We start from the raw sequence: 52,301 nt of genomic DNA, 5'->3' as shown, positions 1-52,301 counted from the left end.
CACGAGACACGAGAAACCTTGTGGGAATTCGGGGGGACCACCCCCCAAGGCTAAATACTACTTAGTGACCGATAGCGCATAGTACTGTGAAGGAAAGGTGAAAAGGACCCCGGGAGGGGAGTGAAAGAGAACCTGAAACCCTGTGTTTACAAGCTGTGGAACCACATTTTAAGTGGAACCGCGTACTTTTTGTAGAACGGTCCGGCGAGTTACCGTTACTGGCAAGGTTAAGCACTGAAGGTGCGGAGCCGAAGGGAAACCAAGTCTTAATAGGGCGAATGAGTCAGTAAAGGTAGACCCGAAACCGGGTGATCTACCCATGTCCAGGTTGAAGTTTCCGTAAAAGGAAATGGAGGACCGAACGCACATCCGTTGAAAAGGGTGGCGATGAGGTGTGGGTAGGGGAGAAATTCCAATCGAACCCGGAGATAGCTGGTTCTCCTCGAAATAGCTTTAGGGCTAGCCTCGTATTAGTCTGCCGGAGGTAGAGCACTGAATTTCCTAGGGGGCGTCAAAGCTTACCAAAGAATATCAAACTCCGAATGCCGGTCAGATGATGTACGGGAGTCAGACTGCACGAGATAAGTTGGGCAGTCAAAAGGGAAAGAGCCCAGACCACCAGCTAAGGTCCCAAAGTGCGTGTTAAGTGGAAAAGGATGTGGGATTTCAGAGACAACTAGGATGTTGGCTTAGAAGCAGCCACACATTCAAAGAGTGCGTAATAGCTCACTAGTCGAGAGGTCCTGCGCCGAAAATGTCCGGGGCTAAAACACGACACCGAAGCTGTGGAATGTATGTAAATACATTGGTAGAGGAGCATTCTTAACGCACAGAAGCATTACCGTAAGGAGATGTGGAGTGTTAAGAAGAGAGAATGCCGGAATGAGTAGCGAGATGGAGGTGAGAATCCTCCAGGCCGAATATCTAAGGTTTCCAGAGTAAAGCTGATCTGCTCTGGGTAAGTCGGGGCCTAAGGCGAGGTCGAAAGACGTAGTCGATGGACAACAGGTTGAAATTCCTGTACCGCATATCATCAGAACTGTGGGGACACAGAACCGAGGAAGAACCCGGGAATGAAAAGACCGGGGCAAGCATTTTACTGGCCAGAATGGAAAATCCATCTGGCAACAGGAAGGTGTGACGCGTACCGAACACAAGTAGGGAAGTCTTCGTAGGGGCTGTCAAGAAAAGCCGCTATTGTGTGATATGTGCCCGTACCGTAAACCGACACAGGTGGATGAGGAGAGAATCCTAAGGCCGGCGGGAGAAGCATTGTTAAGGAACTCGGCAAAATGACCCCGTAACTTCGGGATAAGGGGTGCCTGAGAAATCAGGCCGCAGAGAATAGGCTCAAGCAACTGTTTAGCAAAAACACAGGTCTATGCAAAACCGAAAGGTGAGGTATATGGGCTGACGCCTGCCCGGTGCTGGAAGGTTACGAGGAGGGGTTAGCGGAAACGCGAAGCTCTGAATTTAAGCCCCAGTAAACGGCGGCCGTAACTATAACGGTCCTAAGGTAGCGAAATTCCTTGTCGGGTAAGTTCCGACCCGCACGAAAGGCGTAATGATTTGAGCGCTGTCTCGACAATGCACCCGGTGAAATTGAAGTACCAGTGAAGATGCTGGTTACCTGCGCCAGGACGGAAAGACCCCATGGAGCTTTACTCCAGCTTGATACTGGGATTCGGTACTGCATGTACAGGATAGGTGGGAGGCATAGAAGCAAGGACGCCAGTCTTTGTGGAGCCGATGTTGGGATACCACCCTTGCGGTATTGGGTTTCTAACCTGCAGCCATGACCTGGCTGGGGGACAATGTCAGGCGGGGAGTTTGACTGGGGCGGTCGCCTCCGAAAGGGTATCGGAGGCGCTCAAAGGTTCCCTCAGAATGGACGGAAACCATTCGAAGAGTGCAAAGGCATAAGGGAGCTTGACTGCGACACCGACGGGTGGAGCAGGTAGGAAACTAGGACTTAGTGATCCGGTGGTATAAAGTGGGATTGCCATCGCTCAACGGATAAAAGCTACCCTGGGGATAACAGGCTTATCACTCCCAAGAGTTCACATCGACGGAGTGGTTTGGCACCTCGATGTCGGCTCATCGCATCCTGGGGCTGTAGTAGGTCCCAAGGGTTGGGCTGTTCGCCCATTAAAGCGGTACGCGAGCTGGGTTCAGAACGTCGTGAGACAGTTCGGTCCCTATCCGGCGTGGGCGTAGGATATTTGAGAGGAGCTGTCCTTAGTACGAGAGGACCGGGATGGACTGACCTCTGGTGTATCTGTTGGTGATCAACACCATGGCAGAGTAGCCAAGTCGGGAAGGGATAAACGCTGAAGGCATCTAAGCGTGAAGCCCCCCTCAAGATGAGATATCCCATCGCAAGAGTAAGACCCCTTGAAGACGACGAGGTAGATAGGGCAGAGGTGGAAGCATGGCAACATGTGGAGCTGACTGTCACTAATAGGTCGAGGGCTTAACCAGGTTGGTTTAGGTAAGAGGAAAGAACGGATGAAAACAGATATGTAGCAATGTGTGGTTTTGAGGGTATATGAAGACCCCAAATAGAGAAGAAATAAGCGCGAGTGGCTCAGTTGGTGGAGTACGACCTTGCCAAGGTCGGGGTCGCGGGTTCGAGTCCCGTCTCGCGCTCTTATAAATGGAAGCGGAAACCTAGGTTTTATCAGGGTTTCCGCTTTTTTGTGAATTTCTCAGCCTGTAGACAGTTGAAGACAGCTTACAAAGCCTTTGCTATAAGGTCATAGGATTCTTTTTCGGTCAATGGGTTGTCGATATATCCGAGCGTGGTATTCAAGCTGCTATGTCCTAAAAGCTCCCGGATACAGTCCAGAGGGACACCACTTGTATTTAGGACTTGCAAAGGTTTTCCTCAATTTATGGGTGGACTTTGTGGAAAGCCCTGAATAACCGTACAATAATGATGCTCCCTTTCGCGGCAATGTTTTCGTTATATAACAAATTGATCCGAGCGGGAAAAATGCAAATGTTAAATTATATCTGAAAGGACGTGTTTCAAAACCAACTGATACAGTTAGGAGTGTATACGTCCTTTCTTATGGTATAAAATAGACAAGTTTTTATATTGGAACATGGTTATTTACCTCATGGTGGACCTTGTATTCTAAATATGTTTATGGGGCCACCCTGGCTATGAAATGATTGCTGGTAAGGCATATTTCTCTTTATATACCAATTTTCTATCATCTATTGACAATTCGATGAATGAGAATATAATAGTTATGTATGCAATAGTTGTAAATGCAATTATTGATATAATAACTATTCTCGGGAGCCTGACATGAGAAACTTACTTAAATATGCAAAAAAATATAAGAAAGAATTGATACTTGCAATAATCTGTATTGAAGCTGAAACCATTTTTGAATTAGTGATACCCATGATTATGGCTGATATCATAGATGTGGGAGTTGCAAATGGTGATAGAAATTACATATTTATGAAGGGATTTCAGATGGTATTCTTCGCCGTTCTCTCTCTATTTCTGGGCCATGCCTGCGCCCGGTATACCGCGATTTGCGGAAATGGGATAGGAGCCCAGATCCGTATGGCAGAATTTCAGAAAATGCAGACCTATTCTTTCGCGAACACGGACCGGTTTAGTACCCCTTCTCTGGTTACAAGGCTTACAAGCGATATTACTACAATCCAGAATTCCATTACAAATGGAATGCGTCCCGGTTTCCGGTCTCCAGTGATGATGATGACTGCATTGATCGTTTCTTTCAGGCTGAATGCAGAACTGGCTATGGTATTTTTCATTGCGGCCCCTATACTGGCCTTCATTTTATTTCTTATTATTCGAAATGTAAGACCCCTTTACTCAAAAATGCAGGGAGCTGTTGACCTTGTAAACCGGATCATTCAGGAGAACTTAATCGCCATCCGTGTGATAAAGGCTTATGTCCGGGGGGATTATGAGATAAGTAAATTTAGAGAGGGAAACATGAATTTACAGAATTCCTCCGAACGGTCCTTTTCTCTGGCTGCCCTAAATATGCCAGCCCTACAGTTTGTCATGTATGGGACGATATTAAGCATCCTGTGGTTTGGCGGTAACCGGGTGATGGTTGGTAATATGAAGGTAGGCGCCCTGACCAGCTTTCTTAGCTACGTGCTGCAGGTGCTTAATTCCCTTATGATGTTTTCCAACGTTTTCTTATTGTTCACCCGCTCCCTGACCTCATGGAAGAGAATTTCAGAAGTATTAGAGGAGGAACCGACCATCAACGATGACCGTGCAAAGGATATCTCCATTAAGGAAGGACGTATAAGGTTTGAAAACGTATATTTTAAATACAAGGAAGAGGCAAAGGAATACGTACTTTCCGACATCTCCTTTGAGATCAGCCCCGGGCAGACCGTTGGAATCATTGGTCAGACAGGTGCAGCAAAAAGCACTCTGGTACAGCTTATTCCAAGACTTTATGAGGTGACAGCCGGTGAAATAACCATTGACGGTCATCCCATATACGAATACACCCAGGACCATTTAAGGGATTCCATTGCCATGGTGCTGCAGAAAAACACCCTTTTTTCAGGGACAGTGAAGGAGAATCTTTACTGGGGAAAAGAGGATGCAACGGATGAAGAAATAGAAAGAGCATGCAGCATTGCCTGCGTCAATGAATTTATCGGCCGTCTGGATCATGGGTATGATACGGAACTGGGCCAGGGGGGCGTCAATGTCTCCGGCGGGCAGAAACAGCGGCTATGCATTGCAAGAGCGATTTTAAAAGCTCCTAAGGTGCTTATTCTGGACGATTCCACAAGCGCTCTTGATACCGCCACAGAAGCAAAAATAAAAGAGGGACTGGAGAAGTCCCTTCCCGGTATGACAAAGATCATCATTAGCCAGCGGATCTCCTCAGTTTTGGATGCCGACCAGATCATAATCCTCGATGACGGAAAAATAAATGCCATTGGAACCCATGAGCAGCTGCTGGCCGATAATGAAATTTATCAGGATATTTATTTTTCCCAGCAGAAAGGAGGCAGCCAGGCCTTATGAAGAATACCGGACACACAAGACCCAAAGATACCAAAAAAGCCCTGGTAAAGCTTTTGAGATACATCGGTCATTACAAGCGATCTATGCTGTTCATAGCAATTCTGGTAAGCATCAGTGCATTTTCCGGGATCATGGGAACCTATTTGCTGAAACCGGTTATAAACGAATATATTCTGCCAGGTAATATCCCCGGTCTTTTGAAAATGATTTTTATCATGGGACTGATCTATCTGGCGGGAGCCATATCCTGCCTGCTTTATAACCGGATGATGGTCCGTGTTTCCCAGCAGGTGGTGAGCGAAATAAGGATAGACTTATTCCGACATACTCAGAAGCTGCCTTTAGAATATTTTGATACCCATACTCATGGGGAGCTGATGAGCCACTTTACAAATGATGTTGATACCATTTCTGAAGCCCTCAACAATAGCTTTACTTTGCTGATCCAGAGCTTTATTACTTCTGCAGGTACCATTCTTATGTTAATTCTCCTGGACTGGCAGCTTTCATTTATCGTTGTATTTTTTCTTCTGGTCATGTTACTGTATATTCGTCATAATGGAACGCTGAGTAAAAAATATTTTGCAGAGCAGCAGAAGAATCTGGGAAACATAAATGGATATGTAGAGGAAATGGTGGAAGGCCAGAAAGTGGAAAAGATTTTCCGCCACGAAAAACAGGATTTTGAAAAATTCTGTGAGCTGAATGAGAAATTGAGAAAGTCCTCTACAATGGCAGCTACCTATACCGGTATTACCGTTCCTACGATTGTTTCTCTATCTTATATTAATTATGCCATTTCTGCCTGTGTAGGCGGACTGTTTGCTTTGTCAGGACTGATTAATATGGGCACATTGGCATCTTATCTGGTTTATGTCAGGCAGAGTGCCATGCCCATGAACCAGTTCACCATGCAGATCAATTTCCTCATGGTGGCGCTTGCCAGTGCAGAAAAGATTTTCAATATGATGGAGGAAGTGCCAGAATCTGACGAAGGATCCGTTACCTTAAAGAGGGTGGTGCAGGAGGCGGACGGCAGCTTAAAGGAAACGGATCGTTATACCGGTTTGTTTGCCTGGAGGGTTCCTGACCGGGATCAGGGATATTTACTGGTCCCTTTAAAGGGAGATGTCCGGTTCCATGATGTGGTTTTCGGCTATACTGGCGGTAACACGATATTAAACGGCATCAGCTTATATGCCAAACCTGGTCAGAAAATCGCCTTCGTAGGCTCTACCGGCGCAGGCAAGACGACTATTATCAATTTGGTTAACCGGTTTTATGAGTTAAATGGAGGTACCATAACCTACGATGGCATTGATATCCGGAACATAAAAAAGGACGATCTAAGGCGTTCCATTTCTCTGGTCATTCAGGAAACCCATTTATTTACCGGTAGCATTGCCGATAATATCCGGTATGGAAGACTGAATGCTTCCCAGGAAGACATACTGGCCGCTGCAAAAATCGCAAATGCAGATTCCTTTATAAGACGTTTACCTAATGGCTATGATACTCTGCTGGAAAGTGATGGCAGCAATTTATCACAGGGTCAGCGGCAGCTGATTGCTATTGCAAGAGCTGCCATATCACAGCCGCCGGTGCTAGTAATGGATGAAGCTACCAGCTCCATTGATACACGAAATCCGGACTGCAGACGATCCTTTCTGATCAGCCTCACAGAAAAGGGGCTTGCTGAAGCGGAAGAAACAAGAAAAGTTTTTGAACAATTTGAAGAACTTATCTGTTCCGATATACCAGAAGAAGAAATAAACGTATTCTGTAATGTATTATTGAAAATGTGTGATAATCTGGAAGCCTGTAAAATTCCGGTAAGGAATGGAAATAAAAACGAGTGCAGTACAATGATATAACAGACTGTTTGAAAGTTCTTATAAACGAAAAAAATGAGATAAGTAGCTTAACGTCTTTAGGGCAAGACCATTTTTCCAGTGGTTCTTGCCCTTTTTAAAATAAATAATCCTTGTTCCCCATAGATCGAAATATCATCCGCTTTTCCGGAACACACAAGCAGCCAAAACTTTTTTGCAGTATCCAGCTTATAGGACGCAGTCCATCCAATTTTTGCAGATATGACTTCCCGTATCCAATTCTTTTGTGTAGGGTATCATTCTCCTGGTTTATTTTTTTATAACAGGTATCCATACTTCAAACGTTGCATTTTGAGGGTCAGAATTTAAATAAACCTCTATATCCGGTCCATTACCATATTCAAAACCGGAAGTGGGAAGCCATTCCGTGACGATACGTTTCTCCAATTCCTGTATAGCAAGCGGGCATTGACCCTCTCCGGAAAATATGGCCCACGTGAAAGAGGGAACATGATATTCTTCCAAAGTATCATCAATTTCTTTCGTACTGGCGGCGGCAATAAAGTACCGCCATTCTTCCATATCATTGCAGATGCTGACGCCCAATATTCCCTTAGGGGATCCGTCTGCCATGGCGGCCAGTTGAGAGATGGTTCCGTTGAGGGCGGCCTTATTCCACCATTGAGGTACAATTTCAAAATTCTTTTCAATTTCCCGGTGCAGCGGCTGGGAAATGCCTACAATCCGAAACGATTCCTTCTTTTCAATTCGATAATTCAATTCATCCACTCCTTTGATTGTAATTTTAAAACTAATGGGGGGATATGATTTTACGGAAACACCGCTTTCTTTTACAAGGGATGGAGCCACTCCATGTATACTTTGAAATGCCCGGTTAAACGCAGTTGGAGATTGATAGCCATATTTAAGTGCAACGTCAATGATTTTAATATTCCCGTTCTGAAGATCCACAGCCGCCAGGGTCATGCGCCTGCGCCGGATATATTCAGATAGAGGAACGTTGGCCATATATGCGAACATTCTCTGAAAGTGATAAACAGAACAGCAGGCAATTTTCCCTACTTGCTCATAGTCAATATCTTCTGTTAAATGCTCCTCAATATAGTTCATTGACTTATTTAATCCCTCAATCCATTCCATAAAATCAATCCTTTCAATCATATTATATTTGTTATTCATTTTCCTGTCCTCTCTTTTTATGTACAAATTTGAGAGGAGTAAATCCTATGTTCCTATTATCGTTTTACAGGAATGGATATACAATCATATCTTTCCGGATTAACCGATAAACTTAAATGCAACAGGAGAAAACGGAGACACTAAACCGATTTGATCGTCAGCACGCCAGAAACAGCAACTTAAGAGTTTAATGCCACATATATGGAAACGAATCGCATAAAAATAGTACCAAAGGATAATTTAAATAGGAAACAGGACATAAAAGATAGGAGAGGGGATAAACAAGAAAAGGGGCCGGGAAAATGAATTTTCCCGGCCCTTTCGGTTTCTTCATGAGACACCGGGGACTCGAACCCCGGACAACTTGATTAAAAGTCAAGTGCTCTACCACCTGAGCTAGTATCCCATACTGGGCTAGTTGGATTCGAACCAACGACTGCAGGAGTCAAAGTCCTGTGCCTTACCGCTTGGCGATAGCCCAATAACAATGAATGATAAAAAAAAATTCCCTAAAAGGGAAAGGTGAGTACAGGGATTCGAACCCTGGGCCTCCAGAGCCACAATCTGGCGCGATAACCAACTTCGCCATACCCACCATAAAATCTTCACACCTTGGTCAGAGATGTGAAACGAGCCTGAAGGGATTCGAACCCCCGACCCACGGCTTAGAAGGCCGTTGCTCTATCCAACTGAGCTACAGACTCAAAAGCGGGTGATGGGAATCGAACCCACGTATCCAGCTTGGAAGGCTGGTGTTCTACCATTGAACTACACCCGCAAAAGGCAAGAGAAACTAAAACTGCCATTCATGGCTTTTCTCTTAAATCGGGGTGACAGGATTCGAACCTGCGACCCCCTGGTCCCAAACCAGGTACTCTAGCCAAACTGAGCCACACCCCGATTGTGAAAGCTTTTTCCATCTTTCTCTTGGTTGCTTTTCCGCAACGCAAGAGTTATTATATATGATGGATATGTTTTTGTCAACAATATTTTAGAAAAAATTTCAAATTCATTATATAGCTCATATTTAATCGGATTTTGTGAAAAAATGTCCCTGAAATGGGAGGAACCGGCAGGTACAATAATGTTCCTGCCGGTTGAGTATGAAAAATAAAAAGTCAATGTTAAAAGGGTGGGGTTCCTTTTCATTTATAAGTATACGCGGAAAATATGACGGAAGTTTGACTAAGCCATAAATATTTCATAAAAAAACTAAAAGAATTATGAGGAATATTTGAAAAAACAGAAAATTTGCTTTTCCCGCTCCTGCCAAAGATTATTTAAGAAAAAAAGAATCGTCTCTTTGACGGATTCATGATAGAATTAATCGTAGGTAACTATTGTTAAACCCGCAATAGAAAGAAGAAATTACGATGAAGTACTGGGAAGTTTATGAAAGCAAAATAGGGCCGCTTACTATTATATGTGATGATGAAGCCCTTTTAAGCATTGATTTCGGAAGGACAGAACCGGAACATGCTACAAAGAAGCGGACAGAACTGATGAACAGAATCTGTGTTCAAGTGGAGGAATACTTATCTGGTGAGAGAAGAGTGTTTGATTTGCCTCTTAAGCCGGAGGGAACGGAGTTCCAGAGAAAGGTCTGGAATGCCCTGCTAACGATTCCTTATGGAGAGACGAAAAGCTATAAGGATATTGCGGTCCAGATTGAAAATCCCAAGGGCTGCCGTGCAGTGGGAATGGCCAACAACCGCAATCCCATACCGATTATCATTCCCTGCCACCGGGTGATCGGGGCCAATGGAAGCATGGTAGGCTATGGAGGAGGTCTGGATATTAAGGTGAAATTGCTGGAGCTGGAGGGCTAAGAGCCCTCTTCATAAAATTATTAAGAATTCTTGGTGATTCTTTCAGTTCCTTTAATCCCCTATACTTTTCCTGCAGATAATGTTATAATCCTCATCGTCACCAGAAAAGAAATTGATTGTGAGGAGTGATTAATATGAGAAAAAACAAAATGCTGGCAGTAATTGCCATCGCCATGGCTGTCATGATGGCGGCTACGGCCTGCGGATCAAAAGATAATCAATCCACGAAGCCGGATGTTTCTACAGAGGCCGGTACCGCGGAGACCACCAAAGGGACCACTGATGAAACAAAAAGCTCAGGGGAGACTACAGTAAGCGAGGAAGATTCTGAAGGCGGTGAGACAGCAACAGAAGATGCCAAGAAGGCTGCTTCTGATGCAGGAAGCATATCTTCCGGTGTCTTTACTTCCAAATCAGGAAAATATCAGATCACCCCGCCTCAGGGCTGGACCATTGAGGAGGATGGAGACGAGAGCGCAGTGGCGTTCAGCTCCCCCAATGGCAGCGATTTGCTGGAAGTTACCTATGTAGAAGGGGATGAAGCCGACAGTGCCCGGGAAGTCTATCCGAATACCATGGAAGAATATAAGGAATTAGTCAGCCGTGGAGAGGATATGGAATTTGTCCGTTATAATGTAGAAAACGGCAGCGACGGCAGCCAGACCTTCAGTTATGCCATCCGCTATAAAAATCCTCAGGATGGGGTGCGCTATTATGCGATTTCCGGTACCTATAACGCTGCGGCTAAAAAATACATCAGCGCAGCCGGAACCGTGGAGTCACCGGACAGTGCGGTAGAAGGCCAGATCGAAGCGGCTTTGGATACTTTGAAGCTGAAATAAGGCTGGAACTTCAATATGGAATAAAACAGGGGCTAAACCGGGAATTCCCGATTTAGCCCCTGTTTTTATAGAGTTACCAGCGTCCCATTAAGAAGGGCTACATCTTCCTCCTGATGAGTGCTTATGATCACCAGCTTATCATTGGTCTTATCTCTGATATAACGGATCACGTTCATTTTTGTATGTTCATCAAGTCCGGTAAAGGGTTCGTCCATTAAAATCATATCGCTAGGAACTGATAACGCTCTTACAATGGCGACCCGGCGCTTCATTCCGCCGCTTAAGGTGGATACGGGACGGGACAAGGATTCCTCCGGAAGGAGCCGTAAAAGCTCTTCTCTGGCCTGTATCCTGCTCCGGGAAGAACGGCCGGGGATCACCATGGCAATGTTGTCAACCGGAGTAAATGATTCGCACAGGCGGTTTTCCTGAAACACGGCGGAAGTCCTTATGCCTTCCATGCCGGCCAGTGAGCCTGAATCAGCCTGTTCAAGGCCCAGAAGGATCCGGAAGAAAGTGGTTTTCCCGGATCCGGATGGTCCCATAAGACAGTAGATGCGGCCGGAGCGGAGACTGAGAGTTACCTGCTCCAATACGTGAAGGGCTCCAAAGGACTTGGATAAATGATTCACCTTTAGTTCCATGGATCATACCTCCTGTTTTTATGGGATTTCCGGCCTGTTTCTGCCAGACTTAATAACCATAAAAAGAATTTTTCAAAAAGAGCGCTGACTACGATAATAACCAGGGTCCAGGCAAACAAATCTGCAGTACTTAAATAAATTTTAGCCATATACAGCTTTTCACCGATGGAATGGTTAGGAACTCCGATCACTTCTGCGGCGACACCGGATTTCCATCCCATACCCAGAGCCACCCTGCAGCCGCTTATGAGGTAAGGCATCAGGGCGGGGCGGTAAATGTAAAAAAGTTTCTTTCCGCCTTGCATGTGGAACGTCCGGGCCATTTCCAAAAGCTTTGGATCGGTACTCGTAAATCCTGCCATGGTATTTATGTAAATGATGGGGAATACCACAAGAAAGGCGATAAAAACGGAGAGATTTCCCGAACCCACCCAGATCAGAGCCAGTATGACAAAGGAAGCCACCGGAACCGACTTTATAAGAGACATAAGCGGTTCCAGGAAGTCCTTAAACAGGGGGAAACGGCAGGCAGCGCCCCCAGTCAGAATTCCTGTCCAAAAGGCCAGAAGGAATCCGAGGCTTATTTTTCCAAAGGAGGAGAAAATGGTTTTCCAGAAGCCGGGCATGGCTGCCTGGTTCCATAATGCATTGATTACCTCCATGGGGCCTACCATTATGATGCTGTTGTCCACAGACAGACTTGCCGCCTGCCATGCAAGAAGCCAGAGAAGGATAATAGCCGCCTTTTTATACGGTGGTGCTGTTGGTTTCATGGGATATCTCTCCTTGCCAGGTTTTTTTGCCGGTTACGGCATGTAATAGAAATCATCGGCAGGCAGTGTTCCGCCTACGGAAGCCGGATCCATATCGTAAAGAACTTTTAAGTATCCGCTTAACAAGGATTTCATCTGGTCTCCATCCACATAGGTGATGCTGCAGTATGGAATGGCCTTCTCTGCAACCGGGGCTTTTTCAATAATTCCGGCAGCGGCCACCAGCCCGGCGGTTTCTGCCACATGGTCATTGGCATATTCTGCGGATTCCTTGTGTTCTTCCATAAAGGCCGCAACAGCACCGGCATGGTCTTTGATCACCTCATTCCGGCAGACAGTAACCCCGGTCACCAGGCTGCCGCCGCTTTCCCCGGCTGTGGCATCCCATTCTTTTGTTAAGTCAAGAACCATTTTCAGGGAGTCATTCTGAACCATGGCGGCTGTTGCAAAGGGTTGGGGTAGAAGACCCACCGCATCTGGCTTTTCTTTCAGGACAGAGACCACTTCAGCGGCCTCGGATTTATATTCCAGGGTTACGTCGCCGTCAGCCAGGCCGCTGGCTTTAAGCACATGCTGAAGGGCATAGTCCGGTGTGGTTCCCTTGCCGGTTAAGTAAACCGTCTTTCCCTTTAAATCTGCGGCTGTTTTAATGGTGTCATCGGCTGATACTCCATAGAGAACGCCCAGGGTGTTAATATCAAGGACGCTGATTCCGTGATTGGTTTTGTTATAAATGATGGAAGCCATATTGGCGGGAACAAGCGCCACATCCAATTCTCCGCTAACGACTTTTCCAAGAAGTTCATCGGCAGCGGTAACCATGGTGAAATCATAGGATCCTTTTGCATTGCCCTTTTCAGACTGCTCCATCAGCCTTACTAGGCCCATGGAGGTAGGCCCTTTTAAAGAACCGATTGTCAGAGTATAGCTGCCGCCGGAGCTTTGAACTTCTGACGATTCCTTCGCCGTCTCAGAGGGGGATTCCTGTTCAAGGGCAGTGACTGCCGGAGTGCTTTCCGTATTGCCTTTTGCGCAGCCGGATAAAAGGGCAGCAGTCATGGCAAACGTCATCAATACTGATAATACTTTTTTCATTATGTACCTCGCTTTCTGTCCGTACCTGTCATGACTCTGATCTTTTTTCAGGAACAAAGAGTCTTTAAGGCAGGTTCCAATCCTGCTATTGGGGGTCGTGAGCAACCATAACAAAGCGCCTTTTGATTCAAGGATGGAATCCTCCATGAATTCAAAAAAACCCATACCAAAAGGCATGGGATATCCGCTTTACGTATTCTCCTCGCCTTCGCCGTCAGGGGTCCTTCCGGGTTAGTACGAACACCTACAGTATATCATTATTCCCCCATATTTGTCAAAATATAGATACAGTTATATCTGAAAATGTGATATACTGTATATACCTGTGTCGGGCAATTCTGACAGGAATGTGAAGGGAGAAAAAGGTGTATGAATGAGGTATTTGAAAAGCTGAATCATTGTTTGAAAAGTGTTCGGGAGAAGACGGATTTTGTCCCGGAAGTGGCTCTGATTCTTGGGTCCGGGCTTGGGGAATATGCGGAGGAGATAAAGGTGGAAGCCTCCATTGAATATAAGGATATTGAAGGATTCCCCATATCAACGGTGGCTGGCCATAAAGGGAGATTTGTATTTGGATATGTCAATGACGTTCCGGTTGTCATCATGCAGGGCCGGGTTCATTTTTATGAGGGATATCCAATGACGGATGTGGTCCTCCCGGCCAGGCTTATGGGGCTTTTAGGAGCGAAGGTCCTGTTCCTGACCAATGCCTGCGGCGGTGTGAACAAGGAGTTTAGGGCTGGAGATTTCATGCTTATCAAAGATCATATCGCAAGCTTTGTTCCGTCTCCGCTAATCGGGGGAAATTTAGAAGAATTGGGACCAAGATTCCCGGATATGAGTGATGTCTACAGCAAAAGGCTGCAGCAGATCATCAAAGAAGCAGCAGAGGAAGAAGGGATCGGCCTCAGAGAGGGTGTTTACATGCAGCTTACCGGACCTGCCTATGAATCTCCGGCAGAGGTTCAGATGTGCCGTATTCTTGGGGCAGATGCGGTTGGAATGAGTACAGCCTGTGAGGCATTGGCTGCAAACCACATGGGGATGAAGGTCTGCGGCATTTCCTGTATTACGAATATGGCCTGCGGCATTACGGAACAGCCCTTAAGCCATACGGAAGTTCAGGAGACAGCAGACAGGGTTGCACCTTTGTTTAAAAAGCTGATCACAGCTTCTATTACAAAGATCGCAGCAAAATAAAGGGAGGAGAAATTTCTTATGGATCGGATGTTAGCAGAACGGATTTTGGCTGCATCAGGGGCGAAAAAGGCGTCCCTGGTGCTGAAGCATGCCAGGGTGGTTAATGTTTTTACGGCAGAACTGGAAGATGGGGATATTGCTATTGAGGATGGTTACATTGTGGGAGTGGGTGATTATGAGGGACAAACGGAGGTCGAGCTGGGGGGAGCTGTGGTTTGTCCCGGTTTCATTGACGGCCATATCCATCTGGAAAGCTCCATGGTCGCGCCGGGAGAGTTTGAGCGCTCCGTGGTGCCTCATGGGACACAGGCTGTTATTACGGATCCACACGAGATCGCCAATGTGGCTGGAACGGAAGGAATCCGTTTTATGATGGATCGGACCCGGGGGCTAACCCTTGATGTGTATTTTATGCTTCCCTCCTGCGTTCCGGCCACAGGTCTTGACGAATCAGGGGCTGTCCTGGGAGCGGAGGCCCTTTCCCCTCTTTATGAGGAAGATCGTGTGCTGGGGCTTGCGGAGCTTATGAATTCTTATGGAACCGTAAAGGCAGACCGGGGGATTCTTGAAAAGGTGGAAGAAGCCAGGAACAGGAGCTTATTAATCGACGGACACGCTCCAGGGCTTTCCGGCAGGGAGCTGAATGCCTATGTGACCGCAGGGGTCCAGTCGGATCATGAATGCTCCGATGCAGAAGAAGCCGTGGAAAAGCTTAGGAGAGGCCAGTGGGTCATGATACGGGAAGGAACTGCGGCCAGGAATTTAAAGGCTCTTCTGCCTCTGTTTCAGGAGCCTTATTATCACCGCTGCATGCTGGTCACTGATGATAAACATCCCGGGGATTTAATCCGTTTGGGCCACCTGGATTATATCATAAGAGAGGCCATAAGCCAGGGTGCAGATCCGGTTCATGCGGTCATGATGGGATCTTTCCATCCGGCCATGTATTTCGGGCTTCGTGAGGTGGGAGCGGTTGCACCGGGATATAAGGCGAATTTAATGGTTGTTTCTGATCTTAAGGAATTTGTAGTGAAACAGGTATATAAGAACGGGAAACTGGTGGCAGAAAACGGCGTGATGAAGAAGGAGATCCTGGCAGCAGAACAGCGAAGCGTGGAAACCCCTGCCCGGGTGGGGGATTCCTTCCATTTAGATGAGATCCGGCCGGAAGATTTTCATGTAGAGAAAACAGGAAACACCGTTCGGGTGCTTTGCCTCACTCCAGGAGAGCTGACTACGTGGGAGAAACTGGCCCCTTGGGTGGAAAACCAGGGGGTGGCCCCAGGCGTCAGTATAGAACAGGATATTGTAAAAATGGCTGTTCTGGAACGCCATCATAACACAGGCCACAGGGGACTTGGATTTTTAGGGGGATATGGATTGAAGCGGGGAGCAGTGGCAACCAGCATTGCTCATGATTCCCATAACCTCATTGTGGCGGGAACCAGTGATGAGGATATGGCTCTTGCCGCCAATACCGTAAGAAACAACCGGGGCGGACTGGCGGTTGTGGCGGACGGGAAGGTTTTGGGAGAACTTCCCCTTCCCATTGCAGGCCTCATGAGTGAGGAGCCGGCTGAATGGGTGGATGAAAAGCTGGAGGAGCTGAAGATCCTGACAAGGGATCTGGGGATCGGAGACAGCATTGATCCTTTTATGACCCTTGCCTTTGCCAGCCTTCCGGTGATCCCCAGACTGCGGCTGAATACTTATGGCCTTATTGATGTGGAGAAACAGGAGATTACGGATACCATAATTTCCTGTATTTGAAAAAATACAGGAAATCAGTAAATAAATATTGATAAAAATATAACGATATGCGATAATATCCCAAAAGGGCAATCAAATGCAAGGTACAAATTCGGAGGGAGAATATTCATGAGAGTAACAATATGTATAGGGAGCGCATGCCATTTAAAGGGTTCCAGAGAAATCATCGCCCAGCTTCAGACCCTTGTAAAGGAACAACACTTGGATGACAAGGTGGATTTAAACGGTTCCTTTTGCTGCGGCGACTGTGTAAATGGCGTCTGTGTAACCGTAGATGGTCAATTATACTCATTAAAACCGGAAGATACAAGGGAGTTTTTTGACAAAGAGATCTTGGGGAGGCTGTAATCATGGGAATCATTGATTTCAAGGCTACAAAGTGCAAGCATTGCTATAAGTGTATTCGTAACTGCGAAGTCAAGGCGGTCATGATAAAGGATGAGCGGGCGGAGATCATGCCGGATAAGTGCGTGTTATGCGGGAAATGCATGCAGGTATGTCCCCAGTCTGCAAAAACTCTTATAAGTGATCTGGATCTGGTAAAGGGCTATATAGAAGCAGGGATTCCTACGGTTATTTCTCTGGCTCCTTCCTATATGGGCCTGTTAACCTATAAAACCATAGGTCAGGTGAACGGTGCCCTCCGGAAGCTGGGCTTTGCCGACGTACGGGAAACTTCCGAGGGAGCGGCCGTGGTAACGGCGGAATATTCCAGGCTTTTAATGGAGGGGGAGATGGAGAACATCATCACCACCTGCTGTCCCAGCGTCAATGATTTGATTGAGATCTATTATCCTCAGCTGATCCCTCATATGGCTCCTGTGGTATCTCCAATGATTGCCCATGGAAAGATGATAAAAGAAGAATTAGGAACAGAAGTAAAGGTAGTTTTCCTTGGGCCGTGTATCGCAAAGAAAAAAGAAGCCGGTGACCCCCGTCATGATGGCTATATTGATGCTGTCCTGAATTTCAATGATATATCCAGATGGCTGTCGGAAGAGGAAATCACCATTGAAGATTGTGAGGACATCCCCTTTACCAACAAAAATCCCAGAGTCAACCGCCTCTATCCGGTTACCAACGGAGTGGTGAATTCTGTACTGGCCACGGAAGAGGGACGGGATGGATACAGGAAGTTTTATGTCCACGGGTGCCGCAACTGCATTGATCTGTGTGAAAGCATGATGCGGGGAGGGATTAAGGGCTGCTTTATTGAGATGAATATGTGTTCCGGCGGCTGCATCAAAGGCCCTACCGTGGAAGATGAAAGCGTATCCAGATTTAAGATCAAGCTGGATATGGAAGACGCCATAGAAAAGGAGCCGGTTCCATGGGAAGAGCTGGATCCTGTTATGGAACGTATTTCCTTTGGAAAGCGGTTCCTGGACCGGTCACCCAGAGATGTCCTGCCAACGGAAGCCCAGATCCAGCAGATATTGAAATTGACGGGTAAGATCAGGCCGGAGGATGAGTTAAACTGCGGCGCCTGCGGATATTCCACCTGCAGGGAAAAGGCCATAGCCGTGTTCCAGAAAAAGGCAGAGCTTAACATGTGTATTCCTTTCATGCATGAAAAGGCGGAGTCCTTATCCAATCTGGTAATGGAAACTTCTCCGAATATTGTATTGATTGTTGATAAAGACATGAAAATTTTAGAGTATTCTGCAGTGGGAGAACGGTATTTTGGCAAAACCAGGCAGGAAGCGTTGACCATGTATCTATATGAACTCATTGATCCTTCCGATTTCCAGTGGGTTTATCAAACCCATCAGAAGATCCATGGAAAGAAGGTGACTTATGGGGAATACCATATTTCCACTCTTCAGAATATCATCTACATCGATAAAGAGGACGTGGTGTTAGCCACCTTTATAGACATTACCAAAGAGGAAGAGCAGGCCAGACAGGAGTATGAGAAGAAGCTGGAAACCATTGATCTGGCTCAGAAGGTCATACACAAACAAATGATGGTGGCCCAGGAGATCGCAGGTCTGTTAGGAGAAACAACAGCGGAGACCAAGACCACGCTGACAAAGCTTTGCAAATCCTTATTGGATGAGGGAAGCGAAAGTGAGGTCAAGTGATGGGGGTTACCGTAGATGTTGCATACAAAAGCCTGAATAAATTCAAGGAAGTGCTGTGCGGAGATAAGGTGGAGCTTTTGCAGACCGAGGATTCCAATATCATGATCCTGGCTGACGGCATGGGCAGCGGAGTAAAGGCCAACATTCTGGCAACCATGACTTCTAAAATTCTTGGAACCATGTTCCTGAACGGTGCGACCCTGGAAGAGTGTGTGGAGACCATTGTAGAGACCCTTCCTGTCTGTCAGGTGCGGCAGGTGGCTTATTCCACCTTCAGCATCCTCCAGGTATTTCATGACGGTGAAGCCTATCTGGTGGAATTTGATAATCCGGGCTGTATTTTTATCCGGGACGGGAATCTGGTTTCCATACCTAAAAATACCAGGATGATCCGGGATAAAAGTATCAATGAGTACCGGTTCAGGGTGAAAAAAGGGGATGCCCTGATCCTTATGAGCGACGGGACCATCCATGCAGGCGTGGGCCGGCTTTTAAACTTTGGCTGGTTGTGGGATGATATTGCAGCCTATGCGGTAAAACAGTACCGTCTGACCATATCCGCAGTACGGCTTGCTGCTGTTTTAAGCCGTGCCTGTGATGAGCTGTACCAGTATCAGCCGGGGGATGATACCACGGTTGCCGTCATGAGGATCATTGACCGGAAGCCTGTGCACCTGATGACAGGCCCTCCGAGAAATCCGGAGGATGACAGCGGAATGGTGAAGGATTTTCTGGAGGGAGACGATACGGTTAAAAAGATCGTCTGCGGAGGGACCAGTGCCAATATTGTTTCCAGAGTGACTGATCATAAGCTGACGGTTTCTTTGGATTACAATGATCCGGATATACCGCCTATTGCCCATATTGATGGAATTGAGCTGGTTACGGAAGGTGTTTTAACCTTAAACAGGGTCTTAAAGCTTTTAAGGCGTTATGTAAAGAATGAATCCGTTACAGAAGAGTTTTTCCTGGAACTGGATAAGCCCAACGGCGCTTCCATGGTAGCAAAGATGATCATTGAGGATTGCACGGAGCTTCAATTATACGTGGGAAAAGCCATTAACAGCGCTTATCAGAATCCTGGCCTGCCCTTTGATTTAGGGATCCGCCAGAATCTTGTGGAGCAATTAAAACACGTAGTGGAGGAAATGGGGAAAAGGGTTACAGTAACCTATTATTAAATCGGGGCAGATATTCACACGGCCATTGAACGTGGAAGTTACGAGGAGGAAAAATATGGCGACGAATGATGCAACATTACTTCGCATAAAGCATCAGGTTTTAAATGAAGTGGCAGAGCTTGCATGGGAAGGAAAACTGGAGGAAAAAAGGAATGAGATCCCTTATAATATCATTCCAGGCCCTAAGGCCCAGTTCCGCTGCTGCATCTACAGGGAACGGGAAATTATCAGAGAGAGAATCCGCCTGGCAGAAGGCCTCTGCCCAAGCGGAAAGGACACGAAGAATGTGGTTCAGGTCATCAGCTCTGCCTGTGAAGACTGTCCCATCACCAGGTATGTGGTAACGGATAACTGCCAGCTGTGTATGGGCAAGGCGTGTCAGAGTTCCTGCAATTTTAATGCCATCAGCATGGGCCGTGACCGTGCCTATATTGATCCGGATAAATGCAAGGAATGCGGTAAGTGTTCTCAGGCCTGCCCTTATAACGCCATTGCCGATTTGACCCGCCCTTGTAAGAAGAGCTGCCCGGTGGATGCGATCACAATGGATGAAAACGGTATTGTAGTCATTGACGAGAGTAAATGCATCCAGTGCGGAGCCTGTATCCATGGCTGTCCCTTTGGAGCGATTGATTCCAAGACATTTTTGGTAGATGTCATTAACCTGATCAATGCCGGGAAACGGGTGGTAGCTATGGTTGCTCCTGCAACGGAGGGACAGTACGGCCCGGATATTACCATGGCAAGCTGGAGAACCGCCTTAAAGAAGATCGGTTTCCAGGATGTGATCGAGGTTGCCTTAGGCGGCGATTTAACCGCTGCAGCAGAAGCCAAAGAATGGGCGGAGGCTCATAAGGAAGGTAAGAAAATGACCACCTCCTGCTGTCCTGCGTTTGTGAATATGATCAAGCAGCACTATCCCATGCTTCTTGAGAATATGTCAACCACCGTATCCCCTATGTGCGCCGTATCCAGGATGATAAAGGAAAAGGATCCTGGGGTCATCACCGTTTTCATTGGACCGTGTATTGCAAAGAAGAGTGAGACCCTGGATTTAAATATCATAGACAATGCAGATTATGCCCTGACCCTGGGAGAGATCCATGCAATGATGGAGGCAAAAGGCGTGAAGCTGGAGCCGGAGGAAAATACGTATCAGGCAGGATCCATCTTTGGAAAACGTTTTGGAAATGGGGGCGGCGTGACCGCTGCTGTTCTGGAATGTTTAAAGGAGTCGGGAGAAAATACGGAAATAGAAGTTTTAAAATGCAATGGGGCAACGGAATGCAAGAAAGCCCTTATGCTGCTTAAAGTGGGCCGGCTTCCTGGAGATTTCATTGAAGGCATGGCTTGTGTGGGAGGATGTGTAGGCGGTCCCAGCAGGTATAAGAGTGAGAATGAAGCGAAGAAAGCCCGGGATTTACTTATTGGGCAGGCGGACCAACGAGAGGTTCATGAAAATATAAAGAGCCAGGGACTGGAGATGGTTCCCATGCACAGGCATTAAGATCAAAGCAAAAAGCTATGGATGATCCCTTATGAGGAACACCCATAGCCTTTTTGTTACATCCCAGCAAACTGGTTTTTAACTTTGGAAATTTTCTGCTGTTCTGCCTGTTCTGCAGTATACCATCCCTTTGCGGACATTTTATTGTAGATATCGTTTTGCATGCACAAACTGTCGTTTAATGCGGTGTCAAATGTCTGATGCACGTTCATGGTAGGGGATTCGATGGTTCCATGCAGGTATAAGTCGCACACTCCCTTTGTAGTGTGGAGCAGGTTTTCCATAATACACTTGTCATCCATATGTGATTCCTCCTTACACTAAGTTATAGAAGCTGTCAAAAATCTGCTGGTGCTTCTGTAAAAGCTGCTGTGCGCAAGCTTTCAGCTCCGGATCCTGCAGATTCTGTACCGCTTGCTGGCACTGGGTTTTTAAAAAACTCTCATGGCCAAGAGCATCTTCAATATAAGTTAATTCTTTTGGACTCATGTTTCATCACCTCCAGTCTTAGTATGGAGATTTTCACATAATCCATTCACTCTGGAATTAATTCTTTAATGGTGGATGAAAATGGAAAATTATGTATTTGAAATCAATTATTTAACCGTCTGATAATATCATACGCTTTATCTTCATTCCTGACAAATCCCTGAACGGTCGTATCGATTCCGCTGTGATTGCTGAAATCCACAAAAGCACTGCGGAGCTTTTCCATGAGCATCGAGGGCATGTCCTTTCTGGCGGCCAGGGCATCCTTGGGAATTTCCTCTGTACGGGCAATAATTATCAGCTCATCCGTGAAAAGCCCATCTGCATGCGCCTGATTGTAAACCTCGTCATAGGTTGCGCCTGCGTCCACTTCTCCGGCCAGAATGGCGTTGACAACATTATTGTGGTTGCCTAAGAAGACCACCTTTTCAAAAATGTTGTCCGGGTCTATATGGTTTTGCTTCATCATATCCCGGGCGTACAGATATCCTGATGCGCTTTTTTTATCGACGTAGCCAAAGGTCTTTCCTTTTAAGTCATTGAGGGAATGCACCCTACCGTCCTTGCGGGCCACAATGTACCCCTGGTAGGAGCAGCGGCCCTGGACCTTGGGAGTAACGAGCACATTGGCTCCGCACTTTTCATGGGCGCTGACATACGCAAACGGTGAAAACCAGCCAACGTCGATGATGCTCTTTTCCACACTTTCACTGAGTGCATCATAGCTTCTGACAATAAGGGGCCGGCATTTCAGCCCTACGCTGGCGCATACCTGCTCAAGGATGGGCACATAGGTTTTCCGGATACGTTCAGGCTCTACAAAAGGATTGACACCGAAGATTATTTCGTCCGGCTTTTTGAAAGCCATGGCATCCTGCTGCAGTATTTCAGCGGTTTCTCCGATTTTGTTGCAGAAGGAAAGAATGGTTTCGTTTTTCTTTTGCTGGACATTTACCATATCAATGGCGGAGCTGGAAACATGGTGGGTCTTTTGTACCGCCTCTGCCACATTTTCCACTGCGTTTTCGATCTCAGCCGCCGTATTCTTCTGATTCAGTGACTCCTGGGTAAGGCCGGAAATTGCATTCTGAACATCCTTAAGGATCGAGTTGATTTCCTGAATGATCTGAGAGGATTCGGTGACAATATTGTCAACATTTTTCATCTTGTCGCCGATTTCGGTCATGGCTGCGCTGGAGGTCTGTATTTTATCCACAATATTTCTCACCACACCTTCAATGACGGAGATCGCATCGTTGGTCTGCATCGCGAGCCGCCGGATTTCCCCGGCAACAACGGAAAAGCCCCTGCCGGCCTCTCCGGCCCGGGCGGCTTCTATGGAAGCGTTCAGTGCAAGAAGATTGGTCTGGCTCGATATGGTACGGATAGAGTCCACAATTTCATTGATTTTCGCAGAGGATTCTTTAAGCTCCAGGTTGCTGTCGGTAGCGGCTTTGATGATTGTCGTAAGATCGAGGATGAAACTTCCGATGCTACGGAGAGTCTGCTCGTTTTGGTCCAGCATTTCAATGGAGGTTTTGGAATGATCCTCAATTTTTATAATCCCGGAATTCAAATTGGTACATGCTCCGACAAGCTCATTAATGCTTGCATTGATTTCTTCCGAACTGGCCGCATTCTGTTCACTGAGTTTTTCAATCTCATAAGAAAACTTTGCAACCTTTTCAAAGGTTTTCATGTTGTCATTGGAAAGCCAGATCAGCTGCTGGGAGTCAAAGCCCATGGCTTCTGCGATCTGAAAAAGCCGTTCCCCCAGGTCGTCCTGTCGGATAGGGTGGAATGATTCCCCGCCGGTTTTTCTAACCAGGGCGAAGGCGGCACCCAGAATCAGGATGCTCCCGATCACGGAATAGAGAAAGCCGCCCATTCCGCTGAATTGGAACAAAAGTCCTGCCGCCTGAAGAATGAGAATTGCAATTGCAGAAATAAGGACAGACTGTTTCGATGTAAGTTTCATTTTTCTACCACCTTAGCAATCAAAAATTTTAGTTCAAAATTGATAAAGTTTCACTTATTTACTTTCGTTTCATGTTTCTTATGTAAATAATATTATTTTATTTCAAATCTTATAATCTAACAATGCTCTGCCAGTTTTCCGGCCAGAATCAGTTTCCGATCCATCTACGGTCTTTGTTCATGCAGAAAGCTCAGACGGAGCAGTCCATATTTCCCCAAGTTGCAAACTCGTCTTTCCCGTCAATTTCAATGTTTGATAAAGCAGACCGTTAATCTGTGTATATTCAAATTTAAACTTTGTCATAAAGCAAATCCTCCAACAAAGATTATTTACAATCCATCGGTAATCGTTTGGCCATGAACTAAACAACTATGATTTTCGTAACATCCTTATTGGAGGATTTCTAGTTAATTATAAAAGGTGTTTTTATAGTCAAGCGGATATTCGCAATCCGCTTGGCTACTTATTGATTCGGTTAAATTTCGTTTATTTTTCTCTTTACATAGGTGGTATGCAGAAGGTGGTGAGCCTTTTCGCTTCCAGGTTCCCCAAGGAATGTCTCGTACAATTCCTTGATTGCAGGGTTTTCATGAGACTTACGGATGGTCTTGGCAGCGTCTTCGTCATAAAGGACTTTTGCACGGAGACTGCGGATATCGGTTGTATTGCGTACATAACCAGGCTGCTGAGGCTGTCCGCCGCCGTTTACACAACCGCCTGGGCATCCCATGATCTCGATGAAGTGATAGTTTGCTTCTCCGGATTTTACTCTGTTAAGGAGTTCCCTCGCATTGCCTAGGCCGGAAGCAACAGCAACATTTACATCCATATCGCCTACGCGGTAGGAAGCCTCCTTAATTCCCTTTGTTCCTCGAACATCGGTGAATTCAGGCTTTTCAAGCTCTTCGCCGGTCAGGCTTTCCACAGCGGTTCTTAAGGCTGCTTCCATAACACCGCCGGTGGCTCCGAAGATAACGGCTGCGCCGGTACCAAGGCCTAAAGGAGTGTCAAAATCTTCATCAGGAAGTTCTGTGAACCGGATGCCGGCCTGTTTGATCATTCTGGCCAGCTCTCTGGTCGTCATGGAATAATCTACGTCAGGAGAGCCGTTGGCATCCTGGTCGTCTCTTCCGATCTCGAATTTCTTAGCGGTACATGGCATTACGCTGACGGATACGATATCCTCCGGCTTTAAGCCCATTTTTTCTGCATAGTAGGATTTTGCAATGGCGCCGAACATCTGCTGCGGGGATTTACAGGAAGATAAGTTCTCTGTCATATCCGGGAAGTAGTGTTCACAGTATTTGATCCATCCGGGGGAACAGGAGGTGATCATAGGAAGGACTCCTCCGTTTTGAACCCGGTCAATGAATTCATGGGCTTCTTCCATGATGGTTAAGTCGGCGCTGAAGTTGGTATCAAATACCTTGTCAAAGCCCAGCCTTCTTAAAGCGGCCGCCATTTTTCCTTCCACATTGGTTCCAATGGGATAACCGAATTCTTCGCCCAGTCCTGCACGAACAGCGGGAGCCGTCTGAACGATCACATGCTTTGACCGGTCTGCAATGGCAGCAGCCACTTCGTCAATGCTGCTCTTCTCATAAAGAGCGCCGGTAGGGCAGACGGCGATACACTGACCGCAGGATACGCAGCTTGTGTCGCCAAGTCCCATGTCAAAGGCAGAACCAATGATGGTGGCAAAGCCACGCTCATTAGGTCCGATCACGCCGATTCCCTGAACTTTTTCACAGACAGCGGAGCAGCGGCGGCACAGGATACATTTGCTGTTGTCCCGAACCATGTGGGCGGCACTTTCATCAAGGGTAGAAGGTGTCTTAGCACCATCATAATAATCATCTGCGTCGACGCCCAGTTCCTTGCATAAGGTCTGTAATTCGCAGTTTCCGCTGCGGACACAGGATAAGCAGGAGCGGTCGTGATTGGAAAGGATGAGCTGAAGGGTTTTCTTTCTGTACTCACGCAGCTTGGGTGTGTTGGTCAGTACCTCCATGCCCGGATTGATGGGGTATACGCAGGAAGCGGCCAGTCTGCCTCCGTTGATTTCAACGGTACAGATCCGGCAGGCAGCAATTTCATTCATATCTTTTAAAAAGCATAAAGTCGGAATCTCAACATGGGCAAGTCTGGCGGCTTCTAATATAGTGGAGCCAGCCGGAGCGCTTACATCCATGCCATTGATTTTTATTGTGATATTCTCCATGATCCAATTTCCCTCCATTATTTCTTGTAGACAGCGTCAAATTTACATTTCTCCATACATACGCCGCACTTGATACACTTCTCAGGATCAATGACATGTGGGTTCTTAACGGAACCGGAGATGGCGTTCACCGGGCAGTTTCTTGCACAAAGAGTACAGCCCTTGCATTTCTCAGCATCAATATAGTAGGAGAGCAGCGCTTTGCACACACCGGCAGGACATGTCTTGTCAACAATATGGGCATTGTATTCGTCGCGGAAGAATTTAAGGGTCGACAGAACCGGGTTTGGCGCTGTCTGTCCAAGTCCGCAGGCAGAGTTTTCTTTTACGTAATAGCAAAGCTCTTCCAGACGGTCCAAATCTTCCAGTGTTGCCTGTCCCTTGGTAATCTTGTCAAGGATTTCATGCATACGCTTTGTACCGATACGGCATGGGGTACATTTGCCGCAGGATTCTTCCACCGTGAATTCCAGGAAGAATTTAGCGATGTCAACCATACAGTCGGTTTCATCCATAACGATCAGACCGCCGGAGCCCATCATGGAGCCGATGGAAATCAGGTTGTCATAATCAATGGGAATGTCGTAATGCTCTACCGGGATACAGCCGCCGGATGGTCCTCCGGTCTGAGCCGCCTTGAACTTCTTTCCGTTAGGAATGCCGCCGCCGATCTCCTCGATGATCTCACGAAGGGTGGTTCCCATGGGAACCTCCACCAGTCCGGTATTGTGGATCTTGCCGCCCAAAGCGAATACTTTCGTTCCCTTGGACTTTTCTGTACCCATGGAAGCGAACCATTCCGGGCCATTTAAGATGATCTGCGGGATATTTGCATAAGTTTCCACGTTATTTAAAATGGTTGGTTTGCCAAACAAACCTTTCTGCGCCGGGAACGGAGGCCGTGGCCTTGGCTCTCCTCGGTTGCCTTCGATGGAAACCATGAGGGCTGTCTCTTCGCCGCATACGAATGCACCGGCACCTAAACGAAGGTCAATGTTAAAGGAAAATCCTGATCCAAAGATATCATCTCCTAAAAGCTCCATCTTTCTGGCCTGTTCGATTGCTATTTTCAAACGCTGTACAGCGATGGGGTACTCGGCACGCACGTAGATGTAGCCCTGGGAAGCACCGATGGCGTAGCCTGCAATGGTCATGGCCTCCAAAAGTGCATGAGGATCGCCCTCTAATACGGAACGGTCCATGAATGCACCTGGGTCTCCCTCATCTGCGTTGCAGCAGACATACTTCTGGTCCGCATCATTTTGACTGGCCAGCTTCCATTTAAGGCCGGTCGGGAAGCCTGCGCCGCCCCGGCCTCTTAATCCGCTGTCTAAGAGGACCTGGATCACTTCATCGGGAGTCATCTCCGTAAGAACCTTTCCAAGAGCCTGGTATCCGCCGGTTCCGATGTATTCTTCAATTTCTTCCGGGTTGATGACGCCGCAGTTGCGCAGGGCGATCCGGTGCTGTTTTTTATAGAAATCCGTATCACTTAAGGCTTTGATTCCTGCAGGAGTCACGGTCTCATCATAAAGAAGTCTTTCCACCGGACGTCCTTTTAATAAGTGCTCGGATACAATTTCAGAAATATCCTCTTCCTTTACCATGGCATAGAAGGTAGCATCGGGATAAATGATCATAATGGGGCCTAAGGCACAAAGGCCGTGGCAGCCGGTCTGTACAACGGATACTTCCTGATCCAGACCCTGTCCTTTTAATTCATCTCTTAATTTAACCATAATCTGCTGGCTTCCGGAGGAAGTACATCCTGTGCCGCCGCAAACTAATACATGTGAACGATACATCCTGTTTCCTCCTTATTTGATGTCAGCAGAAGCTAACGTATAGTTTTGAACTACATGACCGCCCAGTAAATGCTCTTTGTAAACTTCTTCTGCTTTTTCCGGGGTCATTTTTATATAAGTAATTTTATCTTTTCCAGGTTCCAGGATCTCAACGATTGGTTCATACTGGCATAAACCGATACATCCGGTCTGGGTAACGGAAAAACGGTCTGTCATATGATTTTCCTGAACCAGGTTTGACAATGTATTAAGAACAGGTCTTGCTCCGCTGGCAATTCCGCATGTAGCCATGCCAACCAGAATGCGTGTGCGTCCGTGATCCTCGCCCCGCATGCTGACCTGACCCTGCATCTTTTCACGAATTGCTTTTAATTCTTCAAGAGTCTTCATGTTATTCCTCCAATTTTGCATACTGATGAATCAAAAAGATATGGCTTCATATCCGGTTGATTCACAAACCCAAGGCTGAATGCTTCATCAACCTTGATCTGACGGGCCTAAACGGCCGCGCCTCCGTCTGTTTCCAATTTGTTTTCACTGAGATATTCTTTTATGTAAGCCGATACCTCCGGAGTGTCAAAGGGGATATCCCCTAAAATTTTGCGGAAATCTCTGGTGTCCAGCTCAAATGACGCTTCGTTATAACGATAGATATAGAGAAAATCTGTATCCGGATGACAGGTGATAAGAGTTACTATGGTACTGTTTATATCACCAAGGGGCATGCGGTCAATATGGGACAGTCCAAAAACAGCGGTAACCACTGTTCCGGCGCCAGGCTCTGACTCAATGGAAAAGCATCCGCCTGTACTTTCCGCCGCATATTTGAAAAATGGGACGCCAAGGCCCACGTTTCTTGTTCCTCTGGTGGTGAAAAATGGATCTGTGACCTGAGCTACCTGCTCCCTAGTCATGCCGCAGCCGTTGTCTTTCAAGATGACGGTCAGTTTATCTGCAGCTATATCTATGGAAATGAGAATGGTAACCAGGGCGGCACCTGCCCGTGTGGAATTTTCTGCCAAATCCAGAATATTTAAAGAAATCTCTGTCATCATAAGCGTAATTTTTTATTCATATTTCGCAAGAATATCAGGAACGTCATCAGCACTCAGCCTTCCGTAAACCTCTCCGTTCACCATCATGACGGGAGCCAGGCCACAGGCCCCTACGCAGCGGCAGGAATCAAGTGAAAACTTTCCGTCAGGTGTACATTCGCCGTTGGTGATCCCGAGGATTTCTTCAAGCTTATGGAAGATGTCTCCAGAACCCTTTACATAGCATGCAGTTCCAAGACAGACAGATATCTGGTACTTTCCCTTGGGCTGAAGCGCGAACTGGGCATAAAAGGTTGCAACACCATAAATTTTCTCAAGCGGTATGCCCGTTTCGTCAGAAATCATGGTCTGGACTTCGATTGGAAGATAGCCATAAATCTCCTGCGCCTTTTGCATGATAGGCATCAGAGATCCTTTTGTGTCTCTTAGCAGGGCAATCACTTCTTTTAAAGCTATTTCCTGCTCTTTTGTCCCATTAAACTGGACGCCTTGTGTTTTACAAGCCATTTGATAACCTCCTTAAATGTTGCTTATGCAATGTATCTGATATTCTAACATGTTATTGAGAAAAAATCTATAGTTTAATCAATATTCGACAAAAAAATAACAAACCTTCCGTATAATATTTCTATACCTGCAGGCCTATTTATGGTATAATCATCAATAATAGTGCGAATTGTTTGAATAGAGTGAATGAAGGAGAGGAGAACATCAATATGACAGTAAGAGATGTGAGAGATATCCTGGGTGCCCGGGTTCTGGCAGGTGAGGATCATTTGGATGAGAAGGTCCTCAGTGCCTGCGGTTCCGATATGATGAGCGATGTACTGGCGTTTTCCAAAGATCATTCAGTCCTTCTTACGGGACTGTGCAATCCTCAGGTGATCCGTACGGCAGAGATGCTGGACATTGTCTGTATTGTGTTCGTCAGAGGCAAAAAGCCGGATGAGTCCATGCTGCAGATGGCGGATGAGAGAGGCATTATCATCCTGTCCACAGGACACCGGATGTTTTCTGCCTGCGGTATGCTTTATGAGGCCGGGCTTCATGGAGGTGCCATTTGATGACGGATATGATAACCTTCCATTACAGCATTTCTCCCGATGATTTTACCAGGGCGGGAGAAGCCAGCAGTGATGTGAAAAGCAAGCTGAAAAAGATGGGGGTCACCCCGGAAGCAGTGCGCAAGGTGGCCATTGCCATGTATGAAGGAGAGATCAACATGGTGATTCATGCAAAGGGCGGGGACATAACCGTCAACATTACCCCGGACCGGATCGAGATGATCCTTGATGATGTAGGTCCGGGTATACCGGATATTGGTCTGGCCATGCAGGCTGGCTACTCCACGGCACCGGATGCAGTTCGTTCCCTTGGCTTTGGAGCCGGAATGGGACTTCCCAATATGAAAAAATATTCGGATGCTATGGAGATCCATACAGTGATAGGAAAAGGAACCACCATTCGCATGGTAGTGAATATATAAGATGCTTCATCATAGATGGAGCGGCGTCGAAACGCGGAAACGGCGTAAAACACCCTTGGGGATACCTTGCACCCGACCAAGCGGGGGAGGCTCTGCCGGAAGGCCATGAGCAATAACATGGAAATGAGGGATAAAAGTGGATAAATTTTATCATTCGGTAAGGCTTGATGAAGAGCTTTGCATGGGATGTATTAATTGTATCAAACGGTGCCCTACCCAGGCGATCAGAGTGAGAAACGGGAAGGCACAGATCAACAGCAAATTCTGTATAGACTGCGGAGAGTGCATCCGGGTATGTCCTCATCATGCGAAACATGCTACCTATGATAAGCTGGAGGTCTTAAAGCAATATGAATATACGGTGGCCTTGCCGCCGCCATCCCTTTACAGCCAGTTTAACAATCTGGATGATGTGAATATTGTTTTAAATGCCCTTCTTATGATGGGTTTTGATGATGTATTTGAAGTAAGTGCGGCGGCGGAGCTGGTGAGTGAAGCTACCAGGGAGTATTTAAGCGAAAATCCGGACAAGCTTCCGGCCATCAGCACTGCCTGCCCTTCTGTGGTCCGGCTCATCCGGGTCCGGTTTCCAAACCTGATTCCCAATCTGCTGCCTTTAAATCCGCCGGTGGAGGTGGCGGCCATCCTTGCGGCTCAGAAGGCCATGGAAAAGACCGGACTAGATAGAGATAAGATCGGGATCATTTTTATTTCCCCCTGTCCTTCCAAGGTCACATATGTGAAGTCCCCCCTAGGCACGGAGCACAGTGAAGTGGATAAGGTCCTTGCCATAAAGGATTTATATCCCAGGCTTTTGTCCTGTATGAAAGCGGTGGGAGAGGATCCGCCGGAGATCGGGACTTCAGGAAAGATCGGAGTCAGCTGGGGACGAAGCGGAGGAGAGGCAAGCGGCCTGTTTACCGAGGATTACTTAGCAGCAGATGGAATTGAAAATGTGATACGGGTCCTTGAGGACATGGAGGACCAGAAATTTACCAATCTGAAATTTGTAGAGCTTAACGCCTGCAATGGAGGCTGCGTAGGCGGTGTTCTTACGGTGGAAAACCCGTATGTGGCAGAAGTAAAGTTAAAACGGCTCCGGAAATACATGCCGGTGGCAAGAAGCCATATGCATGCAGGGGCCGAAGAGCTGGTAAAGTGGACCAATGAGGTCCAGTATGAACCGGTGTTTAATTTAGGGGAAACCATGATGGAAAGCTTTGCCAGGCTAAACCAGGTGGAAAGGCTTCTAAAGAAGTTTCCCGGCCTGGACTGCGGCTCCTGCGGTGCGCCTACCTGCAAGGCACTGGCAGAGGATATAGTCCGGGGAGAAGCGGTGGAATCGGACTGTGTTTATTTCCTCAGGGACAATGTTCATAAGCTGTCGGAGGAGGTCTCCAGGCTGGCGGCTGATATCGTGGAAGGAGACAGCGACAGCTATGAGAAATTCAAGGTCATGTCCAAATACATCCAAAGGATTTCCGATGAAATGACTCAGCTTGACAGAAAAGACGGGAGGAACCGAAATGACGGTAAAGGAATTGATTGACAGCAATCTATTTGAATTGGTCAATGCAGGAGAAGCGCTTGACCGTGAAATTAAAAAGCCGTTTTGCTGTGATTTGTTAAGCATTGCAATGGGCAAGGCAACCGAAGGGTGTGCATGGGTGACGGTGATGGGAAATATGAATACCCTTGCAGTTGCTTCTCTTACAGATGCGGCCTGCCTTATCATGGCAGAGGGAGCCGCCCTTGACGAGGCGGCTGTGAAAAAAGCGGCGGATCAGGAGATCACTGTATTAAAAACTGAGCTTCCGATCTTTGAAGCCGCTCTGCTGATCTATCAAAGGCTTCCTCATGATAAATCTCAGTTATGATCTTCACATTCATTCCTGCTTATCACCGTGCGGGGATGATGATATGACACCGGCCAATATTGCTGGGATGGCTGCCTTAAAAGGGCTTGATGTGATTGCAGTGACAGATCATAACTCCTGTAAAAACTGTCCTGCCGTGCTCCATTTTGCGGAGGAATACGGAATCCTTGCATTGCCTGGTATGGAAATCTGTACGTCAGAGGAGGTACATGCGGTGTGTCTGTTTTCAAGTCTTTCCAGGGCCATGGAGTTTGATGAATATGTGTATGAACGGTTGATTCCCTTCCCCAATAAGGAGGAAATATTTGGAAAGCAGCAGATATATAATAAAGAAGATGTAGTATGCGGGACAGTTCCCAATCTTCTTATTAACAGTGTGGATATCTCCTTTGATGGACTGTGGGATCTGGTAAGATCATATGGAGGCGTCATGTTTCCGGCCCATCTTGACAAGTCAGCCAACAGCCTGATCTCCAACCTGGGGTTTGTCCCCCCGGACAGCCAGTTTACCATTGCTGAGGTAAAGGATCTTTCCAAGCTCCATGAGCTAAAAAAAAGGAATCCGTATCTGGAAGAGTGCCGGATCATAAGCAATTCTGATGCCCATTATCTGGAAGACATCCATGAGCCCCGGCTTACCATAGAGGCAATGGAAAAAACCAGGGAAGCAGTGGTACAGGCACTTTTGCATCCTTAGGAATTTAATATAAGTTTTCAAATATTCTTCCAATTTCTTCCTGTTTCCTGTATAGTAGTGGTTAGTAACAGGGAAACACCCTGGGGTTATTCCTGTATGCCCAAAAGTCATGGGCTATAATTGGAAATACCCTGCGGGTATCTCTGTTAGCCCCAAATACATGGGCAATCATAGGGAAAGGAGAAATAAGACATGAAAAAACTATTACAATGGGGCTTCGGCCTGTTGACCGTGGCACTTGTGACAGCGTTCGTACCGGCTACGCCGTTTCCTTCCATGGCGGATGAAACGGCATCAGGCCAGGAAACATCGGAAGTACGGAATGGCTGGATAGATGAAAACCTGGGTCCGGGTGTGGCCAGGTGGGTGGATGAGAATGGAAATATTTTAAGCCAACCGGGAAAGCAGGGAGAAGACGGAGCCGGAGATGAGGGAGAGAACCGCTCACAGGCTCAGGAGGAAATTGCAGGAACTGAGGCGGAGGGGCAGCAGGATGCTTCTTTGGAAAGCCAGGAGCAGGTACCCGCAGGACGTCAGATCGACCCTTCAAAACCCATGGTGGCTTTGACCTTTGATGACGGGCCTTTTGCTCCTGTGGGTAATCAGATCATGGATTGTCTGGCCCAGTATGGAGGAAAGGCCACGTTTTTCGTGGTGGGCAGCCGGGTACCCGCTTATGGGGCGGAAATGCAGCGTATTGCCGCAGAAGGCCATGAAATCGGCAATCACACCTATGAGCATAAAAACCTGACCAAGTTAAGCGGTGCCCAGATTCAGAGGCAGATCAATCGATGCAATGACACGGTACAGGCTGTCTGCGGTGTAAGGCCCTCTTTGGTCAGGCCTCCGGGAGGGGCAAAAAATGCTGCTGTTCTTGCAAATGCCCAGGCACCTGTCATCATGTGGAGTATTGATACCCGGGACTGGAAGACAAGGAATGCGGCAAAGACGGTAAATGCGGTTATGAGTCAGATACGTGACGGGGATATTGTTCTCATGCATGAGCTTTATTCCCAAAGCGGGGCAGCTGCCCTTGAAATAATCCCAAGGCTTTCGGAGGCAGGTTATCAGCTGGTTACGGTAAGTGAGATGGCAGCCTTGCGGGGAGGAGCCTCCCCGGGGGGAGTTTATTTTCATTTTTATCCATAAAGGCTGAATGGAAAGCTACAGATATTCTTAAGGAACTGAAAAAGTTTGAGCACTCCTAAATAAGGGTGTTCAAACTTTTTTTAAAATTGAATTGACATTTACACGGATTGATTGTATTATTGTATTAATAACCTAATACAACAGTACAAAGAAGGAGGCGCTATCATGACCTGGAAACTAACTGATGACCGGCCAATCTGGATACAGCTTGTGGATCAGCTTACGTTACGCATTGTATCCGGCATATATGCATCCGGCACGGATGTACCTACAGTGCGTGCACTGGCCAGCGAGGCAAGTGTCAATCCCAATACGATGCAGCGTGCACTGGCAGAGCTGGAAAGCAGGGGGCTGGTAGAAACTCGCCGCACAGCAGGACGGATCGTTACAGAGGATCTGTCACTGATCCGTACCGTGCGTGAGGAGCTTGCCTATATGCGAATGGATGAATTTCTTGCATCTATGCGTGCCCTGGGCTATACCGATGAACAAACCCGGCAGCTGCTTGCAACATGGAATAAAGAGGAGGAATCTATATGAACCAGGAACTAATTACTGCCCGCGGTCTTACTAAGATTTATGGTACAAAGCCCGCGCTTGACCATATCGATCTGACGGTTGGACGTGGACGCATCATCGGTCTTCTGGGTCCAAACGGCTCAGGCAAAACTACTTTTATCAAACTTTTGTGCGGGCTTTTACAGCCTACCTCCGGTACTCTGGAGATAAACGGCAATGGACCTGGTGTGGAATCCAAGTCAGTCATCTCTTACCTGCCGGACCGCATGTATTTTGCAGACTGGATGAAAGCCTGCGATTTGACTGACTTTTTTGCGGATTTTTATGGGGATTTTGACCGGGCAAAGGCAATGGAGATGTTTACGGCCCTTGGCATCCGTCCCAATGACCGGATGAAGACCATGTCAAAGGGTACCAAGGAAAAGGTGCAGCTTGCACTCATCATGAGCCGCAAGGCACAGCTGTATCTTCTTGATGAGCCGATCGGGGGCGTAGATCCGGCAGCCCGTGATTTCATCCTGAACACGATTCTGACCAACTATAGTGATAATGGCACTGTCATGCTTTCCACACATTTGATTTCCGACATTGAGCGTGTGCTGGATGAGGCCATTTTCCTGCAAAACGGAAAGGTTGTGCGCCACGATACGGTGGATAACATCCGGGAGCAGGAAGGGAAATCGGTGGACCAGCTGTTCCGCGAAATCTTCGCCTACGGCAGCTAACAAAAGGAGGAAACAAAATGTTTGGCAAACTTTGCAAATACGAATTTAAATCCATTGCGCGCACGCTTGCGCCTATTTATCTGGCGGTTATCGTCATATCCATACTTAATGCGTTTATGGGAATCGGCTCCCTGGCCAATGGCTATTATGACGGGCTGATGACTGGTCTCAGCTTTGGCCGTGGTCTTCTCAGACTGATTCAGACGGTCTCCGTGATCGCTTACTTTGGTGTTCTGGTGGCGCTGAGTGTACTGACACTGATCATCGTCATTCAGAGATTTTACAAAGGACTTCTTTGCGATGAAGGCTATTTGATGTTTACCCTGCCGGTGAAGCCCTGGCAGCTGGTTGCAGCAAAAGGTACGGTTGCATTTGGAATGTCCCTGGCCAGTGCTTTTACGGCATTCTTATCAATTTTTATACTGGTTCTGGGCACTGTGGGTCCCGCCAAATTTTTTACGGCATTGACCGATCCCCAGATATGGGCTGCGGTCAACCGGGGATTTGCTCAGGTTCCGTCCTGGCCGCTGCTTGTATTTGAGCTGATGGTTGTTATCATTGTAAGCGGACTGGTGAAGCTTTACCATATGTATTTTTCCATGGCGCTGGGGCACCTTTCAAACAAGCACCGCGTGATGATGTCTGTTGTGGCCTTTATTGCAATTTCTATGCTATTTAGCTTTATTAACGGCTTAGGAATGATCGTACTGTCAAAAGTACCGGCTTTTCAATCATTTTTCCGTATGATCGAAACAATGCCTGACGTACAGGGGATGGCCTTTGTTCTCCACACGACCTTCCTTGGTTCAATTATTTACAGTGCAATCCAGCTGGCAATATTCTTTTTCGGCACGGAACGTATCTTGTCTAAGCGGCTTAATCTGGAGTAATTGAAAACAGAATCTTATTAATCATTTGAAAAATCATCCAAAGCATACCGCCCAATTAATTAGAAACGAATTGATTGGGCGGTATGCTTTATAAACTCCAGCCTGCTATATGAACGTTATTTTCAGGAATAGCAGTACTGTTTCATAGGGCCAGCCCATATCTGGACTTCTATATTTACATGTGTTGATATAACCGTTATAATGATTCATAATGCTTATAATTTGCGAAAGGGCTTTAGATAATTCAAATTAGGGGGTAATGATATGGAATACAGAGAGATCGGGAAAACCGGCAAACAAGCAAGTGTGATTGGCCTTGGGTGCGAACATCTTGACGGAAAGTCATATGATCAGGTAAAGGAAACCATTGATGCCGCACTTGAGCATGGCGTTAATCTTATGGATGTTTTTATGCCCGGCACAGAAGTGCGTGAAAACATTGCAAAAGCGCTTGGCAATAGGCGTGACCAGGTGATGCTGCAAGGACATATCGGTTCCACGAATCTAAATATGCAGTACGATATCAGTCGTGACTTGCCTGTGGTGAAGCGGTATTTTGAAGAACTGCTGAAGATTTTCGGCTACATAGATTTTGGAATGATGTTTTTTATTGATTCGGAGCAGGACTATAAAAATGTTTTTGAGACGGATTTTGCCGCATATGTGGAGCGGCTGAAACAGCAAGGCGATATCAGGCATATTGGTTTTAGCTCTCACAATCCTGAAACCGCAATGAAGGTCATTCACACTGGAGTGCCGGAGATGATGATGTTCAGCATTAATCCTGCCTTTGATATGCTCTCATCCCAGGCGAGCATTTTTGAATGTCTTGATCATGGCTTCCAGTCAGGGGCATTTAACGGAATTGATCCCATACGTGCGGAATTATATAAGCTTTGTAACCAAAAGCAAATTGGAATTACCGTGATGAAAACCTATGGCGGCGGCAAACTGCTTTCACCGGAACATACGCCTTACAGCAGGCCCATGACTCCGCCGCAGTGTATCCATTATGCACTCTCAAGGCCAGCGGTGGCCAGCGTTCTGGCAGGCTGTAAAACAAGGGATGAAGTGAGTGACACCATGAGTTACCTTTTAGCGGCTGATACTGAAAAGGATTATACCTGGATTTATAACGAAGTGCATAGTGTCTTTCAGGGAAATTGCGTCTATTGCGGACATTGCCAGCCTTGCCCCTCTGGAATAGAGATTGCCGCTGTCAACAAATACCTGGATATTGCACGGCTTGATCAAGAAGCTGTCCCGCCCTCCATACGTTCCCATTATCAAAGCCTTCTTCATGGGGGGGATGAGTGTGTCGCATGCGGCAGCTGCGAAGAACGCTGTCCGTTTGGTGTACCCATCATAAAAAATATGATGGAAGCCGCCTCGCTGCTGGGGAAAGGGAGAACCTTTCCAGTTTGATCCCAAATGCTTCAAAGTCAGGTGAATTCCGGTTATTTCTCGTCACAGACCTGGAAAATGTAAAATTTCAGGTAATAGGAAGTCTCTTCTCCTGCCCATAGAATAGGATGGTCGGCGGCCTGGGTCCTGTATTCCACCTGGCGCAGGCGTTTGTGGACGTTTGCGGCTGCCTCCCGGATGGTTTTGGTGAAAAGCTCAGGAGTCATGAAATGAGAGCAGGAGCAGGTGGCTAAATAGCCGCCGTCTTTGACCAGTTTCATGCCCCGCAGGTTGATTTCCCGGTAGCCTTTTACTGCATTTTTCACAGAATTCCTGGATTTTGTGAAAGCAGGAGGGTCCAGGATCACCACATCGAATTTCTCCCCGTTTTTCTCAAGCTCAGGAAGAAGCTCAAAAACATCGGCACACTGAAAGGCCACCCGGTGAGATAATCCGTTTAATTCGGCGTTTTCCTTTGCCTGGGCAATGCCAAGCTCCGAGGCATCCACGCCAAGGACTTCCCTTGCTCCGGCAATACCGGCGTTTAGTGCAAAGGAACCGGTGTGGGTGAAGCAGTCAAGAACCCGCTTGTCCTTGCAAAGGCGCTGGATGGCAAGACGGTTGTATTTCTGGTCAAGGAAAAATCCTGTTTTCTGTCCATCCTGGACGTCAACTAAGTACTTGACTCCATTTTCCGTGATCTCCACCTTTGTGTCAAAGGAGGGGCCGATGAATCCTTTTATCCGCTCCATACCTTCCTGAAGGCGGACCTTGGCGTCGCTTCGCTCGTAGATCCCCTGTATTTCTATGCCATCCTCTTTTAGAACTTTTTTCAGTTTTTCCAGTATCACAGGCTTAAGGCGGTCAATGCCAAGGGCCAGGGATTCCACCACAAGGACATGGCCGAACTTGTCAACCACGATTCCAGGAAGGAAGTCGGCCTCCCCGAATATCAGGCGGCAGCAGGATGTATCCACGGTTGCCTTCCGGTATTCCCAGGCATTGCGGACCCTCATTTCCAGAAAGTCTTCGTCTACTGCCGCATCTTTTTTCCGGGACATGATGCGGACGGTGAGCTTGGAATTGGTATTAATGAAGCCATGGCCCAGGAAATAGCCGTCAAAGTCTTCTACGGATACCATATCCCCGTTGGTATAATCTCCGGTGATGGCATCAATTTCATTGTCATAGATCCACGGGCCGCCGGCTTTTAAAGAGCGGCCTTCTCCTTTTTTTAATTTTACGGTTGCAGTTTCCATAAGCATAAACTCCTTTATCGCTGTAATAGATCTCGTTTTAATGTGGTGAGCAGCCGGTATAACGGCTGAAACAATACGAGGGACAGAAAGAAATTGCTGGTTCCGTGGACGATATCATACGGGATCCCTGCCGTCCACCAGGTGAGGGCTCCGCCGATGCCTCCGGCAATAAGGTAGAATCCGGAGCAGAATAATCCGAACAGCATTCCAAAGATAGCGGAAAGCAGGGATATTCCAAAGGGCTTTGGAGTCTTGTTTTTATAGATTAGGAATACGGCGCCGGGAAGAATGGGCCACACATATAAATAAGAAAACCACCAGGGGCCGAAACCGTAGACAAGACCTTCCAATACAACAAACACGTACAGGATGAGCCATACGTGTTTGCGGAATACCAGGGTGTATAAAATGAGAAGCAAGGATACCAGTTCTACGTTAGGCAGCCAGGACAAGCCTGCCTGGCTGACAAATAAAAGGGCTGAAAGCAGTGCATCCAATACCAGCTCCCTGGTGGTAAGCAGGAAATGGTTTTTCATGATTTTTTGTTTTCCTCAGAGGACAGGGTATATTGAAAGGTGTATAGCTCGCCATCCTTGATGGCTTGCCGGCTCACTCCATAGCTGCAGGGTTCCCCGTCGCAGAGCAAAGCCCAGTAGGCGCCGTCCTTTTGGTAGTCTGCCCGTTTTCCGTTAATCGTGGTGACCATAAGGCCCAGTTCTTCAGTAGTGGTTCCGTCGATTTGAAAATTTGGTACGGAATTCAGTGCCTCTAACAGAAACTGCGCTTCCGTAGTGATCTGGTAGTGGTCCTTTACCCCGTTTTCATATACCACTTCAATGGAAATGCTTTTTGTTCCGGCCATGGGAACCGGTTTTGTCAGGGTATATATGACCAACAGCAGCGCCAGGACCGCGATGGCAGCACAGCCTCCCAAAAAGGGAGAAAGCCTCTTAAATTTATTCATAATCTGCTGACTTCCTTTTTTATTATTTGCATGATAATGGATCAAGAGGATATGCCTGCATATCCGGCTGATTCAAAAATCCGGCAATGGCCAAACACTCTGCAGCTTGCCCAGGTTATTTGACTAAATGCATGGATTAGTATAGCATAGATTCATGGGAGGCCGCAAGGACAGAATTTCCATCTTTTCATAAAATCCCCTTTGATGTATACTTAATGGGAAACGTTAGGAAAAGAAGGTGGATGCATATGACTGATCAGGAACGGATTTTAGGAGAAATAGAAGCTTGCGAAAAGCTTTTGATCGGTATGGGAGAGGAATGGAAGTCTGAAAGCGTACCGGATATGAAAAGTCTTTACGAAAAGCTGGACAGGCTTATTAAGGATAAGGACTATTTTATTGTGACCACAGTCACTGATGGAGAGATATTTAAGTCGACTTTGGAAAAAAGCCGGATCGTGGCGCCCTGCGGAAATGTGACATGGAGGCAGTGCTCCAAATCCTGTACAAAGGATATCTGGGAACCGGATGAGATACTCAATGATATCTGTCCCCATTGCAATGCTCCCCTTACAGGCAATACCATAGAGGCGGAGAACTACATAGAAGAGGGCTATCTTCCCCAGTGGAAGGCCTACACAACATGGCTGGCAGGGACCCTTAACAAAAGACTTCTGGTTTTGGAACTGGGGGTGGGTTTTAAGACTCCCACGGTGATCCGCTGGCCTTTTGAGAAGACTGTGTCAATAAATAAAAAGGCATATATGTACCGGATCCACGAAAGCCTATCCCAGCTTCCGGAGACCGTAAAGGGAAAGGCTGCTGGTGTTTCAGAAAATTCTCTGGAATTCTTTCGGAATTTATAGTCATATTTTGCGTTGTACATTGTATGCCTCTGTGTTAAAATGTTGAAAAAAGGCGTAAAGAGGTGACGGCCATGATTGCAATAATCGACTACGATGCTGGAAACTTGAAAAGTGTGGAGAAAGCCCTGACCGCATTGGGGGAAATGCCGGTGGTGAGCCGGGACAAGGAGGTCCTCCTTTCTGCAGATAAGGTGATTCTGCCTGGTGTGGGGGCCTTTGGAGACGCAATGGAAAAGCTCCATCAGTATGGACTGGTGGATGTGATCCATCAGGTGGTTTCTAAGGGAACACCATTTCTTGGGATATGCTTAGGGCTTCAGCTCTTTTTTGATAGCAGTGAGGAATGCGAAGGGGTCAAAGGGCTTTCCCTGCTTCCCGGCAGGATTGTGAGATTCCCGGATATGCAGGGGCTTAAAGTTCCCCATATGGGGTGGAACCGTCTGGAGATAAAGCCCGGCGCAAGACTTTTCAAAGGGATAGATTCCGGGGCATATGTGTATTTTGTCCACTCATATTATTTAGAGGCAGACAGGGAAGACCATGTGGCGGCATCCGCGGAGTACGGAGTCAGGTTCGGGGCATCTGTGGAACGGGGGAACCTTTTTGCCTGTCAATTTCATCCGGAAAAGAGCAGCGATACCGGTTTAAAGATTATTAAAAATTTCATTGAACTGACTTAGGAGGTGCCGGATGCTTACGAAGAGGATCATTCCATGCCTGGATGTCAAAGACGGAAGGGTGGTAAAGGGCGTTAATTTTGTGAACTTAAAGGATGCAGGCGATCCGGTGGAGATCGCAGCAGCTTATGACAGGGCCGGTGCCGATGAGCTGGTATTTCTTGATATCACTGCATCTTCCGATAACCGGAATACGGTGGTGGAGATGGTCCGCCGGGTGGCGGAAAAGGTGTTTATCCCCTTTACCGTTGGAGGCGGGATCCGTACGGTAGAGGATTTTAAAATGCTGTTAAGGGAAGGTGCGGATAAGATATCCATTAATTCCTCAGCCATTCATACTCCGGAGCTGATCTCTGATGCTGCCGGCAAGTTCGGACGTCAGTGCGTTGTGGTTGCCATTGATGCCAGAAGGAGAGCAGATGGAAGCGGCTGGAACGTTTATAAGAACGGAGGCCGGATGGATACAGGGCTTGATGCGGTGGAATGGGCCGTAAAGGCGGACAGTCTGGGAGCAGGAGAGATTCTCCTTACCAGCATGGACTGTGACGGGACCAAGGCCGGATATGATGACGAACTGAACCGGATCATTGCGGAACATGTTTCTGTGCCTGTAATCGCTTCAGGAGGTGCAGGCACCATAGACCATTTTTACAGTGCCCTGACAAAAGGAAAGGCTGATGCGGCCCTGGCTGCGTCTCTTTTCCATTACAAGGAGCTGGAAATCATGGAATTAAAACGGTTTTTGGACCAAATGGGAGTACCGGTAAGGATTTAAGACCGAAAGAAAAACAAAAACAGGAGTATGGGAAAATAGGATTTTCCCGGGAAAAAACAAAGGAGAAAAAATGGGAGCAATAGAGAACGACTGGCTGGATCCCTTAAGCGGAGAGTTTAAAAAGCCATATTACAGGGAACTTTATCAGAAGGTGAAGCATGAATATGAAACGGCCTTGGTTTTTCCGGACCCAAACGACATTTTCAATGCATTTCAGTTTACCCCACTTTCGAAGGTAAAGGCAGTGATTCTGGGGCAGGATCCTTATCATAATAATGGGCAGGCCCACGGGCTGTGTTTTTCCGTAAAGCCTGATGTGGATATCCCGCCTTCTCTTGTGAACATTTATCAGGAACTTAAGGAAGATTTGGGTTGCGAAATCCCAAACAACGGATATTTGAAAAAATGGGCGGATCAGGGGGTCATGCTGCTTAATACAGTCCTTACGGTGCGGGCCCATGCGGCCAATTCCCATCAGGGGATGGGCTGGGAAGCATTTACAGATGCAGCCATTAAGATCTTAAATGAGCAGGACCGGCCCATGGTATTTCTTTTATGGGGACGTCCGGCTCAGAGCAAGAAGGCCATGCTCACAAACCCCAGGCACTTAATTCTGGAAGCACCTCATCCCAGTCCGCTTTCCGCTTACCGGGGATTTTTTGGATGCAGGCACTTTAGCAGGACCAATGCCTATTTAAAAGACAACGGGCTGGAGCCGATTGACTGGCAGATTGAAAATATATAATAAACAGGGGGAAAGGAATGAATATCATTGAGATTTTAAAAGTAATAGTATTGGGAATTGTGGAGGGCTTTACGGAGTGGCTTCCCATAAGCAGTACGGGTCACATGATCCTTGTGGATGAAATTATACACTTAAATCAGCCCACGGCTTTTAAAAATATGTTTCTGGTAGTGATCCAGCTGGGAGCCATTTTAGCAGTGCTGGTCCTGTATTTTGATAAGCTCAATCCCTTTTCTGTCAGGAAAAAACCGGTTCAGAAGCAGGCTACCCTGATATTATGGTCCAAAATCGTTTTAGCCTGCATCCCTGCTGCAGTGATTGGATTTCTGGTGGATGACATCCTTGATGAATATCTGATGAACGGTTATGTGGTGGCAGCGACCCTGATCCTCTATGGCGTATTATTTATCGTCATTGAGAACAGGAACCAGTACCGGAGCTTTGAAGTTCAGAAGGTGGGGGACATCTCTTATCAAACGGCTCTCTGGATTGGCTTATTCCAGCTTTTGTCCCTGATTCCGGGTACTTCCCGATCGGGTTCCACCATTTTGGGAGCCATGATCTTAGGATGCTCCAGGCCAGCCTCCGCAGAGTTTTCCTTTTTTCTGGGAATTCCCATCATGTTTGGAGCCAGCTTTTTAAAGATCGTGAAATATGGACTGAGTTTTACAGGACCTCAGGTATTCTATTTGGTTTTAGGCATGGTGATAGCTTTTGTGGTTTCTGTTTATTCTATTAAGTTTTTAATGGGATATATCAGACAGCATGATTTTAAATTCTTCGGATATTACAGAATTGTTCTGGGAGCAGTGGTGCTTTTGTACTTTATCATTACGGCACTCCTTGGTTAATGGGTTGAAAGAAAAGAGAGTTGATCATCAGCGTATGCTGAAATCAACTCTCTTTTGGATGATACTCCATAAGGGTAAAATAATGATTTATGCATTTTCTGCGATCTCATAAATCAGGCGCTCAGAATCTTCCCAGCCCAGACAGGGATCGGTAATGGATTTACCATAGAAGCCTTCGCCCACCTTCTGGCAGCCGGGTTCAATGTAACTTTCGATCATCAAGCCCTTAACCAGGGAACGAATCTCCGGGGAATGCTTTCTGCTGTGTAGAATTTCCTTGGAAATACGAATTTGTTCCTTATATTTTTTGCTGGAATTAGAATGGTTGGTATCCACGATGCAGGCCGGATTCTGCAGATTGCGGCGGCTGTACATCTCATGAAGGAGGAATAAGTCTTCAAAGTGGTAGTTAGGGATGCATTGTCCGTGTTTGTTGACTGCGCCTCTAAGGATGGTATGAGCCAATGGATTGCCCTTGCTCCGCACTTCCCAGCCTCTGTAGGTGAAATCGTGGGCCTGCTGCGCAGCTACAACAGAGTTAAGCATAACGGACAAGTCTCCGCTGGTCGGATTTTTCATGCCGACGGCGACGTCACAGGCGCTGGAGGTCAGACGGTGCTGCTGGTTTTCCACGGAACGGGCACCAATGGCAATATAAGACATAATGTCATCTAAATATCCCAGGTTTTCCGGATACAGCATCTCATCGGCTGTGGATAATCCGGTTTCTAAGAACACATTCATGTGCATCCTGCGGATGGCGATAAGTCCTTCGTGCATGTCCGGCTTTTTTTCCGGGTCAGGCTGATGAAGCATTCCCTTGTATCCTTCGCCTGTGGTTCTGGGCTTGTTGGTATAGATTCTTGGAATAAGAATAAGGCGGTCTTTTGTTTTTTCCTGAACAGCCACAAGTCGGTTAACATAATCTGAAACAGATTCCTCATTGTCAGCGGAGCAGGGACCGATAATCACAAGAAATTTATCGCTTTTTCCGGTGAGTACATCGCTGATGGCCTGGTCTCGTTCTATTTTAAGGGCTTGATATTCTGCCGGAAGTGGAAAGCGTTCCTTGATTTCTTCCGGGCTTGGCAGATTGTTTACATATTGAAATCCCATGGCATCCTCCTGTGTATCTGGTTATTCTGTATTTTTTCTGTAGATTATATAACAGAACCCGGGAAAAATCCAGCTTTCATTGAAAATTTAGCAATGTGCCTCTCTAAAGTGTTCCTTTTTAAGAAAAAATGGTGTATGATTGCAGAGAATGAAAAGAGGAAGGATGGATTTCAATGGAACGATATTGGAATTGGCAAGGAAACTATATCGGAGTGAGGCAGAAAGATTACTTGGCCGCCTGTGACGGAAGGATTCTTGGGAAATTCTATGGAAAGGAAATCTATGACCAGAACGGGCATTACATCGGAGAAGTCGGCAAAGGCGGCAGGCTGGTAAAAAACAAAAATAAGGAAGATTTTCGCCGCACAGGGTTCAGCACCTATGTGAAGGGGACGATAACCTCACCTTTTAAGGACTGCGCTCCTTATCCCATGATCCAGGGGTATGAAGATTTTTTATCATGAATGAGCCATAAGGATTAAGAAAAACATAGCATACAAAAATAAGGAAAGAAGGATGGCGGGAATGGTGGATTTAAGCAAGCTGACAGCGGGAAAAAATCTGACAGAGGTAGAGGATGGCGTTCTCCGTTACATCATTGACCACATGGATTCCATGCTTAAAATGGGAGTTCGGGGAGTTGCAAAGGAAAATTTTACCTCCACCTCCACCATTATGCGCCTGACCAAAAAGCTGGGCTACAGCGGGTTTGTGGATATGTATTACAAGCTGCTGCCTCTTGTAAACCGGGCCAGGGATAACGAAGATGCCGGGATGCAGTTTATCAACAGCTTTTGCTCCAACTCTCTTTTAAAGTATAATTCCTATGAAGACATCCGGGAATTTGCCAGGAGGCTGGGCCGTCTGGCAAATGGTTATGTATTTTTGTACGCTACGGGTTTTTCCGCCATTCCTGTGGAATACTTAACAAAAAAGCTTCTTGTTCTTGGGATAAAATGCATTTATTCTAATGGAATGGATTCCATCGGTGTTTTTGAAAATAATCTGGAAAACATGAAAATGCTCATTGTGGTTTCCCGGTCAGGGGAAACAGACTGGGTGGCGGACCGGGTGAAGACTGCCAGAGAGAACGGCATTTTTACCGTGTCCTTTACCAATGAGGCGGAAAACAGGGTCAGCTCCATTACGGACATGCAGTTTCGCATAGAAGACAGCAATAAGCTGGACGACAGAAATATGATGGCAAATACATTTTTTCCCAATGTGTTCATGCTCATGGAGCTTTTGATCTACGAATACCATAAGGTGCTTCAAAACATGGATAAAAAAGAAGAATAAGGGTTCCGGATGACGTGAAAACAGCGGCATCCGGGACTTTTTTTGAAACCTGTTACTACTTGGAATAACAGGTTCCTATCCTTTCCCTAAGTATATACAAAGGCTGAACCGGCAGCTATAATACGGATATGAATTTCACGTGGAATGAAGAAACAGAATACCAATCATAGATAGTTGGAGGAAAAGAGAATGAAAGATAAAGTGATGGATCAGTTGCAGCGCTTTTCAAAAGCAATGTTCATCCCGGTTTTGATCCTGCCCATCGCAGGTATTTTAATCGCTGTGGGAAATTTATTTACCAATGCAAAATTGCTGGAGCTTCTGCCCTTTATGGATAATCCGGTGACAAAGGGTTTTGGCACCATTCTGTCTGGTTCCCTGGTTTCCATTTTAAACAACTTAGGGCTGATCTTTTGTGTGGGACTTGCCGCCGGCCTTGCCAATAAGAAGAAATATGAGGCTGGTTTTACCGGTCTTTTGGGATTTCTGGTATTCATTAACGCCATGAACAAATTCATGACTTTGACGGGGATCCTGTTTACAGGGGAATCTTTAAGGGGAACGGGTCAGGCCATGGTCCTTGGCGTACAGATCTTAGACATGGGCGTGTTCCTGGGAATTATTCTGGGAATCGTTACGGCTATGGTCCATAACCGGTTTTGTGAAACAGAATTTCAAAATGCGTTCCAGATTTACGGTGGTTCCAGGTTTGTATTCATCGTATTGATTCCTGTGACCGTTTTACTGGCGGTGCTTCTTACTTATGTATGGCCCTTTGTCCAGTTGGGAATCACCAGCCTTGGAGGATTCATTAATCGTTCCGGAAACTTCGGGCTCTTTATTTACGGTGCCCTGGAACGTCTTTTAATACCAACAGGCCTTCATCATCTGGTCTATACCCCGTTTTTATATACCTCTCTTGGAGGCATTGAAACCATAGGGGGACAGGTGTTTGAGGGAGCCAGGAATATTTATTATGCGGAAATCGCAGACCCTTCCATTCAGGTATTGTCCCGGTCAGTGATATGGGATGCAAGAGGAGTTTCCAAGATGTTCGGTCTTATGGGTGCCTGTCTTGCCATGTACCATACGGCCAGACCGGAAAACCGCAATAAGATAAAAGCCATTCTGATTCCTGCTGCATTCACTTCTTTCATTGCAGGGGTTACAGAGCCCATTGAATTTTCCTTTATGTTTGTGGCTCCGGTCCTGTTTATTGTTCATGCGGGGTTAAGCGGTCTGAGCATGGTGGTTCTTAATTTATTGAATGTCCGTGCCATCGGTCCTAACGGCTTCCTGGATTTCCTGCTTTTCAACGTGCCTTTGGGAATTCATAAAACCGGATGGCCCAAGTACATCGTCACAGGCCTTATATTTTTTGTAGTCTATTATGCCATATTCCGCCTTCTCATTGCAAAACTGAATTTAAAGACTCTGGGACGGGAAACAGAAGGAATGGAAATGAAGCTTCATACCAAGGCGGAATATAAAGAAAAAGTTGCTTCTGAAAAAGAGGGAAAAGACGCCGATGATGTGGATGCCGCGCTGATTATAAAAGCCCTGGGCGGAGCCGGCAATATTGAAAAAGTGGAAAATTGCTTCACCCGTCTGCGCCTGATCCTTACCCATCCGGACCTGGTACTGGAGGATGTGCTGAAAAACGGCACCGGAGCCAATGGCGTGGTGAAAAAGGGCAATAACGTTCAGGTAATCTATGGTTTAAAGGTTGCTGCCGTAAGAAGGGCAGTGGATGAGGAGCTGGGAAACGGCGAGAGTAACTAAGTGATAAACCAGACAAAGCAAGGAGGTAACATAAAGTGAAAAAATTCTCAATCGTTATTGCAGGAGGCGGGAGTACTTACACGCCAGGTATTGTAATGATGATGATGGATAACCTGCACCGGTTTCCCATACGTTCTTTAAAGCTTTACGACAATGACGGAGAGCGTCAGGAAACCCTGGCAAAGGCCATAGGCATCGTTATGAAGGAAATTGCGCCGGAGGTGGATTTTTCCTATACAACGGATCCCAAGGAAGCCTTTACGGATGTGGACTTCTGCATGGCTCATATCCGGGTGGGCAAATATGCCATGCGGGAGCTGGATGAAAAGATTCCCATGAAATATCATGTGGTGGGACAGGAGACCTGCGGTCCCGGTGGAATCGCATATGGGATGAGAAGTATTGGCGGTATGATGGAGTTAATTGATTTTATGGAAAAATATTCTCCGGACTGCTGGATGCTTAATTACTCCAATCCTGCTTCTATTGTGGCAGAGGCCTGCCGTGTGTTAAAGCCTCATTCCAAGGTATTAAATATCTGCGATATGCCGGTGGGAACCAAGCGGCGTATGGGCTACATTGCAGGCAGGGATCCTAAGGACATGGACGTGAAGTATTTTGGTCTGAACCATTTTGGATGGTGGACCAGCGTAAAGGATAAGGACGGAACCGACTTAATGCCCCAGCTATTGGATTATGTGTCTAAAAACGGGTATCTGACGGAAAAAGCTGTGGAAACCCAGCATATGGATGAAAGCTGGCAGCAGACCCATAAAAAGGCAGCGGATTTATTAAAGCTGTCACCTGATTTTCTTCCCAATACCTATTTGAAATATTATCTTTACCCGGATTATGTGGTGGAGCATACAGATCCCTGCCATACCAGGGCCAATGAGGTGATGGAGGGAAGAGAAAAGGAGGTGTTCAGTGCTGCAAGGGCCATCATAGAAGCAGGGACGGCTAAAGGCAGTGCATTCTCCATAGACAATCATGCTTCCTTCATTGTGGATCTGGCATGTGCCATTGGTTTCAATACCCGGGAGCAGATGCTGTGTATTGTGGAAAATAAAGGAGCCATCTCTAATTTTGATCCTACTGCCATGGTGGAAGTACCTTGCCTGGTAGGAAATGAAGGACCGGAACCTTTGTGCCAGGGAAACATTCCCACCTTTGAAAAGGGGATGATGGAAGAACAGCTTGCAGTAGAGCGTCTGGTGGTAGAAGCATGGATTGAGGGAAGCTATTTAAAGCTGTGGCAGGCCCTTACCTTATCAAAGACCGTGCCAAGCGCTTCCGTTGCCAAACAGATTTTAGACGATCTCATGGAAGCCAATAAAGAATACTGGCCGGAATTGAAGTAGGATTTTCGAAAATATAAATAAAAAAGTTCTTAGTGAGACTTTTGCCTCGTCCTTTTGATAGGACGGGGCTGTTTTTTAGTATATTAGACGGGGATACGGTCTTTCCTATACAGCTGAGCGGATGAAGGGCAGCCCGCTTAGTGTTCCGCTTGCGACATTCCCTGTTGAATGTGTGCGCTTCTTGCCTTGGACGCGGCTCAAAGGATGTAATACGGATTAGCCGTTGCTCAAATATCTAACTGGTATCTTCAAATAAACATTAACTGGTACTTTCGATAAGGCCAGTTTTGGGGCATAATAAGGATATTAACTGAGACCAAGAATACCAGGAGGATTTATTATGTCAGAGCAATATGAACTCAATAAAAATCTGGCTCAAATGCTAAAGGGCGGCGTAATCATGGACGTCAGCACCCCGGAACAAGCGCGAATAGCGGAACAAGCGGGTGCATGTGCGGTGATGGCTTTGGAGCGGATTCCCGCCGACATTCGGGCAGCAGGCGGCGTTTCCCGAATGAGCGACCCTAAAATGATTAGAAGGATTCAGGCATCGGTTTCCATTCCTGTAATGGCAAAAGTACGCATTGGGCATTTTGTGGAAGCGCAAATTCTGGAGGCCATCGATATCGACTACATAGACGAAAGCGAAGTGCTTTCTCCAGCGGATGACATCTATCACATTGACAAAACCAAATTCCGCGCCCCCTTTGTCTGCGGTGCGAAAGACTTAGGAGAAGCATTGCGCCGCATTGCCGAGGGCGCGTCGATGATTCGTACTAAGGGCGAGCCAGGGACTGGCGATGTAGTGCAGGCCGTGCGGCATATGCGGAAAATCCAAAGCGAAATCCGGAGGCTCACTGCATTGCGGGCGGATGAATTATTTGAAGCCGCGAAACAACTGGCTTCCCCATTGAATCTGGTGAAATGGGTGGCACAAAACGGCAAACTTCCTGTGGTGAACTTTGCCGCCGGAGGCGTGGCGACTCCTGCTGATGCCGCGCTGATGATGCAGCTGGGAGCGGAAGGTGTGTTTGTGGGTTCTGGTATCTTTAAATCCGGCAATCCGGAAAAACGTGCCGCCGCCATTGTAAAAGCTGTTACCAATTTTAATGATGCAATGTTAATCGCAGAACTTAGCGAAGACTTGGGCGAAGCGATGGTAGGTATCAATGAGCAGGAAATCGCCCTTTTGATGGCGGAGCGTGGAAAGTAGAGTGAATGCCATGAGGATTGGAATACTTGCCCTGCAGGGAGCGTTTACAGAGCATGAAAAGATGTTGTCCAAACTAGGGGCAGACAGCTTTGAAATCCGGCAGCGGGCAGATTTTACCAAAGAAATAAGTGGCTTAATTCTGCCCGGCGGCGAAAGCACGGTGATGGAAAAGCTGATGGGGGAATCAGAATTAAAGGAGCCAATTCTTCAAATGATTCAGAGAGGAATCCCTGTGATGGGTACTTGCGCCGGTATGATTCTGCTGGCGAAAACAGTTATCGGAGGAGAAAGCCATCTTGCCTGTATGGACATTACAGTGGAGCGCAACGCATACGGGAGGCAACTAGCCAGCTTTAAAACTGAATCTGAATATGGCGGCGCTAGAATCATTCCGATGGTGTTTATCCGTGCGCCATATGTTGCGAATGTTGGTCAGGGCGTGGAAGTTTTGGCAAAGGTTGATGGAAAAATCGTGGCTGTCCGGGAAAAAAATATGCTGGCTTGTGCTTTCCATCCGGAACTGACGGAAGATACCACCGTTCATTCTCACTTTTTGCACATGTGTAATACAATGAATTGTTGAGAGAGAAAGCAAAATAGTTCTTTTTGGCCTCAGTTGATATCGCTGTGTTATAAACATATCCGGACCCCAAAAAAATGAAATAAACCCCTCTTGACAAATAAAAGAAAACAACATATACTAGTCAATAACTTCATAAACAAGTAAAAGCGTTGATAAGAACAAGTAGCAGTACGATGGACCACACAGAAAGCAGCCGGCAGATGAGAGGCGCGTGGGATACGGATTGTGAATACATCTCTGAGCTTCGCACCAAACGGCTATGATGCCAAGTAGGCTGCGACGGATTCCCGCACCCGTTATTGTGCTAGAGTATCGCATCAGGTACTCAAAAAGGTAGACAGCGTGAGCTGTTTATAAACTTAAGGTGGTAACACGAGACTTCAGCCTCGTCCTTTTGATAGGACGGGGCTTATTTTAATGAAAAAGGAGAATAATGATGACAATTTATGACGAATTGAAAGCACGCGGCCTGATCGCCCAGGTGACGAACGAAGAAGAAATCAGCAAGATGGTAAATGAAGGAAAAGCCGTATTCTACATCGGATTTGATCCCACGGCCGACAGCCTTCACGTAGGTCATTTTATGGCCCTGTGCTTAATGAAGCGCCTTCAGGAGGCAGGCAATAAGCCCATCGCCCTGATCGGAGGCGGAACCGGTATGGTTGGAGATCCTTCCGGAAGAAGCGACCTTCGGCAGGTGATGACAGTGGAAACAATCCAGCATAACTGTGACTGCTTTAAAAAGCAGATGAGCCGTTTTATCGACTTTTCGGAAGGAAAGGCTCTTATGGTTAATAACGCAGACTGGCTGTTGAATTTAAATTACATCGATTTCCTAAGAGAGGTCGGCCCCCATTTTTCCGTCAACCGCATGCTGACTGCGGAATGCTATAAGCAGCGTATGGAAAAAGGCTTAAGCTTCCTGGAATTCAACTACATGATCATGCAGAGCTTTGACTTCTATGAGCTGTTTAACCGTTACGGCTGCAACATGCAGTTTGGAGGAGATGACCAGTGGAGCAATATGCTTGGCGGCACAGAGCTGATCCGCCGGAAGCTGGGAAAAGATGCTCATGCGATGACCATCACCCTGCTATTAAATTCCGAGGGAAATAAGATGGGTAAAACCCAGTCCGGTGCTGTATGGCTTGATCCGGAAAAGACTACTCCTTTTGACTTTTTCCAGTACTGGAGAAACATTGCCGATGCAGATGTGTTAAAATGCCTGCGCATGCTTACCTTCCTTCCTATCGAACAGATTAACGAGATGGACAGCTGGGAAGGCAGCCAGTTAAATGAAGCAAAAGAAATTCTTGCTTATGAGCTGACCAATCTGGTTCATGGAGAAGAGGAAGCGGAAAGAGCGAGAGAGAGTGCCAGAGCGCTGTTTACCGGCGGCAATGCGGCAGATATGCCAACCTGCGAACTGGAAGAGGCGGATTTTACCGATGGAAGCATTGACATCCTGGCCATTCTCCAGAAATCCGGCCTGGCTCCTACCCGCTCCGAAG

The 52,301-nt window shown here is 46.9% G+C and carries 48 protein-coding genes, 7 tRNA genes, 1 rRNA gene and 1 other annotated feature (2 of these 57 only partly in view); of the genes, 34 read left to right on the top strand and 22 right to left on the bottom strand.

Translation table 11 applies throughout. The annotated features are described in order from the left end of the window. From CLOSA_RS17150 to CLOSA_RS17135, 4 genes are all read left to right on the top strand, one after another. Positions 1 to 2,481, top strand: a 23S ribosomal RNA gene (locus CLOSA_RS17150); it begins 410 nt to the left of the window's first position. A gap of 95 nt (positions 2,482 to 2,576) precedes the next feature. Then, positions 2,577 to 2,649: transfer RNA gene (locus CLOSA_RS17145), tRNA-Gly, on the top strand. A gap of 667 nt (positions 2,650 to 3,316) precedes the next feature. Then, positions 3,317 to 5,047, top strand: a complete 1,731-nt coding sequence (locus CLOSA_RS17140; RefSeq protein ID WP_013274005.1) for an ABC transporter ATP-binding protein — start codon at positions 3,317 to 3,319, stop codon at positions 5,045 to 5,047. Next, on the top strand, positions 5,044 to 6,921 hold the full coding sequence (locus CLOSA_RS17135) for an ABC transporter transmembrane domain-containing protein (protein ID WP_013274004.1): 1,878 nt from the start codon (positions 5,044 to 5,046) through the stop codon (positions 6,919 to 6,921). The genes CLOSA_RS17140 and CLOSA_RS17135 overlap by 4 nt, the downstream gene beginning before the upstream one ends. A gap of 267 nt (positions 6,922 to 7,188) precedes the next feature. Here the strand turns inward: CLOSA_RS17135 and CLOSA_RS17130 are convergent, their stop codons facing one another. The 7 genes from CLOSA_RS17130 to CLOSA_RS17100 form a co-directional block, all read right to left on the bottom strand. Continuing rightward, positions 7,189 to 8,040 carry an AraC family transcriptional regulator gene (locus tag CLOSA_RS17130; protein ID WP_041709387.1) on the bottom strand — a complete coding sequence of 284 codons (852 nt, stop codon included), beginning with the start codon at positions 8,038 to 8,040 and terminating at the stop codon, positions 7,189 to 7,191. Positions 8,041 to 8,412: 372 nt separating this feature from the next. Continuing rightward, a tRNA-Lys gene (locus CLOSA_RS17125) sits at positions 8,413 to 8,485 on the bottom strand. A 3-nt stretch (positions 8,486 to 8,488) separates the two neighbouring features. Beyond that, a tRNA-Gln gene (locus tag CLOSA_RS17120) sits at positions 8,489 to 8,560 on the bottom strand. A gap of 39 nt (positions 8,561 to 8,599) precedes the next feature. Continuing rightward, positions 8,600 to 8,675: transfer RNA gene (locus CLOSA_RS17115), tRNA-His, on the bottom strand. Positions 8,676 to 8,709: 34 nt separating this feature from the next. After that, positions 8,710 to 8,783, bottom strand: a tRNA-Arg gene (locus CLOSA_RS17110). A 3-nt stretch (positions 8,784 to 8,786) separates the two neighbouring features. After that, a tRNA-Gly gene (locus CLOSA_RS17105) sits at positions 8,787 to 8,857 on the bottom strand. 47 nt (positions 8,858 to 8,904) lie between these two features. Continuing rightward, positions 8,905 to 8,979: transfer RNA gene (locus CLOSA_RS17100), tRNA-Pro, on the bottom strand. A gap of 473 nt (positions 8,980 to 9,452) precedes the next feature. Between CLOSA_RS17100 and CLOSA_RS17095 the strand changes: the two genes are divergently transcribed. Further along, positions 9,453 to 9,908: a methylated-DNA--[protein]-cysteine S-methyltransferase gene (locus tag CLOSA_RS17095; RefSeq protein WP_013274002.1), complete on the top strand. Its 456-nt coding sequence runs from the start codon at positions 9,453 to 9,455 to the stop codon at positions 9,906 to 9,908. A 134-nt stretch (positions 9,909 to 10,042) separates the two neighbouring features. After that, positions 10,043 to 10,750, top strand: coding sequence for a glycoside hydrolase family protein (locus CLOSA_RS17090; protein WP_013274001.1), 708 nt, complete (start codon positions 10,043 to 10,045; stop codon positions 10,748 to 10,750). A gap of 65 nt (positions 10,751 to 10,815) precedes the next feature. Here the strand turns inward: CLOSA_RS17090 and CLOSA_RS17085 are convergent, their stop codons facing one another. The 3 genes from CLOSA_RS17085 to CLOSA_RS17075 are packed head-to-tail and all read right to left on the bottom strand — an operon-like array spanning position 10,816 to position 13,262. Continuing rightward, complete coding sequence (locus CLOSA_RS17085; protein ID WP_013274000.1) at positions 10,816 to 11,394, bottom strand: ATP-binding cassette domain-containing protein; 579 nt, start codon at positions 11,392 to 11,394, stop codon at positions 10,816 to 10,818. Next, complete coding sequence (locus CLOSA_RS17080; RefSeq protein WP_013273999.1) at positions 11,385 to 12,167, bottom strand: ABC transporter permease; 783 nt, start codon at positions 12,165 to 12,167, stop codon at positions 11,385 to 11,387. The genes CLOSA_RS17085 and CLOSA_RS17080 overlap by 10 nt, the downstream gene beginning before the upstream one ends. Positions 12,168 to 12,200: 33 nt before the next feature. Further along, a complete protein-coding gene (locus CLOSA_RS17075; protein ID WP_013273998.1) occupies positions 12,201 to 13,262 on the bottom strand; it encodes an ABC transporter substrate-binding protein in 1,062 nt (353 codons plus the stop codon). A gap of 369 nt (positions 13,263 to 13,631) precedes the next feature. On the opposite strand from CLOSA_RS17075, the gene CLOSA_RS17070 reads away from it, so the two are divergent. The 6 genes from CLOSA_RS17070 (at position 13,632) to CLOSA_RS17045 (ending at position 21,004) form a co-directional block, all read left to right on the top strand. After that, entirely contained in the window at positions 13,632 to 14,462 is an 831-nt protein-coding gene (locus CLOSA_RS17070; protein WP_013273997.1) for a purine-nucleoside phosphorylase, read from the top strand. An 18-nt stretch (positions 14,463 to 14,480) separates the two neighbouring features. Continuing rightward, complete coding sequence (gene ade, locus CLOSA_RS17065; RefSeq protein WP_013273996.1) at positions 14,481 to 16,232, top strand: adenine deaminase; 1,752 nt, start codon at positions 14,481 to 14,483, stop codon at positions 16,230 to 16,232. A 108-nt stretch (positions 16,233 to 16,340) separates the two neighbouring features. Continuing rightward, positions 16,341 to 16,580, top strand: a complete 240-nt coding sequence (locus CLOSA_RS17060; protein ID WP_013273995.1) for a (2Fe-2S) ferredoxin domain-containing protein — start codon at positions 16,341 to 16,343, stop codon at positions 16,578 to 16,580. Between the two features lie 2 nt (positions 16,581 to 16,582). Next, positions 16,583 to 18,316, top strand: a complete 1,734-nt coding sequence (locus tag CLOSA_RS17055) for a [Fe-Fe] hydrogenase large subunit C-terminal domain-containing protein (protein ID WP_013273994.1) — start codon at positions 16,583 to 16,585, stop codon at positions 18,314 to 18,316. Next, positions 18,316 to 19,497: a SpoIIE family protein phosphatase gene (locus tag CLOSA_RS17050; RefSeq protein ID WP_013273993.1), complete on the top strand. Its 1,182-nt coding sequence runs from the start codon at positions 18,316 to 18,318 to the stop codon at positions 19,495 to 19,497. The genes CLOSA_RS17055 and CLOSA_RS17050 overlap by 1 nt, the downstream gene beginning before the upstream one ends. 55 nt (positions 19,498 to 19,552) lie before the next feature. Further along, positions 19,553 to 21,004 carry a 4Fe-4S dicluster domain-containing protein gene (locus CLOSA_RS17045; RefSeq protein WP_013273992.1) on the top strand — a complete coding sequence of 484 codons (1,452 nt, stop codon included), beginning with the start codon at positions 19,553 to 19,555 and terminating at the stop codon, positions 21,002 to 21,004. 56 nt (positions 21,005 to 21,060) lie between these two features. Here CLOSA_RS17045 and CLOSA_RS17040 read toward each other — a convergent pair whose 3' ends face one another. The 8 genes from CLOSA_RS17040 to CLOSA_RS17010 form a co-directional block, all read right to left on the bottom strand. Beyond that, the gene (locus CLOSA_RS17040) at positions 21,061 to 21,306 is read right to left on the bottom strand and encodes a spore coat protein (RefSeq protein ID WP_013273991.1); all 246 of its coding nucleotides are present in this window, start codon (positions 21,304 to 21,306) and stop codon (positions 21,061 to 21,063) included. A 13-nt stretch (positions 21,307 to 21,319) separates the two neighbouring features. Continuing rightward, positions 21,320 to 21,493 (bottom strand): hypothetical protein, encoded by a 174-nt coding sequence (locus CLOSA_RS23005; protein WP_013273990.1) that lies wholly within the window; start codon positions 21,491 to 21,493, stop codon positions 21,320 to 21,322. 103 nt (positions 21,494 to 21,596) lie between these two features. Next, on the bottom strand, positions 21,597 to 23,471 hold the full coding sequence (gene phnD / locus CLOSA_RS17035) for a phosphate/phosphite/phosphonate ABC transporter substrate-binding protein (RefSeq protein WP_013273989.1): 1,875 nt from the start codon (positions 23,469 to 23,471) through the stop codon (positions 21,597 to 21,599). 475 nt (positions 23,472 to 23,946) lie between these two features. Further along, the gene (locus CLOSA_RS17030) at positions 23,947 to 25,692 is read right to left on the bottom strand and encodes an NADH-dependent [FeFe] hydrogenase, group A6 (protein WP_013273987.1); all 1,746 of its coding nucleotides are present in this window, start codon (positions 25,690 to 25,692) and stop codon (positions 23,947 to 23,949) included. Between the two features lie 17 nt (positions 25,693 to 25,709). Further along, positions 25,710 to 27,497, bottom strand: coding sequence for an NADH-quinone oxidoreductase subunit NuoF (locus CLOSA_RS17025; RefSeq protein WP_013273986.1), 1,788 nt, complete (start codon positions 27,495 to 27,497; stop codon positions 25,710 to 25,712). 12 nt (positions 27,498 to 27,509) lie between these two features. After that, positions 27,510 to 27,887, bottom strand: coding sequence for a (2Fe-2S) ferredoxin domain-containing protein (locus CLOSA_RS17020; RefSeq protein ID WP_013273985.1), 378 nt, complete (start codon positions 27,885 to 27,887; stop codon positions 27,510 to 27,512). Between the two features lie 107 nt (positions 27,888 to 27,994). Next, positions 27,995 to 28,552 (bottom strand): ATP-binding protein, encoded by a 558-nt coding sequence (locus CLOSA_RS17015; RefSeq protein ID WP_041708689.1) that lies wholly within the window; start codon positions 28,550 to 28,552, stop codon positions 27,995 to 27,997. Positions 28,553 to 28,564: 12 nt separating this feature from the next. Then, complete coding sequence (locus CLOSA_RS17010) at positions 28,565 to 29,059, bottom strand: NADH-quinone oxidoreductase subunit NuoE family protein (protein ID WP_013273983.1); 495 nt, start codon at positions 29,057 to 29,059, stop codon at positions 28,565 to 28,567. Positions 29,060 to 29,268: 209 nt separating this feature from the next. Between CLOSA_RS17010 and CLOSA_RS17005 the strand changes: the two genes are divergently transcribed. The 10 genes from CLOSA_RS17005 (at position 29,269) to CLOSA_RS16960 (ending at position 37,320) form a co-directional block, all read left to right on the top strand. Further along, a complete protein-coding gene (locus tag CLOSA_RS17005) occupies positions 29,269 to 29,616 on the top strand; it encodes a DRTGG domain-containing protein (protein ID WP_013273982.1) in 348 nt (115 codons plus the stop codon). After that, on the top strand, positions 29,616 to 30,038 hold the full coding sequence (locus CLOSA_RS17000) for an ATP-binding protein (RefSeq protein ID WP_013273981.1): 423 nt from the start codon (positions 29,616 to 29,618) through the stop codon (positions 30,036 to 30,038). The genes CLOSA_RS17005 and CLOSA_RS17000 overlap by 1 nt, the downstream gene beginning before the upstream one ends. 136 nt (positions 30,039 to 30,174) lie before the next feature. Next, positions 30,175 to 31,587 carry a [Fe-Fe] hydrogenase large subunit C-terminal domain-containing protein gene (locus CLOSA_RS16995; RefSeq protein WP_013273980.1) on the top strand — a complete coding sequence of 471 codons (1,413 nt, stop codon included), beginning with the start codon at positions 30,175 to 30,177 and terminating at the stop codon, positions 31,585 to 31,587. Beyond that, complete coding sequence (locus CLOSA_RS16990; protein WP_013273979.1) at positions 31,565 to 31,915, top strand: hypothetical protein; 351 nt, start codon at positions 31,565 to 31,567, stop codon at positions 31,913 to 31,915. The genes CLOSA_RS16995 and CLOSA_RS16990 overlap by 23 nt, the downstream gene beginning before the upstream one ends. Continuing rightward, entirely contained in the window at positions 31,896 to 32,612 is a 717-nt protein-coding gene (locus CLOSA_RS16985) for a PHP domain-containing protein (protein WP_013273978.1), read from the top strand. Before CLOSA_RS16990 ends, CLOSA_RS16985 begins: the two co-directional genes overlap by 20 nt. Before the next feature lie 192 nt (positions 32,613 to 32,804). Beyond that, a complete protein-coding gene (locus tag CLOSA_RS21880; protein ID WP_013273977.1) occupies positions 32,805 to 33,761 on the top strand; it encodes a polysaccharide deacetylase family protein in 957 nt (318 codons plus the stop codon). A gap of 165 nt (positions 33,762 to 33,926) precedes the next feature. Further along, positions 33,927 to 34,301, top strand: coding sequence for a GntR family transcriptional regulator (locus CLOSA_RS16975; protein ID WP_013273976.1), 375 nt, complete (start codon positions 33,927 to 33,929; stop codon positions 34,299 to 34,301). Beyond that, positions 34,298 to 35,005: an ABC transporter ATP-binding protein gene (locus CLOSA_RS16970; RefSeq protein WP_013273975.1), complete on the top strand. Its 708-nt coding sequence runs from the start codon at positions 34,298 to 34,300 to the stop codon at positions 35,003 to 35,005. Before CLOSA_RS16975 ends, CLOSA_RS16970 begins: the two co-directional genes overlap by 4 nt. Positions 35,006 to 35,022: 17 nt before the next feature. Continuing rightward, positions 35,023 to 35,895 carry a hypothetical protein gene (locus tag CLOSA_RS16965; RefSeq protein ID WP_013273974.1) on the top strand — a complete coding sequence of 291 codons (873 nt, stop codon included), beginning with the start codon at positions 35,023 to 35,025 and terminating at the stop codon, positions 35,893 to 35,895. Positions 35,896 to 36,159: 264 nt separating this feature from the next. Further along, entirely contained in the window at positions 36,160 to 37,320 is a 1,161-nt protein-coding gene (locus CLOSA_RS16960; RefSeq protein WP_013273973.1) for an aldo/keto reductase, read from the top strand. A gap of 32 nt (positions 37,321 to 37,352) precedes the next feature. Here CLOSA_RS16960 and CLOSA_RS16955 read toward each other — a convergent pair whose 3' ends face one another. The 3 genes from CLOSA_RS16955 to CLOSA_RS16945 are packed head-to-tail and all read right to left on the bottom strand — an operon-like array spanning position 37,353 to position 39,522. After that, positions 37,353 to 38,558 carry a class I SAM-dependent rRNA methyltransferase gene (locus tag CLOSA_RS16955; RefSeq protein ID WP_013273972.1) on the bottom strand — a complete coding sequence of 402 codons (1,206 nt, stop codon included), beginning with the start codon at positions 38,556 to 38,558 and terminating at the stop codon, positions 37,353 to 37,355. A gap of 14 nt (positions 38,559 to 38,572) precedes the next feature. Next, a complete protein-coding gene (locus tag CLOSA_RS16950) occupies positions 38,573 to 39,094 on the bottom strand; it encodes a hypothetical protein (RefSeq protein WP_013273971.1) in 522 nt (173 codons plus the stop codon). Further along, positions 39,091 to 39,522 carry a DUF4430 domain-containing protein gene (locus tag CLOSA_RS16945; RefSeq protein ID WP_013273970.1) on the bottom strand — a complete coding sequence of 144 codons (432 nt, stop codon included), beginning with the start codon at positions 39,520 to 39,522 and terminating at the stop codon, positions 39,091 to 39,093. The genes CLOSA_RS16950 and CLOSA_RS16945 overlap by 4 nt, the downstream gene beginning before the upstream one ends. A gap of 248 nt (positions 39,523 to 39,770) precedes the next feature. On the opposite strand from CLOSA_RS16945, the gene CLOSA_RS16940 reads away from it, so the two are divergent. From CLOSA_RS16940 to CLOSA_RS16920, 5 genes are all read left to right on the top strand, one after another. Beyond that, positions 39,771 to 40,388, top strand: a complete 618-nt coding sequence (locus CLOSA_RS16940) for an SIR2 family NAD-dependent protein deacylase (RefSeq protein ID WP_013273969.1) — start codon at positions 39,771 to 39,773, stop codon at positions 40,386 to 40,388. Between the two features lie 71 nt (positions 40,389 to 40,459). Next, a complete protein-coding gene (hisH, locus tag CLOSA_RS16935) occupies positions 40,460 to 41,068 on the top strand; it encodes an imidazole glycerol phosphate synthase subunit HisH (RefSeq protein ID WP_013273968.1) in 609 nt (202 codons plus the stop codon). Between the two features lie 10 nt (positions 41,069 to 41,078). Further along, a complete protein-coding gene (hisF, locus tag CLOSA_RS16930; protein ID WP_013273967.1) occupies positions 41,079 to 41,840 on the top strand; it encodes an imidazole glycerol phosphate synthase subunit HisF in 762 nt (253 codons plus the stop codon). A 70-nt stretch (positions 41,841 to 41,910) separates the two neighbouring features. After that, positions 41,911 to 42,585 carry a uracil-DNA glycosylase gene (gene ung, locus CLOSA_RS16925; RefSeq protein ID WP_013273966.1) on the top strand — a complete coding sequence of 225 codons (675 nt, stop codon included), beginning with the start codon at positions 41,911 to 41,913 and terminating at the stop codon, positions 42,583 to 42,585. A gap of 17 nt (positions 42,586 to 42,602) precedes the next feature. Beyond that, complete coding sequence (locus CLOSA_RS16920) at positions 42,603 to 43,436, top strand: undecaprenyl-diphosphate phosphatase (RefSeq protein WP_013273965.1); 834 nt, start codon at positions 42,603 to 42,605, stop codon at positions 43,434 to 43,436. A gap of 87 nt (positions 43,437 to 43,523) precedes the next feature. Here CLOSA_RS16920 and CLOSA_RS16915 read toward each other — a convergent pair whose 3' ends face one another. Beyond that, entirely contained in the window at positions 43,524 to 44,552 is a 1,029-nt protein-coding gene (locus CLOSA_RS16915; protein ID WP_013273964.1) for a 3-deoxy-7-phosphoheptulonate synthase, read from the bottom strand. 173 nt (positions 44,553 to 44,725) lie between these two features. On the opposite strand from CLOSA_RS16915, the gene CLOSA_RS16910 reads away from it, so the two are divergent. The 7 genes from CLOSA_RS16910 to tyrS form a co-directional block, all read left to right on the top strand. After that, entirely contained in the window at positions 44,726 to 45,016 is a 291-nt protein-coding gene (locus CLOSA_RS16910) for a hypothetical protein (protein ID WP_013273963.1), read from the top strand. 52 nt (positions 45,017 to 45,068) lie between these two features. Next, complete coding sequence (locus tag CLOSA_RS16905) at positions 45,069 to 45,851, top strand: MurR/RpiR family transcriptional regulator (RefSeq protein WP_330362158.1); 783 nt, start codon at positions 45,069 to 45,071, stop codon at positions 45,849 to 45,851. A gap of 189 nt (positions 45,852 to 46,040) precedes the next feature. Then, on the top strand, positions 46,041 to 47,633 hold the full coding sequence (locus tag CLOSA_RS16900; protein WP_013273961.1) for a PTS transporter subunit EIIC: 1,593 nt from the start codon (positions 46,041 to 46,043) through the stop codon (positions 47,631 to 47,633). A 35-nt stretch (positions 47,634 to 47,668) separates the two neighbouring features. After that, positions 47,669 to 48,994, top strand: coding sequence for a 6-phospho-alpha-glucosidase (locus tag CLOSA_RS16895; RefSeq protein ID WP_013273960.1), 1,326 nt, complete (start codon positions 47,669 to 47,671; stop codon positions 48,992 to 48,994). Between the two features lie 340 nt (positions 48,995 to 49,334). Beyond that, positions 49,335 to 50,207: a pyridoxal 5'-phosphate synthase lyase subunit PdxS gene (gene pdxS, locus CLOSA_RS16890; protein WP_013273959.1), complete on the top strand. Its 873-nt coding sequence runs from the start codon at positions 49,335 to 49,337 to the stop codon at positions 50,205 to 50,207. Positions 50,208 to 50,217: 10 nt separating this feature from the next. Next, positions 50,218 to 50,790, top strand: coding sequence for a pyridoxal 5'-phosphate synthase glutaminase subunit PdxT (gene pdxT / locus CLOSA_RS16885; protein WP_013273958.1), 573 nt, complete (start codon positions 50,218 to 50,220; stop codon positions 50,788 to 50,790). Between the two features lie 140 nt (positions 50,791 to 50,930). Then, positions 50,931 to 51,187 (top strand) — a binding site (T-box leader). Between the two features lie 39 nt (positions 51,188 to 51,226). After that, positions 51,227 to 52,301 carry the 5' portion of a tyrosine--tRNA ligase gene (gene tyrS, locus CLOSA_RS16880; protein WP_013273957.1) on the top strand. The gene runs 149 nt beyond the window's last position, so 1,075 of the gene's 1,224 nt are visible here — the first part of the coding sequence; it begins with the start codon at positions 51,227 to 51,229; its stop codon lies beyond the right edge, outside the window.

It is taken from the genome of [Clostridium] saccharolyticum WM1, from assembly GCF_000144625.1.
Taxonomy (GTDB): Bacteria; Bacillota; Clostridia; order Lachnospirales; family Lachnospiraceae; genus Lacrimispora; species Lacrimispora saccharolytica.
The sequence above is the reverse complement of the archived record's forward strand: the minus strand, read 5'-3'. Positions and strand labels throughout refer to the sequence as shown.

Excerpts from the sequence above, each read along its gene's own strand:
- CLOSA_RS17140 (WP_013274005.1), top strand. The coding sequence starts at position 3,317 with ATGAGAAACTTACTTAAATATGCAAAAAAATATAAGAAAGAATTGATA.
- CLOSA_RS17135 (WP_013274004.1), top strand. The coding sequence starts at position 5,044 with ATGAAGAATACCGGACACACAAGACCCAAAGATACCAAAAAAGCCCTG.
- CLOSA_RS17130 (WP_041709387.1), bottom strand. The coding sequence starts at position 8,040 with ATGGAATGGATTGAGGGATTAAATAAGTCAATGAACTATATTGAGGAG.
- CLOSA_RS17095 (WP_013274002.1), top strand. The coding sequence starts at position 9,453 with ATGAAGTACTGGGAAGTTTATGAAAGCAAAATAGGGCCGCTTACTATT.
- CLOSA_RS17090 (WP_013274001.1), top strand. The coding sequence starts at position 10,043 with ATGAGAAAAAACAAAATGCTGGCAGTAATTGCCATCGCCATGGCTGTC.
- CLOSA_RS17085 (WP_013274000.1), bottom strand. The coding sequence starts at position 11,394 with ATGGAACTAAAGGTGAATCATTTATCCAAGTCCTTTGGAGCCCTTCAC.
- CLOSA_RS17080 (WP_013273999.1), bottom strand. The coding sequence starts at position 12,167 with ATGAAACCAACAGCACCACCGTATAAAAAGGCGGCTATTATCCTTCTC.
- CLOSA_RS17075 (WP_013273998.1), bottom strand. The coding sequence starts at position 13,262 with ATGAAAAAAGTATTATCAGTATTGATGACGTTTGCCATGACTGCTGCC.
- CLOSA_RS17070 (WP_013273997.1), top strand. The coding sequence starts at position 13,632 with ATGAATGAGGTATTTGAAAAGCTGAATCATTGTTTGAAAAGTGTTCGG.
- ade (WP_013273996.1), top strand. The coding sequence starts at position 14,481 with ATGGATCGGATGTTAGCAGAACGGATTTTGGCTGCATCAGGGGCGAAA.
- CLOSA_RS17060 (WP_013273995.1), top strand. The coding sequence starts at position 16,341 with ATGAGAGTAACAATATGTATAGGGAGCGCATGCCATTTAAAGGGTTCC.
- CLOSA_RS17055 (WP_013273994.1), top strand. The coding sequence starts at position 16,583 with ATGGGAATCATTGATTTCAAGGCTACAAAGTGCAAGCATTGCTATAAG.
- CLOSA_RS17050 (WP_013273993.1), top strand. The coding sequence starts at position 18,316 with ATGGGGGTTACCGTAGATGTTGCATACAAAAGCCTGAATAAATTCAAG.
- CLOSA_RS17045 (WP_013273992.1), top strand. The coding sequence starts at position 19,553 with ATGGCGACGAATGATGCAACATTACTTCGCATAAAGCATCAGGTTTTA.
- CLOSA_RS17040 (WP_013273991.1), bottom strand. The coding sequence starts at position 21,306 with ATGGATGACAAGTGTATTATGGAAAACCTGCTCCACACTACAAAGGGA.
- CLOSA_RS23005 (WP_013273990.1), bottom strand. The coding sequence starts at position 21,493 with ATGAGTCCAAAAGAATTAACTTATATTGAAGATGCTCTTGGCCATGAG.
- phnD (WP_013273989.1), bottom strand. The coding sequence starts at position 23,471 with ATGAAACTTACATCGAAACAGTCTGTCCTTATTTCTGCAATTGCAATT.
- CLOSA_RS17030 (WP_013273987.1), bottom strand. The coding sequence starts at position 25,692 with ATGGAGAATATCACAATAAAAATCAATGGCATGGATGTAAGCGCTCCG.
- CLOSA_RS17025 (WP_013273986.1), bottom strand. The coding sequence starts at position 27,497 with ATGTATCGTTCACATGTATTAGTTTGCGGCGGCACAGGATGTACTTCC.
- CLOSA_RS17020 (WP_013273985.1), bottom strand. The coding sequence starts at position 27,887 with ATGAAGACTCTTGAAGAATTAAAAGCAATTCGTGAAAAGATGCAGGGT.
- CLOSA_RS17015 (WP_041708689.1), bottom strand. The coding sequence starts at position 28,552 with ATGATGACAGAGATTTCTTTAAATATTCTGGATTTGGCAGAAAATTCC.
- CLOSA_RS17010 (WP_013273983.1), bottom strand. The coding sequence starts at position 29,059 with ATGGCTTGTAAAACACAAGGCGTCCAGTTTAATGGGACAAAAGAGCAG.
- CLOSA_RS17005 (WP_013273982.1), top strand. The coding sequence starts at position 29,269 with ATGACAGTAAGAGATGTGAGAGATATCCTGGGTGCCCGGGTTCTGGCA.
- CLOSA_RS17000 (WP_013273981.1), top strand. The coding sequence starts at position 29,616 with ATGACGGATATGATAACCTTCCATTACAGCATTTCTCCCGATGATTTT.
- CLOSA_RS16990 (WP_013273979.1), top strand. The coding sequence starts at position 31,565 with ATGACGGTAAAGGAATTGATTGACAGCAATCTATTTGAATTGGTCAAT.
- CLOSA_RS16985 (WP_013273978.1), top strand. The coding sequence starts at position 31,896 with ATGATAAATCTCAGTTATGATCTTCACATTCATTCCTGCTTATCACCG.
- CLOSA_RS21880 (WP_013273977.1), top strand. The coding sequence starts at position 32,805 with ATGAAAAAACTATTACAATGGGGCTTCGGCCTGTTGACCGTGGCACTT.
- CLOSA_RS16975 (WP_013273976.1), top strand. The coding sequence starts at position 33,927 with ATGACCTGGAAACTAACTGATGACCGGCCAATCTGGATACAGCTTGTG.
- CLOSA_RS16970 (WP_013273975.1), top strand. The coding sequence starts at position 34,298 with ATGAACCAGGAACTAATTACTGCCCGCGGTCTTACTAAGATTTATGGT.
- CLOSA_RS16965 (WP_013273974.1), top strand. The coding sequence starts at position 35,023 with ATGTTTGGCAAACTTTGCAAATACGAATTTAAATCCATTGCGCGCACG.
- CLOSA_RS16960 (WP_013273973.1), top strand. The coding sequence starts at position 36,160 with ATGGAATACAGAGAGATCGGGAAAACCGGCAAACAAGCAAGTGTGATT.
- CLOSA_RS16955 (WP_013273972.1), bottom strand. The coding sequence starts at position 38,558 with ATGGAAACTGCAACCGTAAAATTAAAAAAAGGAGAAGGCCGCTCTTTA.
- CLOSA_RS16950 (WP_013273971.1), bottom strand. The coding sequence starts at position 39,094 with ATGAAAAACCATTTCCTGCTTACCACCAGGGAGCTGGTATTGGATGCA.
- CLOSA_RS16945 (WP_013273970.1), bottom strand. The coding sequence starts at position 39,522 with ATGAATAAATTTAAGAGGCTTTCTCCCTTTTTGGGAGGCTGTGCTGCC.
- CLOSA_RS16940 (WP_013273969.1), top strand. The coding sequence starts at position 39,771 with ATGACTGATCAGGAACGGATTTTAGGAGAAATAGAAGCTTGCGAAAAG.
- hisH (WP_013273968.1), top strand. The coding sequence starts at position 40,460 with ATGATTGCAATAATCGACTACGATGCTGGAAACTTGAAAAGTGTGGAG.
- hisF (WP_013273967.1), top strand. The coding sequence starts at position 41,079 with ATGCTTACGAAGAGGATCATTCCATGCCTGGATGTCAAAGACGGAAGG.
- ung (WP_013273966.1), top strand. The coding sequence starts at position 41,911 with ATGGGAGCAATAGAGAACGACTGGCTGGATCCCTTAAGCGGAGAGTTT.
- CLOSA_RS16920 (WP_013273965.1), top strand. The coding sequence starts at position 42,603 with ATGAATATCATTGAGATTTTAAAAGTAATAGTATTGGGAATTGTGGAG.
- CLOSA_RS16915 (WP_013273964.1), bottom strand. The coding sequence starts at position 44,552 with ATGGGATTTCAATATGTAAACAATCTGCCAAGCCCGGAAGAAATCAAG.
- CLOSA_RS16910 (WP_013273963.1), top strand. The coding sequence starts at position 44,726 with ATGGAACGATATTGGAATTGGCAAGGAAACTATATCGGAGTGAGGCAG.
- CLOSA_RS16905 (WP_330362158.1), top strand. The coding sequence starts at position 45,069 with ATGGCGGGAATGGTGGATTTAAGCAAGCTGACAGCGGGAAAAAATCTG.
- CLOSA_RS16900 (WP_013273961.1), top strand. The coding sequence starts at position 46,041 with ATGAAAGATAAAGTGATGGATCAGTTGCAGCGCTTTTCAAAAGCAATG.
- pdxS (WP_013273959.1), top strand. The coding sequence starts at position 49,335 with ATGTCAGAGCAATATGAACTCAATAAAAATCTGGCTCAAATGCTAAAG.
- pdxT (WP_013273958.1), top strand. The coding sequence starts at position 50,218 with ATGAGGATTGGAATACTTGCCCTGCAGGGAGCGTTTACAGAGCATGAA.